This is a genomic window from Pseudomonas sp. FP453 (assembly GCF_030687495.1).
Classification (GTDB): Bacteria; Pseudomonadota; Gammaproteobacteria; order Pseudomonadales; family Pseudomonadaceae; genus Aquipseudomonas.
This window is the reverse complement of the sequence record NZ_CP117435.1, coordinates 1,205,942-1,263,612: the sequence shown is the minus strand read 5'-3', so window position 1 is coordinate 1,263,612 and position 57,671 is coordinate 1,205,942. Positions and strand designations below refer to the sequence as shown.

At 63.1% G+C, this 57,671-nt stretch carries 41 protein-coding genes and 3 pseudogenes (2 of these 44 running past the window's edge); 12 read left to right on the top strand and 32 right to left on the bottom strand.

Going from position 1 to position 57,671, the window contains the following annotated elements:
* Positions 1-729: the end of a transglycosylase domain-containing protein gene (locus PSH87_RS05645; protein WP_305432847.1), read on the top strand. 2,355 nt of this gene lie to the left of the window's left edge; only the last 729 of its 3,084 coding nucleotides appear in the window; its start codon lies beyond the left edge, outside the window; the stop codon is at positions 727-729.
* Here the strand turns inward: PSH87_RS05645 and PSH87_RS05640 are convergent.
* Positions 709-5,262, bottom strand: coding sequence for a hypothetical protein (locus tag PSH87_RS05640; RefSeq protein ID WP_305432846.1), 4,554 nt, complete (start codon positions 5,260-5,262; stop codon positions 709-711). The genes PSH87_RS05645 and PSH87_RS05640 overlap by 21 nt on opposite strands.
* A gap of 173 nt (positions 5,263-5,435) precedes the next feature.
* On the opposite strand from PSH87_RS05640, the gene PSH87_RS05635 reads away from it, so the two are divergent.
* Positions 5,436-10,280, top strand: a complete 4,845-nt coding sequence (locus PSH87_RS05635) for a dermonecrotic toxin domain-containing protein (protein ID WP_305432845.1) — start codon at positions 5,436-5,438, stop codon at positions 10,278-10,280.
* Between the two features lie 5 nt (positions 10,281-10,285).
* Here PSH87_RS05635 and PSH87_RS28770 read toward each other — a convergent pair whose 3' ends face one another.
* From PSH87_RS28770 to PSH87_RS05605, 6 genes and pseudogenes are all read right to left on the bottom strand, one after another.
* Positions 10,286-10,798 (bottom strand): hypothetical protein, encoded by a 513-nt coding sequence (locus PSH87_RS28770; protein ID WP_370695293.1) that lies wholly within the window; start codon positions 10,796-10,798, stop codon positions 10,286-10,288.
* Positions 10,799-11,529: 731 nt separating this feature from the next.
* Positions 11,530-12,012 (bottom strand): CS1 type fimbrial major subunit, encoded by a 483-nt coding sequence (locus tag PSH87_RS05625; RefSeq protein ID WP_305432843.1) that lies wholly within the window; start codon positions 12,010-12,012, stop codon positions 11,530-11,532.
* 4 nt (positions 12,013-12,016) lie between these two features.
* Positions 12,017-12,757 carry a molecular chaperone gene (locus PSH87_RS05620; protein WP_305432842.1) on the bottom strand — a complete coding sequence of 247 codons (741 nt, stop codon included), beginning with the start codon at positions 12,755-12,757 and terminating at the stop codon, positions 12,017-12,019.
* Positions 12,758-12,783: 26 nt separating this feature from the next.
* On the bottom strand, positions 12,784-13,821 hold the full coding sequence (locus PSH87_RS05615; RefSeq protein WP_305432841.1) for a hypothetical protein: 1,038 nt from the start codon (positions 13,819-13,821) through the stop codon (positions 12,784-12,786).
* Between the two features lie 214 nt (positions 13,822-14,035).
* Positions 14,036-16,549 (bottom strand): annotated as a pseudogene (locus tag PSH87_RS05610) (CS1-pili formation C-terminal domain-containing protein).
* Between the two features lie 125 nt (positions 16,550-16,674).
* Positions 16,675-17,175, bottom strand: coding sequence for a CS1 type fimbrial major subunit (locus PSH87_RS05605; RefSeq protein WP_017738483.1), 501 nt, complete (start codon positions 17,173-17,175; stop codon positions 16,675-16,677).
* Between the two features lie 461 nt (positions 17,176-17,636).
* Between PSH87_RS05605 and PSH87_RS05600 the strand changes: the two genes are divergently transcribed.
* Together PSH87_RS05600 and PSH87_RS05595 are read left to right on the top strand one after the other, a co-directional pair.
* A complete protein-coding gene (locus PSH87_RS05600) occupies positions 17,637-18,158 on the top strand; it encodes a PadR family transcriptional regulator (protein WP_257781149.1) in 522 nt (173 codons plus the stop codon).
* A complete protein-coding gene (locus PSH87_RS05595; RefSeq protein ID WP_305432840.1) occupies positions 18,155-18,922 on the top strand; it encodes a siderophore-interacting protein in 768 nt (255 codons plus the stop codon). The genes PSH87_RS05600 and PSH87_RS05595 overlap by 4 nt, the downstream gene beginning before the upstream one ends.
* Before the next feature lie 125 nt (positions 18,923-19,047).
* Here PSH87_RS05595 and PSH87_RS05590 read toward each other — a convergent pair whose 3' ends face one another.
* The gene (locus PSH87_RS05590; RefSeq protein WP_305432839.1) at positions 19,048-19,674 is read right to left on the bottom strand and encodes a Pr6Pr family membrane protein; all 627 of its coding nucleotides are present in this window, start codon (positions 19,672-19,674) and stop codon (positions 19,048-19,050) included.
* Between the two features lie 4 nt (positions 19,675-19,678).
* Positions 19,679-19,912, bottom strand: a complete 234-nt coding sequence (locus PSH87_RS05585) for a VF530 family DNA-binding protein (protein WP_017738479.1) — start codon at positions 19,910-19,912, stop codon at positions 19,679-19,681.
* 151 nt (positions 19,913-20,063) lie between these two features.
* Between PSH87_RS05585 and PSH87_RS05580 the strand changes: the two genes are divergently transcribed.
* Both PSH87_RS05580 and PSH87_RS05575 read left to right on the top strand, forming a co-directional pair.
* Positions 20,064-22,082, top strand: a complete 2,019-nt coding sequence (locus PSH87_RS05580; RefSeq protein ID WP_305432838.1) for a TonB-dependent receptor — start codon at positions 20,064-20,066, stop codon at positions 22,080-22,082.
* A 489-nt stretch (positions 22,083-22,571) separates the two neighbouring features.
* On the top strand, positions 22,572-24,983 hold the full coding sequence (locus tag PSH87_RS05575) for a glucose/quinate/shikimate family membrane-bound PQQ-dependent dehydrogenase (protein ID WP_305432837.1): 2,412 nt from the start codon (positions 22,572-22,574) through the stop codon (positions 24,981-24,983).
* Between the two features lie 126 nt (positions 24,984-25,109).
* Here the strand turns inward: PSH87_RS05575 and PSH87_RS05570 are convergent, their stop codons facing one another.
* The 13 genes and pseudogenes from PSH87_RS05570 to PSH87_RS05510 form a co-directional block, all read right to left on the bottom strand.
* The gene (locus tag PSH87_RS05570) at positions 25,110-25,529 is read right to left on the bottom strand and encodes a group 1 truncated hemoglobin (protein WP_017738476.1); all 420 of its coding nucleotides are present in this window, start codon (positions 25,527-25,529) and stop codon (positions 25,110-25,112) included.
* Positions 25,529-26,386 (bottom strand): DUF3034 family protein, encoded by an 858-nt coding sequence (locus tag PSH87_RS05565; RefSeq protein ID WP_305432836.1) that lies wholly within the window; start codon positions 26,384-26,386, stop codon positions 25,529-25,531. Before PSH87_RS05565 ends, PSH87_RS05570 begins: the two co-directional genes overlap by 1 nt.
* Positions 26,387-26,397: 11 nt before the next feature.
* Positions 26,398-28,746 (bottom strand): bifunctional diguanylate cyclase/phosphodiesterase, encoded by a 2,349-nt coding sequence (locus tag PSH87_RS05560; protein ID WP_305432835.1) that lies wholly within the window; start codon positions 28,744-28,746, stop codon positions 26,398-26,400.
* Positions 28,730-29,413 carry a methylamine utilization protein gene (locus PSH87_RS05555; protein ID WP_305432834.1) on the bottom strand — a complete coding sequence of 228 codons (684 nt, stop codon included), beginning with the start codon at positions 29,411-29,413 and terminating at the stop codon, positions 28,730-28,732. Before PSH87_RS05555 ends, PSH87_RS05560 begins: the two co-directional genes overlap by 17 nt.
* Positions 29,414-29,635: 222 nt before the next feature.
* Positions 29,636-31,973 (bottom strand): annotated as a pseudogene (locus PSH87_RS05550) (putative bifunctional diguanylate cyclase/phosphodiesterase).
* A gap of 744 nt (positions 31,974-32,717) precedes the next feature.
* Positions 32,718-33,893, bottom strand: coding sequence for a PotD/PotF family extracellular solute-binding protein (locus PSH87_RS05545; RefSeq protein ID WP_305432833.1), 1,176 nt, complete (start codon positions 33,891-33,893; stop codon positions 32,718-32,720).
* On the bottom strand, positions 33,890-34,864 hold the full coding sequence (locus PSH87_RS05540) for a GTP-binding protein (protein ID WP_305432832.1): 975 nt from the start codon (positions 34,862-34,864) through the stop codon (positions 33,890-33,892). The genes PSH87_RS05545 and PSH87_RS05540 overlap by 4 nt, the downstream gene beginning before the upstream one ends.
* Positions 34,861-35,160, bottom strand: coding sequence for a hypothetical protein (locus tag PSH87_RS05535; RefSeq protein WP_305432831.1), 300 nt, complete (start codon positions 35,158-35,160; stop codon positions 34,861-34,863). Before PSH87_RS05535 ends, PSH87_RS05540 begins: the two co-directional genes overlap by 4 nt.
* Before the next feature lie 13 nt (positions 35,161-35,173).
* Positions 35,174-35,923 (bottom strand): SDR family NAD(P)-dependent oxidoreductase, encoded by a 750-nt coding sequence (locus tag PSH87_RS05530; RefSeq protein WP_305432830.1) that lies wholly within the window; start codon positions 35,921-35,923, stop codon positions 35,174-35,176.
* 143 nt (positions 35,924-36,066) lie between these two features.
* Positions 36,067-36,828: an SDR family NAD(P)-dependent oxidoreductase gene (locus PSH87_RS05525; protein ID WP_305432829.1), complete on the bottom strand. Its 762-nt coding sequence runs from the start codon at positions 36,826-36,828 to the stop codon at positions 36,067-36,069.
* Positions 36,829-36,838: 10 nt separating this feature from the next.
* Positions 36,839-38,179: an MFS transporter gene (locus tag PSH87_RS05520; protein WP_017735346.1), complete on the bottom strand. Its 1,341-nt coding sequence runs from the start codon at positions 38,177-38,179 to the stop codon at positions 36,839-36,841.
* Between the two features lie 37 nt (positions 38,180-38,216).
* A complete protein-coding gene (locus PSH87_RS05515) occupies positions 38,217-39,095 on the bottom strand; it encodes a polysaccharide deacetylase (protein WP_003234086.1) in 879 nt (292 codons plus the stop codon).
* Between the two features lie 11 nt (positions 39,096-39,106).
* Complete coding sequence (locus tag PSH87_RS05510; protein WP_305432828.1) at positions 39,107-40,429, bottom strand: amidase; 1,323 nt, start codon at positions 40,427-40,429, stop codon at positions 39,107-39,109.
* Between the two features lie 337 nt (positions 40,430-40,766).
* Between PSH87_RS05510 and PSH87_RS05505 the strand changes: the two genes are divergently transcribed.
* The 6 genes from PSH87_RS05505 (at position 40,767) to cmoB (ending at position 47,377) form a co-directional block, all read left to right on the top strand.
* Positions 40,767-41,756, top strand: a complete 990-nt coding sequence (locus tag PSH87_RS05505) for a GntR family transcriptional regulator (protein WP_017735344.1) — start codon at positions 40,767-40,769, stop codon at positions 41,754-41,756.
* A 218-nt stretch (positions 41,757-41,974) separates the two neighbouring features.
* The gene (gene lon, locus PSH87_RS05500) at positions 41,975-44,395 is read left to right on the top strand and encodes an endopeptidase La (RefSeq protein WP_017735973.1); all 2,421 of its coding nucleotides are present in this window, start codon (positions 41,975-41,977) and stop codon (positions 44,393-44,395) included.
* Between the two features lie 200 nt (positions 44,396-44,595).
* Positions 44,596-44,985, top strand: a complete 390-nt coding sequence (locus PSH87_RS05495) for a protease inhibitor I42 family protein (protein ID WP_017735972.1) — start codon at positions 44,596-44,598, stop codon at positions 44,983-44,985.
* Position 44,986: 1 nt separating this feature from the next.
* Entirely contained in the window at positions 44,987-45,643 is a 657-nt protein-coding gene (locus PSH87_RS05490) for a lysoplasmalogenase (RefSeq protein ID WP_305432827.1), read from the top strand.
* Position 45,644: 1 nt separating this feature from the next.
* Entirely contained in the window at positions 45,645-46,424 is a 780-nt protein-coding gene (gene cmoA / locus PSH87_RS05485; protein ID WP_177325326.1) for a carboxy-S-adenosyl-L-methionine synthase CmoA, read from the top strand.
* Entirely contained in the window at positions 46,421-47,377 is a 957-nt protein-coding gene (cmoB, locus tag PSH87_RS05480; RefSeq protein WP_305432826.1) for a tRNA 5-methoxyuridine(34)/uridine 5-oxyacetic acid(34) synthase CmoB, read from the top strand. The genes cmoA and cmoB overlap by 4 nt, the downstream gene beginning before the upstream one ends.
* Before the next feature lie 134 nt (positions 47,378-47,511).
* Here the strand turns inward: cmoB and tadA are convergent, their stop codons facing one another.
* The 10 genes and pseudogenes from tadA to lptF form a co-directional block, all read right to left on the bottom strand.
* On the bottom strand, positions 47,512-48,012 hold the full coding sequence (tadA, locus tag PSH87_RS05475; protein WP_017734277.1) for a tRNA adenosine(34) deaminase TadA: 501 nt from the start codon (positions 48,010-48,012) through the stop codon (positions 47,512-47,514).
* Positions 48,012-49,390 (bottom strand): annotated as a pseudogene (locus PSH87_RS05470) (multicopper oxidase family protein). Before PSH87_RS05470 ends, tadA begins: the two are co-directional and overlap by 1 nt.
* A 250-nt stretch (positions 49,391-49,640) precedes the next feature.
* Positions 49,641-50,384 carry a pyridoxine 5'-phosphate synthase gene (gene pdxJ, locus PSH87_RS05465; protein WP_017734279.1) on the bottom strand — a complete coding sequence of 248 codons (744 nt, stop codon included), beginning with the start codon at positions 50,382-50,384 and terminating at the stop codon, positions 49,641-49,643.
* Between the two features lie 51 nt (positions 50,385-50,435).
* On the bottom strand, positions 50,436-51,125 hold the full coding sequence (gene recO, locus PSH87_RS05460) for a DNA repair protein RecO (protein ID WP_305432825.1): 690 nt from the start codon (positions 51,123-51,125) through the stop codon (positions 50,436-50,438).
* 192 nt (positions 51,126-51,317) lie between these two features.
* Complete coding sequence (gene era / locus PSH87_RS05455) at positions 51,318-52,220, bottom strand: GTPase Era (RefSeq protein ID WP_017734281.1); 903 nt, start codon at positions 52,218-52,220, stop codon at positions 51,318-51,320.
* Positions 52,213-52,902 carry a ribonuclease III gene (gene rnc / locus PSH87_RS05450; RefSeq protein ID WP_026136456.1) on the bottom strand — a complete coding sequence of 230 codons (690 nt, stop codon included), beginning with the start codon at positions 52,900-52,902 and terminating at the stop codon, positions 52,213-52,215. Before rnc ends, era begins: the two co-directional genes overlap by 8 nt.
* 148 nt (positions 52,903-53,050) lie before the next feature.
* Positions 53,051-53,902 carry a signal peptidase I gene (lepB, locus tag PSH87_RS05445; RefSeq protein ID WP_017734283.1) on the bottom strand — a complete coding sequence of 284 codons (852 nt, stop codon included), beginning with the start codon at positions 53,900-53,902 and terminating at the stop codon, positions 53,051-53,053.
* 5 nt (positions 53,903-53,907) lie between these two features.
* A complete protein-coding gene (lepA, locus tag PSH87_RS05440; RefSeq protein WP_003210439.1) occupies positions 53,908-55,707 on the bottom strand; it encodes a translation elongation factor 4 in 1,800 nt (599 codons plus the stop codon).
* Between the two features lie 151 nt (positions 55,708-55,858).
* Positions 55,859-56,938 carry an LPS export ABC transporter permease LptG gene (gene lptG, locus PSH87_RS05435; protein WP_305432824.1) on the bottom strand — a complete coding sequence of 360 codons (1,080 nt, stop codon included), beginning with the start codon at positions 56,936-56,938 and terminating at the stop codon, positions 55,859-55,861.
* Positions 56,931-57,671: the 3' portion of an LPS export ABC transporter permease LptF gene (gene lptF / locus PSH87_RS05430; RefSeq protein ID WP_017734285.1), read on the bottom strand. The gene runs 378 nt beyond the window's last position; 741 of the gene's 1,119 nt are visible here — the last part of the coding sequence; its start codon lies beyond the right edge, outside the window; its stop codon occupies positions 56,931-56,933. The genes lptG and lptF overlap by 8 nt, the downstream gene beginning before the upstream one ends.

Here is a 57,671-nt window from a genome sequence, read left to right as displayed (position 1 = left end):
GAGGTGTATAGCTGGCTGTTCAAGAGCCGCCATCAGAGCGCCCGCGACAGCCGCATCCGCACCATGCTGGAGATCGAAGCGTTCCTGGATATTCATCAGCGCTGGCAGGCCGTGGGGTACCCCTTCGATCACCTGGTGCCGTCCCTGGCCACCGCGATTGGCAGCTCCGGCGACCGGCCGGCCGCCTTGGCCGAGTTGATGGGGATCATCCTCAACGATGGCGTGCGCGGCAAAGTGCTGCGTATCGACAGCTTGCACTTTGCCGCCGACACGCCCTATGACACCCGCATGGTCAATGACCCGGCCCCCGGCAAGCGCGTGCTGCCGATAGAAGTCGCCCAGGCCTTGCGCGGCGCGCTGTCCCAAGTGGTGGACGCCGGCACGGCCAAACGCGTGGCCGGCAGTTTCAAACTGGCCGACGGCACGCCGCTGGCCATGGGCGGCAAGACCGGCACCGGCGATAACCGTATCGAGGCGATCGGCGCGGGTGGGCGAGTAATCAGTTCCAAATCGCTGAACCGCACCGCGACCTTTGTGTTCTATCTGGGCGAGCAGCACTTCGGCACACTCACCGCCTACGTGCCGGGGCGCACGGCGCAGCAGTTCACCTTTACCTCGGCGTTGCCCGTGCAGGTGCTCAAGGGCATGGCGCCGATTTTGTTGCCGTACCTGCAACCGGGCAGCCATACCCTGTGTGCGCCACTGGCTTCAATCGACACTGAAAAATAGCCTGCGTGCCAGCTGCAATTGGATCTCTGCACGGTGCACCTGCAGGGTCGGCACCCGCCCACTCTGACCGCTGCGCATGCGGGAAAACGCCTGGGCTTCGACCTGGGCCTGGGCCTGGCGGCCCATGCGCGCCTGCTCGACGGTCTTGAGGTGAGCAGCGGAGAAGTGGTCATCGAGGTCAGCTTTCTTTTTATAGTGGAAATGGGCAAACGCGAGGGTCTCGCCCGTGCGCGCATTGTTGACCGCGTACTCCTGCAAGTATTCCGGGGGCGGCCCTTTAAGCGGGGAACGCGGGCCACGGCGGACAATCATGACTTCATGGTGTTGGTCGAGGAACGCCACTTCGTCTTGAGTCAGCGGCTGGTTTTTTTTCGCGAGGGTTGCGCGGATTCGCGCAGTTAACCCGGCCTCCTTCAACCGCACCACGGCCGCCCGCAATCGGGTTTCGAGACTGCGCGCCTTGGCCTGTTGCAACGCCGCCAAGCGGGCATGTTCCAGGCTGCGCAATTTCTTCTGGATCGCGTCCGCCACCCACAAGCGCCGCTGCGCCTGGGCCTCCAGCAAGTGTTGCAGGGAAGCCGGATCTTGAGCCCGCGAAGTCGTTGCCTCGACCTTGGTGATATCGCCTTCAACGTCCTGCAACAAGGTCTCGGCGCGTTTCAACAAACTCCCCAACTCGGGGTCGGAACGCCGGGTGGAGGTGGCGGGTTGTTGCTCCCATACGCCGTCGTCCGCCTCGGTGAAGGTACCGATCACACTTCCGCTCGCGTCGGTCAATTGCGCCGTGTGGCTGCCGGCGGCGTCGGTACCGACCACCACCAGGTCGCGGTTGCGCGTACGGATGATTTTCTTGCGGCGGGCGACCGCAACGGTGGGCGTCGGCTGCGTGGGCACGTCGGGTGATAGGGGCTCCAGCAGCGCGCTCAGATCGCGTTCCACCTGTTCGCGCAGGGTGGTGAGCAACGCTTGCAGCTTGCCCAGGGACTCGGCGTCGAACCGCTCCGGCTCGGTCGCGCGCCAGAGGTTGATGCGGTCGTCGGTCTGCGCCAACACGTGGTCTATGCTGTCGAGCAATTCGATCTGCTCGGCATCGCTGGCTTGCAGTTGGGGCAATTCGGCCAGGGAGCGTGTCGCCCAGCGGGCGCGTTCGAAGGTGTGCTTGAGGCTGTCCAGCAACTCGGGCTCATACACCGAGCCGGGCACATCGATGGCCAATCCGGCCAGGGTGCCCAATTGCAGGGACTGCAGATCAAGGATCGAGGGACGCGCCGGGATTGTCTCCGCGGCCAGGTCGGCCTTGCGCCGTCCGAACCTGGGGACTTGCCGCAGTTCATCAAAGCAGCGTTCCTCCACGATGCGCCAGTGAATCACGCTTTCGTAACTGGCCGTCAGCTCGCGCATGCCCCGGTTCAGTTCGGCGTAGGCCTCCTCGCCACGACTCAGCAAGGGCAACAGCCGGGTGCTGGCTTGCTGCACCCGGACGCGCAATTGGCCATCCAATATTTGCAGGGTGAGCAGCGTCGAATACAGCAGCTCGCTCAGTTCTTGCTCATAGCGCGGCCGCGGTGCCAGCTCGCGCAAGCGCCGCAACAATTGCACCTCGTTGCGCACATGCTCGATCTTGCTTTCCAGCGCCGTGCAGTAGCTGGCCAGGACACGTGTGCGTTGCGCATCATCAATCGTTTGCGCAGGTTGCTCGGCGAGGTGCCGGGCGATTTCCATGGCTCGCTGGGCGCGCCCGCTCGCGGTGATGGCTTGGCGGTACTGCGCCTCCAGCACCTGGGGGTCGGCCGGCGCTTGCGCGGCGCCATCGGCCCCGCCGCTGAGGCGCAATTGCAGATCCACCTCCCACACCCCCGGGGCGACGGCTTTGAGCCAGGGGCCAAGGCGATTGCCGTCGGCGCTGGTCACCCGCACCCGCCCGCCTTCAACCCGCACACGGTATTGATGCCCACGCACCAGCGCATCCCATTGCGTCGGGGTCTTTTGTGCGTCACGCAGCAAGCCTTGCCACGGCCCGCTTTTTTCCGCGCCGGGCAGCGTTTTTGGCCAGGGTTCGGCAAAGGTCTTGACGCTCATCGCCTGCAGCCGCGCCAGCAACGCCGGGGTCAGCGCATTACGCGCATTGGCCCAGCTGGCGGGCGCCGTGAAACCGACAGGAGGCAGCCTGAGCACCGGCGCAACGGGGGCGGTGTCCGCCTCGGCCAAGGGCGCAAAGACCGGGTGTTCAAGGGCCACATGCCGACGCACATCATGGGGCGCGGCCTGGTGCGCGAGCACCACCATCAGGTTGGCCAGCATGTCCATCAATGCGATGTTGCGGGCCTGCAGGTCAGTGCTTTGCAGCGCGGCGATATCCTGCTCGGCAGTGTCCAGCAACTGCACCAGCCAGCCCACCAGCATCAATGGCCCGGACAGCAACGGTTGCAGGGTGCCAAACACCAACCAGCCGATCTGTTTGAGGCTGGCCCAGCGTTGCTCGGCGTTGGACACCGATTGCCGGTCCGCCAGCGTCACCAGCGCCTCGGCCATGGCGCTGAACAATTGGTGCGCCGGGTCGAGGCTAGAGACGGTCTTGCTCAACTGCGCAGGCGCGGGTTTCTGGTACGTGGTGAACTCGTCCCCCGGCAGAAAATGCCGCACATGGGGCTCGTGAAAACCATTGTTGGCGTACACCGCCTGGCGCCGCGCGTCGATCCAGGTCAATACGCTGTCCTGCAGCGCGCCGGGTTGCTTGATCGCATCAAACAACCCGGTCAATGAGGTGAACGCCTGTAACGACGGCTCGTACAGCGGGCGATAGAGCACGTGGCAACCATCCTCGCCCTCCTGCGGGCCGATGACGAACATATTGGCCACCCGGTCTGCGGTGGCGGTCGCCGTCGCCTTGAGCGCCAACGGCCACAACGCCATCGCCCGGCCATCGACCTTACGCTCCGTGGCGCTGGCGCGCAGGGCCGCCCGCAGCCGACGAAAACCCTCACGGGTCATGCCATGCTCGCCCTTGATCTGCCACTCCAGCGCCTGCATCGGCAATTGAATGCGCAATTGCTGGCTGAAACGCCGACAACGGCGAGTGGCGTCCGCGCGATCATCGATCAGGTGTTTTTTCAGCATCGCCGGGTAGGCCTGGCCGACATCCGCCGCGCTCACGCAGGCCTTGAGCAGCGCATACGTCAGCCAGGCCGGGGCCGTGGCGCCCTTGAGACGAATCGACTTGGCGGTGTAGCCATGACCGGCGAGGTTTTCCAGGGCCAGGTCGGTCAGGCTGAGGGTCTGCGTGTGCACTTCACCGGCGATGAAGCCGCCGGGCACCGGCACTGCGGCGGCGATCACCCGGTCGAAGGTCAACTCGATATCGGCAGGATGAAGGTTCGCCGCGCGGGGCTCTTTGCCCAGGCAGGTGGTCAGGCGCCCGTCGGCATAGCTGCGCAAGGTGGGGATGCCGTCCAGAAAGTGCTGGTAGCCGTGCTGCTGGCGGTCCAGCACCAGGGCCTGGAGCAACTGCGCGTAGTCGATGCACGCGTCACTGTCGGCATGGGCCAGCCAGGGCGGCAGGTGGTCACGCAGGTATTGCTGGCGGGCGCTGAGGTTGGGTTCGAACCAACGGCGGCTGTCGGTGATGATCGCCAGCAGCTGCTGATAGTCCTCGAGGCTGCGCGGCACCCTGAGATCGAGGCTGGCGATTTCCTGCAACTGGCGCTGCAAATAACTGGCGGCCAAGGCATCGAAGGGATCGCCCTGGGCATCCAGCGCGAACCATTCGCCGGTCAAGGGCGCCAGCAACGGGCTGGCATGGGCCGGCAACAACGCTTGGACTGCGCCGAGGTCGTCCAGCACCTGCACGCCACTGGCCGCACTGAACAGCACCACGCCCGGGCCGGACGGTTGGCTGAACAGCAGCAACGGCAACATCTGCGTAGCGGCGCCGGTGCGCACATGCACCGTCTGCACCCGCAGTGCCGGCCCGTGGGCGCTCCACAGACGATTGGGGCGGCGTGGGTAAAACAGCGACTTGGGGAGCACCACGGCAAACTGTTGCGCGTTCATGCCGGGTGGCCGGGGGGTGTCGTAAAGCAGTTCCAGCAGTTCATCGGACAGGTAGCCCCAGCGCGTCATGTTCACCGGCAGCGCTTCACGCCACCAGGCTTGCAGACGCCGCGCGTACAACCCCAGCAGCTCGCTGCCGCAGCGGTTGATGAGCACCTCCACCTGCGCCAGGCTGAGGTTGCTCGGCACATAGACCTCGCGCACCCGTGTTGCCGCCCGATGATACTGCTCCACCAGCAAGGTCGGCCGCCCGGCGGCGAGGCGTTCCAGAACCCACGCGGTGACCGAACGGAAAGGCCCGCTCGGCCCGGCAATTTCAAGATGCCCGGCGTTGTACTTGCCTTCGGCGAAATGCACATCCAGGTACGCCTGGGCGCTGTCAGCAGCCACCGTGGCAAGGGAGGGCGGGTCAGCAAACACGCTGCGAATTTCGTCAATATGGCCTTGGCGCAAGGAAATCGGGCGGGTGTCAGTGGCGGTCATCAACACAATTCTCGGTGAAGTTCAAAGGCCCACCCTAGCGTGCGGCCGCCCCTGCCCCGCACTAGACAAATACCCCGCAGGCCGACGCCCGCCATGCCGTAACTATCTAACCCCTGGCACTCGTCCCGCCCTCCTAGGCTGTCGGCCTTGTCTACGACTCAAGGTCCATCACCATGCCTGCCACACCGGATAAAGGCCCGCATTACGCACTCATCAAGAACAGCCTGCCCGACTGGCTGCACGCCAGCGCCTGGCACCGAACACAAGCGCTGGGCCGGGCATCCCTGGAGCGGTTGCCCGAACTGATCCATGCGCCTGCCGCCCTGCACGCCCCGCTCAAGGCCGCCAATGCCCAGGCCTGGGCCAGGCAAAACAGCGTCGATCAACGCTTGAAAGACCTGCAGGATGTGTACACCTTCGCCGAGCCCTTGCTGGTTGCTGCACTGCAACGCCAGTACGGGCTGACCCTGGACGTGCGCGCCACCCATGTGTTTCTGGTCAGCCGCCGCGGCACCATTCTCCAGGGCAGCACCAGCCGCACCGTGTCGCTGCTCGACGCGGCCCTGCAAAACTTTGCCAGCAACGAACGCTTCACCGACAGTTCGCGCTACGTCAGACAGCCAGACGCCCGCGGTCAGTTCAACATCGAAACGCACCACACACGCATGAGCATCGAGCAATTCGTCGATCTTTGTCGCGAGCTGGACCTCGGCGCCCAATACGCCAAACACCTGCAAACACACCTGCAACCGGCACTGGAGGCCGACAGGAACAGCCTGCAAGCCCAAGTGATCGCCAGCCAGCAAGCCGCCCTGAACGCGGCCGCGCACCTGGCCCGACTGCGCGGCGAGATCGACCCCGCGACCTTTCACCTGCTGCAACGCGCCGTGAAGGGCGAGCGCGGGGTGATGCAGTTTTATCGATTGCGCCTGATGGACACCCTGCTCACCGGCGTGCTGTTGATTGCCAACGACCTCGACCTGGCGCGGGATGTCGCGCCCGTGGTGGCGTACATCCCCCATGATCCCCACGGCGCGATCCAGGCCTACCCCAGCACCCTGGCCTTTCGCGAGGCGTTGGCGAAAAAACTGCAAGACCCGGCCTACCGCCAGTTCTTCAGCCAATTTATCGACCGGCAACAGCAGCGCGCATTCATCCATGGCCTGCAACAACGGGCGCCCTACAGCGCCAGCCGCATCGACGGCGAACTGTGGCCACAGCTGTACCAGGCCGCACTGAACAAGATCCTCAACGATGGCCGCGAGCAGGCGGTGTCCACCGCACAGGCCGACCGCCGCGCGCGCTGGGCCTGGTGGGACACGTTCAGCCACATCCTGGAGAGTGCGTTGAATGTGGTGCTGTTGGTCGCGACCCCTTTCGTGCCCCTGCTGGGCGAGGCGATGCTGGCCTACACCGCCTATCAGCTGCTGGACGAGGTGGTGGAAGGCGTCGTCGACCTGGCCCGGGGCCAGGCGCTGGAAGCCGCCCGGCATCTGGTGGGGGTGCTCACGGACGTGGTGCAACTGGCGACCTTCAGTGTCGGCGGCAAGCTGCTGGAGTCGGCCTTCGTCAACCAGCTCAAGGCTGTCGAGGTCAAAGGCAAGTCGCGGCTGTGGAACCCGGACCCGACGCCCTATCGGCAATCGCTGCCACTGCCGGCTGAGTCGACACCCGATGAACTGGGCGTGCATACCCATGCCGGGCAGCGCATTCTGCCGGTGGACGGCGCGCACTACGTACTCAGCCCCAATGGCGCCAGCGGTGACTATCGCATCCAGCACGCCAGCCGCCCCGACGCCTATGCGCCGCCGATCCGGCGCAACCCCGGCCCACGCGCCTGGAGCGATACCCGACGCCTGCGTGAACTGGGGCCGTTCAACCCGGCGCAACAGCAACAGATCCTCGCCACCAGCGGCCTCGACCACGACACACTGCGCGCCGTACAAACCGACAACCTGGTGGCACCGCTGTTGGACGATACCGTCAAGCGCGTGCGCCTGAACCAGCAGGCCGCCGAGATCCCCGAACAACTGCGCACGCGCAAGCCGGTGGACCAGGACACCTACTGGAGCCCCTACATCGCCCGCGAACTGCCGGGTTGGCCGCAGGATCGGGCAATCCTGGTGTATGAAAACGCCGACCTGAGCGGCGACCACCTGCGCTTCGGCGAAGCCGACGCCACGCTGACCCTGAGCATCAGCCGCGACGACTTGAACCTGGGCAAGTTGCCCGAACGCCTGGTGGACAACCTCGACAGTACCGAACTCACCACCCTGCTGGGCACGCTGCCCGAAGGCCGCACGCAACAGATAGATGCCCTGCGCAACCGCCTGGCCGACCACCTCGCCCAGCGCCAGGGCTCCTTGTTCGCCTACCTCTACCGCCACAGCGAAGACCTTGTCAGCGAACGCGGCCTGCAGGTGCGCGAAGCATGCCCCGGGCTGCCGAAAAGCCTGGTGGAGCACGTCCTCAGCCAGGCCTGGCCGGAAGAACTGAACCGGTTGGACACCCACAAGCAACTGCCCTTGCGCCTGAAGAACCTTGCCCGCGAATGGCAGTTGCAGGCCAAGGCTGCCCACGCCTACCAAGGCTTCTACGACCCGCAACTGTTGGGACCGGACACCGAGCAGATGCTCCTCGACACCCTGCGCGTCTACAGCGACAGCCTCGAAGACTGCCGCATCGAAATCCGCCAGCACACCGCGATTGCCAAACTGCGCGCCAGTGCCGGGCCGCACAACGCCCGCGCCAAAAGGCTGCTGCTCAAGAACGACGGTCACTATGAAATCCATGACAACGGCCAGGCGCGGGAGCAGCCCGCCACCGACCTGTTCAACGCCGTGCTCGCCGCCCTGCCCCCGGCCAAACGCCAAGCCCTGGGCTACGCGCCAGGTGACGGTGCAGCGTTCAAGCGTTGGGTGATGGACACGCTGCGCGCGCCCGCAGAACGCCGCCGCGTGCTGGCCGACCCGGTGCTCGGCGAAACGCCCGCCAAAGACACCCTGGCCCTCGTCCAAAAACCCATGCACCGCGCGGCGTCCTGGTTTTGCGACCTGTTCCCCAACCCGCTGGAACGTCGGGTCAAGGCGCTGTACCCCTACGCCGATCCAGGCGTCATCGACACCTACCTGCAAACCCTCGACGACCCGCTGCAGTTGCAGCGCTTCGCAGCGCGCGAAGTGGAAAAGGACCGGCTGCAAGAGGATCTGCTGGAATGGGTCAACGCCGCGCCGGACGACGAGCCCATCACGCTCAGCCAGCAACGCCTGACCCTGGCCAGGGGCATGTTGCGTGCCTGGGAGGCCAACATCGAAACCACCGTGCAGACGTTTTCCATACGCGGTGTGCAACTGCCGGGAGAGCTGGGCAACCTGCCGTTGCATGCCAACTTCGATCATCTGCTGCACCTGGAATTGGCCGCTAACCAACTGCTCGACAGCGACATGGCAATCCTCGACCACTTCCCCCGCCTGATAAGCCTCAGCCTGCGTGGCAATCAACTGACGCGGCTGCCACCAGCCGTGGGGCGCATGACCTCGCTGACACAGCTGAGCTTTATGGATGAACGGGTCCAGTGGGACACGGCCGACCTCGCCCAGCTCGGCGAACTGACCCAGCTACAGCGCTTGAACCTCAGCGACAACCGCCAGTTGACCCGTGCCCCGAACCTTGGCGACATGGCGCAGCTGCAAGCCGTGTCACTGAACAACACCGCCATCGAAGACTGGCCCGACGGGCTGTTCGAACAGCCGAGACCCTCGGGGTTTGAACTGGACCTGCAAAACACCGCGATCAACAACGTGCCGCAGTTTTTGCCCTGGACGCCTGAAGCCGAAGTGGTGGCCTGGGCACGCCTGGATCGCAATCGCTTGACCGCCGACGGCGAGCAGCGCCTGGTCAGTTACCGCCTGGCCGCTGGCCTTGACCCCTATCGCACCTACCCCCCCAAGGGTGACAGCACGTACTGGGTAGAAAAGGCGCTGCCACAGCACCAGCCAGGGCTGAAAAGCCTATGGCAGGACCTTGAGCAGGAACACGGCTCCCAGGGATTCTTCGAGGTCATCAAGAGCCTGGAGTTTGCCGATATATTCGAGACCCTGGCCAATGGCGCGCGACACGAATCCGGCCGCGCGCAAATGACCGACAAGGTCTGGCGCATGCTGCGCGCCATGCACGACGACCACACACTGCGTTCGCGCTTGTTCCTCATGGCCAGCCACCCGGTGAACTGCGCCGACGCCGGCGCACAGGTGTTCAACAGCATGGGCGTCCAGGTGCGGCTGGCGGAAATCCACCGCCTGCCGAACCCCGCCTTGCGCGAACGCGAACTGGCTGAACTGGCCAGGGGCAAGTCCCGGCTGGACCGGCTCAACCGGTTCATCCAGGCCGACATTGCCCAGCGCATCAAACCCCGCGCCGAGGGTGGCCAAGGCTTGCGCTACAGCAGTGAATTGGTTGACGGCGTACCGGGCACGGTGGACGAGGTGGAGGTCTACCTGGCCTACCAGACCGCGTTGCAGGAGCGCCTGAAACTACCGTGGATATCGCCGCACATGAGCTACCGCAGGTCGGCCGATGTGAGCCCGAAACAGTTGCAGAACGCCTTCGACAATGTGCAGGTTCCAGAGGCTGGCGACGGGCTGGTGAAGGCCATGCTCGAGCAACCCTTCTGGGACCAGTACCTTCGCGAAACCTATGCCCCAACGTTCCAGGCCAGCCTCGACCATGGCAATGCCTTGCTCGACCCGCTCGACGACCTGTTGTTCGCCCAGAACCAGTGGGCCAACGCCTCCGCCACGGAACGGCAGGCCCAAACACCGCGTTTACTGGCCCTGGCCGACGCCCTCAACGTGCCCCACGCCGAGGTGCTGAGCGGGCAGCCGATGAGCACCGCGACCTATGAGCGCATCCTCGCCGCCGGCTTTACCGCCGACCTGCCCAGCCAGACCGACCTGGCCCGCCGCCTGACCCGCGAGGCGTTGCAGCGACTGGAGGCCCATGAGGCGGGAAACGCCTAACGGCCCTACACCTCCGAGTCCCAGACTACGGTGACGGTGCCGCTATAAGTGCTGCCCGCCTGTTCAAGCATCTGCGCCACGCCGTCGGCCTTCACTTCAAAGTGCAAGGTCGAGGGCTTGCGGTCGATGTAGCGCGACGGTTCGAACAGCTCGGTGCCGCTGCCATCCAGGCGCAAGGGCAGGCGATTGACCGCACGCCCGCCGGCGTCGGTGAGGCCGGGGGGCAGCGACACCGCGACCTCCAGCGGCACCTGATGGCCAGCCGCGTTGCGCAGGCTACAGGTGTTGCCCATGGGCTCGGGGCATTCGAGGGTCATCTTGAAGGCCGAACTGGTCCACAGGTTGACGGTCTGGTCGCGGAACAACCGGCTGGGTTTACGCCCGTTGTGCAGCCAGGCCTGCCAGCCGCCTTGGGGTTCCAGCAGGATACGGTTGCCACCGGGGGGCACCTCGACGTTGAGGTGGTGGTCCACATCGAGCGTGAAGTTAAAGGTCAGCACGTTGTCGTTGGGGACCATTACGTCGCCAAAATCCAGGTCACCACCTGATCCCACAGAGTAAGTAATAGTGCCGGTGTAAAGACCCGAGGCCATGTTCAACGGGTTTGGCGTCCGTATGGCATAGGCATATTCAGTGAGGCTGTACCACATGGAGGTTATTTGTGTTGTCGGCACTCGGTTACAAACCCCGGGACCCTCCGGAACAATCCAAAAAAACAGCGCCCAGGTGACCGCAGTCGCTGCGTAACCGGTGCTGCGGCAGGGCGCAGGAGCGTTGCGCCAAAATTCACGCCAAGTGCCGGACCCTACCGGTCGATCCCAAACAGAACTTGCCGGACGCAAATCCCAGCGGTGACCGATACCCGCCATCCTGAACTGGACAGTTGCTGTTCTGCCTGTATCCCTGTGTGTTACCTGAACATCTCGCCATTCGGAAGGCACCCTCCACATTGCCCCTTGGCGCGGGTCACTGTGATCGGCATTGATCGGCCCACGGGACATCGCAGTGAGGTCGTTGGTGCGAATCGAGAAAATACCCAGTGCCTGACAAACACTGGGGATATGCCAAGGACAGACACCAGACTGCGGCGTAGTGTTGACGAACTCATTGCTGCTCGGGTTGCTCGGGTTGGGTCGGAACTCAGCAGTCACTTCCTGTACGAGCGCCTTGGCTTTTCCCATACACACTAGCAACCCAAGCATCACAACCCAGCGCCGTCTCAAAATACTCACCATACCCTCTCCAATCCTCAGGGCGCAATCGCATCAAACACCATATGCACCGTGCCGTAATAATTGCCCGGCCGATAATCGTCCACCGGCTTGATCGCGGCGATTTCCAGGCCCACGCGCTTGCCGGGGCGGGCGTCGGCGCTGGCGACGACTTCGCTTTGTGTGAGACTCAGTTCGACGCTGTTGAAGGTCACGCGCAGGTCAACCCGGTCGGTGCCGTTGGACAGGTACGCTTCCTGGTCCAGGCGGGCACCGATGGCGCCACCGATGTTTTTCACGTCGAACGGCGCACGCAAGGTGGCCAGTTGCGAACTCACCGGGTTGAAGGCCAGGCGCTGTTCGCGTTGCACCAGTTGCGGGTCCACCGGCAGCACGTAGAAGTCGGCCGTGGGGATCGTCACGTAGACCTCGAAGGTCTCGCGCTCGACGGCGGCCTCGACGCGGGAAACCGATAGCCCCAGGACAATGACCAGCACAATCAGGGCGGCTACTTTGTACATGGGCTCACCCCTTGACCGCGATGGGGCGGCTCTTGTCGCCTTCGATCAGGCTGAAGCGGTATTCGCGGCCAGCCTCCTTGTCGAAGCCGTAGCTGCTCCCGGCACGGATGTGATGGCGCAGGGTCGGCCGACATTCCTGGGGGGCGGCGGCGGCACAGTCCTTGAACTCGTCCACCACCACCACGCTGTTGCCGTTGTTGCGCAGGGTGTAGCGCTGGCCGCTGTCCAGGAGCGCGGTGTCGAAACGGGTGTTTTTGGGGCGGACGAAAAACACCGTGCCGTACCCGGCGAGCACGCGCACGCCGGCGGCGAGGCTGGCCTTGTAGTCGGCGCGCTCTTCGTCCGTTACGGCAAAGTCATCCTCGGCCTGGGGCACTACCGGCACGAAGCGCACGCGGAAGTAACGCTCCTTGTCGCGGTCACCCATGAACAGCAAGCGCGTGCCCTGGGTGCCGTTGGCCGGCACGATCAAGCGCGCCGGGCTGGCCATCAGGCCGTCGCGGGCGGTGGCGCCGGCCTGGTCCTTGAGGGGCACTTCGCGGTAAGTACCGTCGGCGTCGTAGATCATTTCGAGGATGTTGACCTTGACGAAGGCCGTCGACGTGCCGCCGTTGAACACCCGTTTCATGTAGGTACTTTTATCGCCGCTGAGGTAGTCGTACACCACCCCCACATTGATCTGCGGGCCGGCCAGGGCACCGAGGGAAACCAGCCACAGACTGCACAGCATCAACACATGTTTCATTGACTCAACCTCACTAAAAAAGCGTTTTAGACTTCCGAATCCCAGACCACCGTGGCAGTGCCCGAGTAGGTGCTGCCGGGCTGTTCGAGCATCTGCGCGACGCCGTCGGCCTTGATCTCGAAATGCAAGGTGGAGGGCTTGCGGTCGATATACCGCGACGGTTGGAACAGTTCGCTGCCACTGCCATCCAGGGTCAACGGCAGGCGGTCGACCGGGCGCCCGGCGACGTCGGTCAGGCCCGGAGGCAGGGTCACGGCAATGTCCAGCGGCACCTGATGCCCGGCCGCGTTGCGCACGCTGCACGTATTGCCCATCGGCTCGGGGCATTCGAGGGTCATCTTGAAAGCGGTGCTGGTCCACAGATTGATGGTCTGGTCGCGGAACAGCCGGCTCGGCTTGCGCCCGTTTTGCAGCCAGGCTTGCCAGCCGCCCTGGGGTTCGAGTTGGATGCGATTGCCGCCGGGGGGGACTTCGACTTTGAGGATGTGATCCACCTCCAGCACAAAATCCAGGCTTGCAATGCTCTCGTGTGGGAGGACACTGTCACCGAAGTCGAAGTCCATTCCTGGGCCGACGGAATACACTTGGCTGCCGCGATAGGTGCCGGCCGGCATGGCCAACGGATTCGGCGTGCGCAGTTCGTAGCCGAAAAAAATATAGCGGTAGTCGAACCGGTTCAGGTCAAACCGCGCTTGAGTGGCGCAGGCGCCAGCATTTTCAGGCACCAGCCAGAACCATATGACGTAGTAGCTGTTGCCATTGAGTCCACCACTCGGCATGCAAGGTGGCGGCGCGCCGCTCCAACGGCCATAGCTCCACAACGTTCGGTAGTCTCCGCCACCCGTAATGGCCACCACGTCGCCATAATGGTCAGCGCGCCCGCCTATTCCGGAAATTCGAACCTCCAACTGCGCGCTGTCACCACGGTCATTGGTGACCGTAACGTTGCGCCATTCCGACGGCACTTTGAGATATGCACCCTGGCGCGGGTCGGGATGATTGGCGGCTATCGGCCCACCGGTGGTATGGGGAACGGAGCCCAATGGCAAAGTCAGACTGAACAAACCTCGAGGTTCACAGAAATAGCCGAAATGGTCACAGTATCCGGAACTCGGGGTGACATTTTTAAAGCGATTGACCAGCGGATTAGAAGGGTCCGGGCGGAACTCAGCACGGATTTCGGCATTCCCCGCATACACCGGCGATACCACGAGCAGCAAAACCATGCTGATTACAAACCGAGAGAACGTATTCACAATTTGGCTCCGAAACATGTCATTAACCCGCCGCGCGATTGGCGTAAGTGACATCCGCCAAGGTGTCCGGCGTACAGCGCAAATCGCCGATCATCAACACATCGCTCTCCCGCCGCGCCGCCGTGGGGTCCAAGCGGAACTGACACAACAACTGGTTGGCAAACCGCACCTCCAGGGTCGGCGCGCCGGCGGTCATCTCCATGGAGAAGAACCCGTCAACCTCACTCACCGCACGGCTGGCGTGGTTGATCACGTGGTGCCCGCGCAGGGGCTGGCCTTTTTCATCCACCAGGCGGCCAAGCACAGTGACGGTTTTCATTACGCTGACCTTGCGGTATTCCACACCGCCCTTGTTCAGGTGGTAGTTGCTGCGTGCCGGCTGGATAGTGGCGGCGGGTGGGTAATTGCCATCGAAGTCGAACGCCAGGGTGCTGCTCTTGTACGCGGTGATCGGTACAAAATTGCGCCCCGGCCGCAGGCGCGCACTGCCGCCGGAGAGGTCGTCGGCGCGCAGGGTGATGTCGTCGAGGTCGGTTTCCACGTCCACGATCATCCCTGCGCCGCCGCCCTGGGGCTGGCTGCTGAGCACCATCCGGCTGCCGCCCACCGCCACGGTGCTGGCCAGATTGAGGCCGCCGCTCAAATTGTTGTTGAACGAGGAACGCTGCACGTAGGTGTCGCCGTAGAGCAGCTCGTTCTGGAAGCTGGCACGCCCCGATAACCCGACGCCGTAGGTGTCGGCAGTCGCAGTGCCGGAAACGCTTTGCAGCAGGTGGTCCTGGAAGCTTTTCTGGTAGGTCAGCGAACCGTTGTTGTCACGGCTGCCGTCCCGGGCGGTGCGCGTGCCGAGGCTGGCCGACCATTGTTCCCCCGGCGCCCCCAGCGCCACGCTGACGCTGAGGTCGATGCCACGGTTGCGTTGATCGCCGGTGCTGGCAGTGGCCGGGCGGTCGAACACCGACAGGCGCCAGTTGGCATCGCTGCCCAGGAAGGTGCCGCGCTGGGTCCAGCCCACATCCAGGCCCAGCCCTTCCAGGTTGCCTTGACTGTAGGAAAGCCGCGAGTTAATCGAGCTTTTATTGCTCACGCGATGGTTGAGGGACAGCGATGTGTTGCTGGTCTGGCCGACAAACACGTTGCGCTGGCGCAGCCGCGTGCCGTCCGGCAGCAGCTCGTAGGTGCGGGTGGTGTCCAGCCAACTGCGGTTGTGGCTGAACACCACGCTGCCCACGCCGTAGCTGTAAAGGGTTTGCAGGTCCATGCCGGTGCCGTGGTCCTGGGTCTGGTAGACGTTGGCATACAGGCTGAGGCTGTTGCCCAGGGTCCAGTCGATGGACGTGCCGTACTGCATTTTTTCGCGCACTTTACGCGCGGACAGGCCGAGGATCGCCCGTGGGTGCAGCAGGTAGTTGAGGCCCGCCCCGTAGGTGATGAAGCCCGTGGGCTGTTCATCCCAGTTGCTCAATAGCCTGGATTCGCGCCCGACAAAGGTGTTGTAGCGCCAGCGCTCGTCGGCGTTGCGCCAGTTGTTGGGTTTGTAGATCAGCTCCTGGGTGGTCGAGGTGGTCAGGCCGTCTTCGATCAGGCGCACCTCCACTTCGTAGATACCGCCTGGCAAGGGCCGCGTATCCAGGGTTTGCAGGCCGGCGGCGACGGGCTGGGTGTTGATCAGCAGGCCATTGCGGTAGATCTCCACGGAGGCCTGACGGCCGGCCGTGACGTACACCGGGTACACGCTGGGCTTGGGGTTGTTGATCAACAGGCTGTCGGAGCTGCCGTACATCAGGCCGACCGCTGTGTCCGGGTTGGCGCCGAAGGAGCGGATCTGCCGGGTCAAGCCATTGGACCCGGGGGTGAAATACCCCAGGCGCAAAAAGTCGCCCTCCAGCTCGCGCTGGGTATATAGCTCATGCATGGCGTGGTAGAGGGTGGTGTCGGTGCCGCCCAGGCGCGACAGCTGCAGGTTCATCGCCTGGGTCCAGTTGCCAATGCTGGAACTGGCCTCCAGGCCGAAGCGCCCGCCTAACTCTTCGTCCTCGCCACCGGTAATGTTCAGTTGGTTATTGACGATCAGACCGAGGCTGCCGGTGTTCGGCTGATCGTAGTATTGCTTGAGTTGGGCCATGCGCTCGACGTTTTCCGTGAGGATGGAAACCAGCGAATTTTCCAGGCTGTAGTGCACGGCCAACAGTTGTGACGGGCAACTTTGTTGGCATCCGCCCAAGGCCATGCCTTGTTGCAGAAGTTGTTCCCAATTGGCGCGGGTCGTTGCGGAAACAGGGCTATCACCCGTGTCGGTAAACTCCAGCAGGGTAATACGGTCGTCGCGCCCCAATATAATCATGGCTTCGCCGAGAAACTGTTGATCCAGCTCTAAGCGAACCGCCAGGGGCACATCGAAAAAGTGTTATTCGAAATCTTCAGGCAGTCCTTGGGACTGTGACAGCAAGTTGCCCGGCGTGGTGCCGGGCGCGGCCCAGGCACTGGCGCACAGCAACAGTGCAAGTGCGCCCGCAATTGGCGTTCTCGAAAACATGGACGCAATACTCATTCGGTACGGACAGTCGAGACTGTTTAAACCAGGCCGGCTTTCGGGGAGGAAGAGACCGGCCTGTCTTTTCAACCGCCTGCGCTCGGGCGAGCGCAGGGTCTACCCATGGCTTACGGTGCCGGGGTGCGGGGTACCGCGTCGAAGATCACGGTGTAGCTGGAGGTGTACAGACCGTTCTGGGTGTCGGCCGGACGCGCGGCGGTCACCACCAGGTCAGCCTGGGTGCCAGGGGTGGATTGTGGGTCATCCACCACTTCCTGCGGGGTGGCGGTCAGGACGACGCCGTTGAACATGTTGGTCAGCGCGATGCTGTCCGAACCGTTGTACAGCGCAGCGGCGGTCGGGCCACCTTCGATGTAGGCATGCACCGAGCCGTCGGTGTTTTTCACGTCGAAAGTGGCTCGCAGGTTGCTCAGCTCACCGCTGACCGGGTTGTAGTTCATGACTTCCGCTTTACCGAACTCCGGGTCGCGCGGTTGGGCATGGAACTGCTTGGTCGGGATGGTGGCCGAGATGTTGATGGACGAGCGTGCGTCATCGGCAGCCATCGCCATCGGAGAACTGAGGGCGATTGCAACAAACGGTGCCGCTGCGGCAAGTTTCTTGAACATGGTGAATACCTGTCATCTAAATAAGAATTTTGGAAAGTGAATTTCCAACTTATTGCATTGCACGGCAGCTGCCTGTGCAACGCAGGACAAGTATCAAGTTGACTTCCGAGAAAGTAAGCCGTCCGTTTCGTTTAACCCCGTAGCTCTGTTACACCTCGATACACCGGAAAAATATAGCACTTTGCCAAAACTTTAAATGCATCCGTAAGACGCAGACTACGCGAGCTTTAATGAGAATGGTTTAACCAAGAAACTATACGTAAGACGAGGATTACAGCAACTAAAAAACAACAACATATACAACGTATTAGAACTTACAGCACAACTTGAGTAGTTGCTCTAGTCAATCGACGAATGGCGCGTCCAAGCCCTGCGCAGGGGCGACCGTTTGTCGGGCGCTCTTGCACCGGCCTTAAGATATATCTTACGTTATATCTAGACACACACAGAGGCTCCCACCCATGCGAGACCATCCTCACCAGCGCGACGGCTTTGACCCGCGCGCAGGCCGCGGTCGCGGCCCCCGGGTATTTGCACCCGGCGACCTGAAACTGCTGCTGCCGGCGCTGATCGCCGAGCAGCCGTGCCACGGCTACGACCTGATCCGCCGTATCGAAAGCCTGTTTGACGGCGCCTACAGCCCCAGCCCCGGCGTGATCTACCCAACCCTGACGTTCCTGGAAGAGAGCGACCTGATCGTCAGCGATCCAGACGGCGGAAAAAAACGCTACACAATCACCGACGCCGGTCGTCTCTTCTTAAGCGAGCAACAGGTGGCGTTGGACGGTGTGCGCATGCGCATCGACGTGAGCAAGCGCTCACTGCGCGGCCATGACCGCCCGCCCGAGATCCACGAGGCGGTGCACAACCTGCGCCACGCCTTGCACTCGCACCACGGGCGCTGGAGCCCGGAAGAAATCGTTCGTGTCGCGGCGCTGCTCAATCGCACCGCTCAAGCCATTGCCGACGGGAAAGACCAATGAATACGCAAGCTATCCATCGCGTTACCCACGAAATCAAACGCCGCCGCCTGCAAGTGTTGCGGGTGGTCGATATCACCCCACGCATGCGCCGCATTACGTTGGGCGGGCCTGAACTGGCCGGGTTTGTCAGCCTGGGCAGTGACGATCACATCAAGCTGCTGTTCCCGCAGAACGCCGCCGAACAGGCTGCGCTGGAAAGCCCGACGTTCAGCATCAAGGGCGATGGCCCGCAACCGGCGATGCGCGACTACACGCCACGCCGCTTCGACCTGAGCATTGGCGAGCTGGACATCGACTTCGTGCTGCACGGCGATGGCCCTGCGTCCACCTGGGCCGATCAGGCACAAGTCGGCCAGCACCTGTATATCGGCGGGCCACGGGGTTCGATGATCGTGCCGGATATCTTCGACAGCTACCTGCTGATCGGCGACGAAACCGCCCTGCCCGCCATTGCGCGGCGCCTGGAGGAATTGCCGGCGGGGCGCACGGTGCTGGCGGTGATCGAGATCGCCGATGCGGCAGAAAAGCAGGCGCTGAAGAGTGCCGCCGATGTTGAGGTGATCTGGGTGATTCGTGGTCAGGATGACCTGCTGGAGACCGTACAGAAACTGACGCTGCCGGGTGGTTCGCTGTACAGCTTTGTGGCGATGGAAACCAAGGTGTCGCGCCAGGTGCGGCGCGTGCTGCTGGATACGCACAAGGTCAACGAGGAATTCCTCAAGGCCGTGGGTTACTGGCGTGCCGAAGGCAGCGAAGAAGAATAAGCCTGGCTCGGTCAAAAATGTGGGAGCGGGCTTGCCCGCGATAGCGGTGTATCAGCAACAGAGGTATTGACTGACCCACCGCAATCGCGGGCAAGCCCGCTCCCATATCTGAACCTTTTTTCACCTCAGGTCTGGGGTGATTTCAAGAGCTTATCCAGACCCACCACCGCTAAAGCAATCGCCACAAACCCCACCAGAATCCCCCCGGCATTCACAAACACGTGTGGATAACCCAGCGTGTCCACATCAATGAACGGGTACTGATACTGCCCCAGCAAATGCCCACGCAGCAGCACATAGGCGAAGTACACCAGCGGGTAAATCACCCAGGCGCCGATATGCTTGAGCTGCAACGTGCCCTTGGGCACGCACCGCCACCAGTAGATCAAGAACAGCACCGGCATCACGTCGTGCAGCAATTCGTCGGCGATGAATTGAAAGCCTTCGGGCTGCCACAAATGCCGCAGCAACAGGCTGTACGCCAGGCCCACCACGGCGATGCTCACGGCAATGCCACTGCTGACCTTGGGCGCGAGGAAAAACCGCTTTGCCGCCGAGTCGCGCTTGACCAGCGCATAACTCAACACCACCACGGCCAGCGTGTTGGTCAGCACCGTGAAGAAACTGAAGAAGTTGACCAGCCCGCCCAACAGGCTGGCGCCGGACGTCCAGCGCGAATAGAAAATCAGGTACTGCTGGATCGCCAGCCCCACCCAACCCGCCAGCGCCGCTGCCGCGACAAAGCGCTTCACCGGCTCAATCCAACGGACGTTTGGTGCGCATCAGCTTGACGTACAACCCTTCGACTTTCTCTCGCGCCCACGGGGTTTTACGCAGGAAAGTCAGGCTCGACTTGATGCTCGGGTCGCTCTTGAAGCAGCGGATATCAATGCGCTCGGCCAGGCCGTCCCATTCGTAGTGTTCCACCAGGGTGGTGAGGACGTGTTGCAGGGTCACGCCGTGGAGTGGGTCGTTGCTTGTCGCGGTCATGCCGGGCCTATGAAAAAAAGGGTCACGAAGGCGCACACCTTATCACCCCGCCCGCCCAGTGCTAAAAAGTTCCCGTTCCCAGGCGAAAAAGAGATGTTATATTGTAACCATCCATATCAAATCTTTTCGCCGTTTTGCCAAGGAATGTCCGATGTCCCTCTCTTCTCTGTGGCGCTTGTCCCCGCTTGCCGCCGCCCTGCTGATCAGCTCCCACGCCCAGGCCCTTGAGCTGCAACCCCAAGTCATCACCGGCAACCCGCTGGGCAGCGAACAACTCGCTTCGCCCACCACCGTGCTGGAAGGTGATGACCTGACCCTGCAACAAAAAGGCAGCCTTGGCGAAACCCTGAACAAGCAGCCCGGCGTGTCGTCGTCGTACTTTGGCCCGGGCGCCAGCCGGCCGATCATCCGTGGCCAGGACGGCGACCGCATTCGCATCCTGCGCAACGGCGTCGGCGCACTGGATGCGTCGTCGCTGTCCTACGACCACGCGGTACCGCTGGACCCGGTCAACGTCGACCGCATCGAAATCGTCCGTGGCCCGGCGGCGTTGTTGTACGGCGGCAGCGCCATCGGCGGCGTGGTCAACACCTTCGACAACCGCATCCCCACCGAAGCCATCGAAGGCATCCACGGTGCCGGTGAATTGCGCTACGGCGGCGCCGACACCACCCGCAGCAGCGCGGGCCGCCTGGAAGCCGGCAACGGCACGTTCGCCCTGCACCTTGACGCCAACGCGCGGGAATTCAACGACCTGAAAATCCCAGGCCAGGCCCGCAGCCGCCACGCCCCCGAGACCGAAGATGCACCCGGCAAAAACGGCCGCCTGGGCAACAGCGACGGACGCCAGGACGGCGGCGCCGTGGGCGGTTCCTACACCTGGGATGACGGTTATGCCGGCCTGTCCTACAGCAGCTATGACGCGAACTACGGCTCCCCCGCCGAACAGGACGTGCGCATCCGCATGAAGCAGGATCACTACGCGTTCGCCTCGGAAATCCGCAACCTGCAAGGGCCGTTTACCTCGGTCAAAGTCGACGCCGGCTACACCGATTACGAACACCGCGAAATCGAAGGCGGCGAAACCGGCACGGTCTTCAAGAACAAGGGTTATGAAGCCCGCGTAGAAGCCCGTCACCAGCCCATCGGCCCGTTCAACGGCGTGGTCGGCGCGCAAGTGACCCGCAACGAATTCTCCGCCCTGGGCGAAGAAGCCTTCGTGCCGCAGACCGACACCAACGCCGGCGCGCTGTTTATCCTCGAAGAAATGCAGGCCACCGAGCGCCTCAAACTCAGCCTCGGCGGGCGCCTGGAACACACCAGCGTCGATCCGGATGCCAAGGGCAACGAGCGCTTTGCCGGCGCCGACAAATCCAATGACTTCACCGCTGGCAGCCTGTCGTCGGGCGCGGTGTACACCCTCACGCCGATCTGGTCCGTCGCCGCGACCCTCGGCTACACCGAGCGCGCACCGACCTTCTACGAGCTGTACGCCAACGGCGCCCACGTGGCCACCGGCACCTACGAGTTGGGCGACGCCAACCTGAAGAAAGAAAAAGCCGTGTCCAGCGACCTGGCCCTGCGCTTTGACAACGGCACCCACAAGGGCAGCTTCGGCGTGTTCTACAGCCACTTCTCCAACTACATCGGCCTGCTGGGCAGTGGTCGTACGTTGAACGACGAAGGGGAAGAAGACGCGGATGGCATCCCTGAGTACAAATACTCCGGCGTACGCGCGCGTTTCGCCGGTTTTGAAGCCCAGGATCACTGGAAACTCGGCGAAAGCGCCTACGGCAAGTTCGCCCTGGAACTGTCGGGCGACTACACCCGCGCCACCAACCTCGACACCGGCGAAGCCTTGCCACGTATTGCGCCGCTACGTTTGAACAGCGGTTTGCTGTGGGAACTGGACCGCTGGCAGGCGCGGATCGACGTGGAACATGCGGCGGGCCAAGGCCGTGTGCCGGACAACGAAAGCGGCACCGACGGCTACACCACCCTGGGCGCCAGCGCGGGTTATCGCTTCAATGTCGGTGGCAGCCAGTGGCTGGCGTTTGTGAACGGTGAAAACCTGACCAACCAGACCGTGCGTTATGCCAGCTCGATCCTGCGCGACATCGCGCCGGCGCCGGGCAGAAGTGTGCAGGTCGGCATCCGCACCACGTTCTAACCCACACCGAAATCCCCCCTGTGGAAACTGGGCTTTTCTGTGGGAGCTGGCTTGCCTGCGATAGCATCACCTCGGTATCACTGATACACCGAGGTGCCTGCATCGCAGGCAAGCCAGCTCCCACACAAGCCAGCTCCCACAAAAGCCCACCCACACCCGCCTTTTTGCAGCGACGTTCTGTCACTGTTACCAATTCAGAAATGATGCATATCGCGATTCGCCCTTTCTCTCCAACACAACTCCCTTTATCCTTCCCGGCAACAACCTGAAACGTTTCACGCTCCCGGTCGATCCCATCTTGCCGAATATCCCCCTTCGCAAAGACAGCGCTGTCTTACACCCCGCCGCGCCTGGGAATAAATCGCCCGCCTGTGGATAACCGCCTTTATCCACAGAAAAACCGAATATCGCTGAACCAAGCCTGTGCTGAATCGTCATCTACAGTGAAGCACGGGGTTACATAATTCCAACGTAACGGAGAAACACACTATGAGCACTGATGGTGCTTCAAGTCCAAGCCGCTTGCTGCCCAAGCTGCTAGGCGTCTTGCTGCTGATCATGGGCCTGGCCTTGCTGGCCGGCGGCGTCAAGCTGAGCATGCTCGGCGGGTCGTTGTACTACCTGCTGGCCGGTATCGGCGTCGGCCTGACCGGCATTCTGCTGCTGGCCAACCGCCGCGCCGCGCTGGGCCTGTACGCACTGGTGTTGTTCGCCAGCACCGTGTGGGCACTGTGGGAAGTCGGCCTGGACTGGTGGCAGCTGGTGCCGCGCCTGGCCCTGCTGTTTGCCTTGGGCATCGTCATGTTGCTGCCGTGGGTCCGTCGCCCGCTGCTGCGCGGCCAACCGGCGCCACTGGGCACCGGCGCGCTGAGCGTAGCCGTGGTGCTGGCTGGCGCCGCTGCGGTTGCCAGCCAATTCACCAACCCGGGTGAGATCAAAGGCCAACTGGACCGCGACGCCGTCCCTGGCATGGCCAGCGCTGCGCCGGCCCAGCCTGATGGCGACTGGAATTCCTACGGCCGTTCGGCGTTCGGCGACCGTTACTCGCCCCTGGCCCAGATCACCCCGCAAAACGTGAGCAAGCTGGTGCCGGCATGGACCTACCGCACCGGCGACCTGCCTGGCCCGAACGATCCAGGCGAGACCACCGCGGAAAACACCCCGCTGAAAGTCAACGGCATGCTCTACGTGTGCACCCCGCACAGCCAAGTGATTGCCCTGGACCCGGACACCGGCAAGGAAATCTGGCGCTTCGATCCGAAGATCAGCAGCATGGGCGCCGAGAACTTCAAAGGCTGGGCCCACATGACCTGCCGTGGCGTGTCGTATCACGATGACGCCGTCTACGCTTCCGAGCAGAGCCCCACCGGCAGCGCCAGCCCGGCGGCTGCACCGAATGCCTGCCCGAAACGCATTTTCGTACCGACTGCCGACACCCGTCTGATCGCCCTGAACGCCGACACCGGCAAGATGTGCGAAGACTTCGGTGACAAAGGCCAGGTCGACCTGCGCGCCAACATCGGCGGCTTCGCCCCGGGCGGTTACTACTCCACCTCGCCACCGGCCGTGACCAAGAACCTGGTCGTGATCGGCGGCCACGTTACCGACAACGTTTCCACCGACGAGCCGAGCGGCGTGATCCGCGCGTTCGACGTGCACACCGGCAAGCTGGTGTGGAACTGGGACAGCGGCAACCCGGACGACACCACCCCGTTGGCCGAAGGCAAGACCTACACCCGCAACTCGCCGAACATGTGGTCCATGTTCTCGGTGGATGAAAAACTCGGCATGCTCTACCTGCCGATGGGCAACCAGATGCCCGACCAATACGGCGGCGACCGTACCGAAGATTCGGAAAAATTCAGCGCCGGCCTGACCGCCCTGGACATCGACAGCGGCCACGTGAAATGGACCTTCCAGTTCACTCACCATGACCTGTGGGACATGGACGTCGGCGGCCAGCCGTCGCTGATCGACATCAAGACCGAAGCCGGCGTGAAGCAGGCGGTCATGGCGTCGACCAAGCAAGGCAGCATCTACGTGCTCGACCGTGCCACTGGCCAGCCCGTGGTGCCGATCCACGAAATCGCCGTACCGCAAGGCGCAGTCGCTGGCGACCGCACCTCGCCGACCCAGCCCAAGTCCGACCTGAACTTCATGCCGCCGCCGTTGAAAGAACGCGACATGTGGGGCGTGACCCCGTTCGACCAACTGCTGTGCCGGATTGATTTCAAATCCATGCGCTACGACGGCCCGTTCACCCCGCCATCGCTGCAAGGTTCGATCGTGTACCCAGGCAACTTCGGCGTGTTCGACTGGGGCGGCATCTCCGTCGACCCGGTACGTCAACTGGCCTTCGTCAACCCAAGCTACATGGCGTTCAAGTCCAAGCTGATCCCGGCTGCCGACATTGCCAAGCAAGGCCCACGCGTCAGCGAAACCGAAGGCGTGCAGCCGAACAAAGGCGCGCCATACGGCGTGATCCTCGAAGCGCTGCTGTCGCCACTGGGCCTGCCGTGCCAGGCACCGGCCTGGGGTTATGTGGCCGCGGTCGACCTGACCACCCACAAAACCATCTGGATGCACAAGAACGGCACCGTGCGCGACAGCTCGCCGGTTCCAATCCCGCTGAGCATGGGCGTGCCTAGCCTGGGCGGCACATTCACCACCGCCGGTGGCGTGGCGTTCCTCAGCGGCACCCTGGACCAGTACCTGCGTGCCTATGACGTGAAAAACGGCAAGCAACTGTGGGAAGGCCGCCTGCCAGCAGGCGCGCAAACCACACCGATGACCTACACCGGCAAGGACGGCAAGCAATACGTGCTGGTCGTGGCGGGCGGTCATGGTTCCCTGGGCACCAAGCAGGGTGACTATGTGATGGCGTTTAAACTGCCGGATTAAGCTTCACCAGCAGCCATAAAAAGGCGGCGACCTGTTGAGGGTCGCCGCCTTTTTCATGTCCGGTGCCATTCAAAATGTGGGAGCTGGCTTGCCTGCTCCCACATTTGGACATCATTGTCTGGGGGGTCAGTGTTCGATCACTTCTGCGCGCATCACCGCCAACCGGGCGATCAGGCGATTCTGTACCGGCACCGAAATCCCCTCTTGGTCCATCGCCTTGATCAAGTCTTCCACCAACGCATTAAAGTCACTGCGGCTCACATTCTGCCCCTTGTGACTCTCCGCCATGCTGTCCCCGGTATAGGTGCACGGCCCGCCCGCCTCCACGCAGAACTGTTCGATCAGCTTGTTGCGCAGCCGCTGGATATCAATCCGCCGAAACCGCTCGACGATGCGTTCATCGCGGGCGATGTTCAGCAACAGGCCTTCGACAATCCGCGTGATGCCGGGCATGGCGCCCAGCTCGCGGTACAGGCTGTCATCCTTTGGCGGTTGTTGCGCGCAGGCACTGAGGCACACGACGAGAACCAGCGGTAACCAGCGCATCAGAAACTCCCCTGCACGGACAGATAAGTGCCGTTCTGCTTGTCCAGCGTGGCGATTTCACCAAGGCGCGCGTAGGCCAATACAAACGACACATGCTTGTTCGGGAAGTAGCCGACAAACACATCGGCCCAATCGCTCTCACCGGCAAACGACAGGTTGTCGGGCTTTTCACGGTATTCCACGCCCAGCGCCCAGCGCGGGTTGAACAGCAGCGCCACCGAGCCTTCCTTGAGCAGGCTGCGGCTGTCACGGCGGTCGCCGCCAAAGCCGAGCAGGCCGGTTTCGTTGGCGCGGCTGTAGCGCAGGCTGCCGTTGACCAGCACGTTGTAGCCAAAGGCCGCGCCCATGAACAGGCGGCTAGCGGCGAGGTAGCCTTCGACGTCGCTGTTGCGCTTGGCGCCCACCTGCTTGGGGATGTCGAAATTGGTCTGGTGCTTGTATTCCAGGCCCAGCGAAACTTGGGGCAAATCGTCGTAGATCACATCGCCAAACAACCGCACCTTGAGGCCCAGCACGTCCTGGCCGAGGTTGTCTTCGGGCAGGTTGAGCTTGTGCACCAAGGTGCCGAGATCGAAACGCTGGCGGGCGAAAGACACTTCGACGCGGTTGTCATAGGCCAGCGCCAACCCGGCCACGTCCAGCCGATAGTCCGGCAGGTTGACCGTGGTGGCGAAGGCCGTGGCGCCCCATTCGTGTTTTTCGCCGTAGCCGGCCAGCACCGCCCACGGCGTGATCCCGCCGCCCGCCGTGCCTTCGATGCTGCTGGCGCCACCGGTGGCGATCAGGCGGCCGCTGTCGGCCAGCGCCGTTTGCAGGGTCAGGGCGCCAAGGCAACCGATCAGAAAAGAACAACGCACGCGTAAGCCACTCAATGAACCAGGGAAGTTTGCGCACTGAGGGGCAAGGCCACCCAGGCTTCGAAAGCGTCGGCGCTCAACGGCCGACTGATCAGGTAGCCCTGGGCCGTGTCGCACTGCCAGCGTTCCAGCAGGCGCAGGCTGTGGGCGTATTCGACGCCCTCGGCAACCACCTTGAGGCCCAGGTTGTGGCTCATCTCGATGGTGGAGCGCACGATCACGGCGTCTTCACTGGTTTCATCAAGGTTGCGCACAAAGGATTGGTCGATCTTCAGCTCTTGCACCGGCAGGCGCTTGAGGTGCGCCAGCGACGAGTAGCCGGTGCCGAAGTCATCCACCGACAGGCTGATGCCGCAATCGCGCAGCAGGTGCAGGACTTTCAGGGCTTTTTCCGGCTCGCGCATCACCGCGCTTTCGGTGATTTCGAACAGCAGTTGTTCGGCCGGCAAACCATAACGACGCAATAGCGCCGAGACCCGATGGGCCAGTTCGTCACCGAGCAAATCATCCGCCGAGATGTTCAACGACAGTTGCAGGCACAGGCCACGCCGGTTCCATTCGCACAGTTGGCGAATGCCCTCCTCGATCACCCAGTGGGTCAACAACTGAATGCTGCCCGAGCGTTCGGCCAAGGGGATGAATTCTGCCGGCGAGACCATGCCGAACAGCGGGTGCTGCCAGCGCAACAAGGCTTCGGCCTGGCGTACGTGGCCCTGGCGGATGTCGAGTTTCGGTTGGTAATGCAGCAGCAACTGGCCTTGGTTGGGCGCGTGGCGCAGGTCGCGGATCAGGGTGATCTGGCGACGGTGCGCGAGGTCGCGGCCGTGCTCGTAGATCTGCAAGCGGCCGGGTATTTGTGCGGCGTCTTTCATCGCAATCGCCGCCCGCTCCAACAAGGTGTGCGCGCTTTCGCCGTCGGCTGGATAAGCGGCAATGCCGAGTCGGCAATCCAGCGCCAGGTCGTGGCCGTTGATGCGGCGCGGGCGCAGCAGCGCCTGTTGCAACTGGTCGGCCAGGCCCACCGCTTCGTCGCAGCCGGCGCCTTCGAGCAGCAGCAAAAATTCGTCGGCGATCAAATGCGCCAGGGTATCGCCGGGGCGCAGCGCGGCTTGCAGGCTGCGGCTGACTTCCAGCAACAGCTGGTCCACCGCATCCGGCCCGGCGGTTTCGCTGGCGGCGCGCAGGTTGTCGATGCCCAGGTAAATCAGCGCCATTGGCCGGTGCGTGGCGATGGCACTGCCCAGGCGTTCCATGGCCAGCGCGCGGTTGGGCAAGCCGGTGAGGCGATCATGCAAGGCGTTGTGCGCCAGTTGCTGTTCACGTTCGGCGATGCCGCTTTGCATCGAGTTGACCGCGTTGGCCAGGCGCCCCAGTTCGTCGCTGCGCGGCAACACCACGGGCGTCTGGTAGTCGCCCTGGCCGATGCGCTCGGCCGCGAGGGCCAGGGCCTGCACCGGGCGCGACACGCCACGGGCCAGCAGCAAGGCACCGATCAGCGAGGCAATCAACGCGATCAAGGCAATGCCGAGGATCTTTTCATCCAACGGCGCAAAGGCCTGCATCGCCGCGTCCAACGGGCTCTGCAACAAGGCCAGGACCTGGCCGTCGGCATCGCTGGCCAACACCAGCGACTGGCTAAGAAAACTGTGTTCCAGGTGCTCGGTGGTGGCCACGCCGTGTTGGCGGCCCTGCTCCAGCATCAGGTTGGTGAGGCTGTCGCGCAGCACCTGGGGTTGGGTGCTGACCAACTCCCCCGGTTGCTGGCGGTCGATGGTCAGGAACGACACTTCCAGGTTGCTCAGCGAACGCAGCTCTTCGGCGAACGCGCTGTCCATGCGCAAGCCCATCACCACCCGCGCAATCGGCAGCGGCGCCAGCACCGGCGCTTCTACCAACAGGTGCGGCATGCCTTGCAGCGGCACCATCAACATGGTCTGGCGATTGCGCCGTGCGTCACGCAGGGCCTGGTCGTAACGAAAAATCGAACCCTCGGGGACATCATCGAGGGTACTGGCGAGGACAGTGCCATCCATGCCCAGCAGGATCATGTCGCTGGCATTGATGCGCTTGCCGTGGTTGAACAGCACCGAGCGCATGGTCGCCGAATCGCCGCTGGCCACTGCATCGCGAAAACCGAAGTCTGCCGCCAGCAGTTGCACACCATCGGCCAGGCGCCGGCCGCGCACGTCGAGCAAGCGTTCGAACACCCGCGCGCCGACGTCCAGTTGCGCCTTGGCCTGGCTGCGCACGGCGTCGCCCGTCGCCGCTTTCACGCTGAAGTACAGCGCGCCGATCACCACCAGCAACAGCAGGATCAGCACACTGGCGACACGCGCCTGGAAACTACTGCGCAGTTTCACGGGCGGCTCGGTTGAAGGCATCGCCAAACGCGGTTGGCGTGGGTGTGGGCGGCAGGTCGGCGGACGGTGGTTCCAGGCTCAGTTGCACGGCGTGGCTCAGGCCGGCTGCCGGAATGTTCAGCGTGCCGCCGTCCAGCGGTTGCATGTCGGCCAATTGCGGGTGCCACAGGGTGACGTGGTAGGCGCCGGCCGGCAGGTTGTCCAGGCGCACGTGGCCCTGGGCATCGCTGACGCCGAAGCGTGGGTCGTCGGTGACGTAGATGTAGCCGAGCATCCAGTCGTGAATATTGCAGCCGAGCACCACCACGCCGGGCTTGTCGAACAGCAACGGGTCGGTGGGCGTGCCTTCGTACAGGCGCAGTTCGAAGCGCTTGGCTGGCGAAAACGAATAGACCTGGTGACGGATGTTGTCGCTGTTGGGGAAACGCACCTGGGTGCCGGTGTGCACCGCCAGCACATGGGGCGCGAACTTCTGGCCGCGTTGGTCCATGTCGGCCTTGAGCGCACCGACCGGCGCGCCGACCGGGCCTTGCAGGGTGACCACGGCGTCGCTGACCGGTGTCTGGTCGGCCTGGCGCAGCATCACGTCAAGGGTCGCCGCGCGCGCCAGGTCATGGGCCGAGAGCAGCAAGGCGGCGAAGGAAAATTGCAGGAAAATCCGATTCATCAAGGGTCCGCGCGGCAATAGAAAAATAGGCGGCCTGCCTTGGCACTGAAACTGGGGCAATACGTGTCACACCGCAGATGATGCCGCAAACAAGGCAAATTGCCATCATTGATTTTAGCGCAAAGCCTGACCGTTGGTCGGCAAAAACCTATGCAACCGGTCAAGGTATGTAGAGCTTATCGGCGCGACCCACAGAATCTGTAGGCGCGGCAAAGGCCTTTTCTAGAGCGGCACCCGCTCGCGGCGCATCCACATCTCGAACGCCATGGCGTTCAACGGCCGGCTGATCAGGTAACCCTGGGCGGTGTCGCACTTCCACTGCTTGAGCAGCTTCAGGCTCGGCGCGAACTCCACGCCTTCGGCCACCACCTTGAGCCCCAGGTTGTGGCTCATCTCGATGGTGGAGCGCACGATCACCCCGTCGCCGCTGGTGCTGTCGAGGTTGCGCACGAATGATTGGTCGATCTTCAACTCCTGCACCGGCAGGCGCTGCAATTGGGCGAGGGACGAATAACCGGTGCCGTAGTCGTCCACCGACAGGCTGATGCCGCAGCCGCGCAGTTGCTCCAGCACGTTCAGCGCCTGTTGCGGGTTGTGCATGATCGCGCTTTCGGTGATCTCGAAAATCAGTTGCTCGGCCGCCACTGCGTATTGCATCAACAACGCGGTGACGCGAATCGCCAGGTCATCATCGGCCAGGTCGTCCACGGAAATATTCACCGACAGCTGGATATGCAACCCCCGCTGCCCCCACTCGCCGATCTGGCGGATCGCTTCTTCGATCACCCACAGGGTCAGGCTGCCCATGCTGCCGGTGCGTTCGGCCAGGGGAATGAATTCGGCGGGCGAGACCTGGCCCAGGGTCGGATGCTGCCAGCGCAGCAAGGCTTCGGCCTGGCGCACATGCCCGTGGTTGAGGTCGAGCTTGGGTTGGTAGCACAGGAACAATTCGCCCTCGACCACGGCGCGGCGCAGGTCGCGGATCAAGGTGATCTGGCGTTGGTGGGCCAGTTCGCGGTGCTGTTGGTAGATCTGCAAATGCCCCGGCAGGCTCGCCGCATCGTGCCGGGCAATCGCGGCGCGGCTTATCAACTCTTCCACCTGCTGGCCATCGGCGGGGTACGCGGCGATGCCGATGCTGACTTCATGGCGCACTTCGTCATGGCCGATGCGCTGGGTTTCGGTGAGCAGCGCGTAGAGGCGGTCGGCGCGTGCGACGGCGCGGTCGATCTCGGTGTTTTCCAGCAGCACCAGGAACTCACTGCCGGTGATGCGGGCGGCGGTGTCGCTGGCCAGCAGGCTCAATGGACAAGCAGCGGCTGGCTTCGCGCAGCATTTCTTCCACGCCTTGCGGGCCGAAGCCTTCGTTAATCACCCGGTAGTTTTCGATGCCCACGTACAGCAACACCACGGGCCGGCGCGCACTGATCGCACTGCCCAGGCGCTCCATGGCCAGCGCGCGGTTGGGCAGGCCGGTGAGCGGGTCATGCAAGGCGTTGTGCGCCAGTTGCCGCTCGCGCACGGCGATGCCGCTTTGCATGGCATTGAAGGCGCGGGCCAGCAGGCCGAATTCATCGTGGCTGCGCACCCGCACCGGCGTGCGGTAGTCGCCGGCACCAATACGCTCGGCCGCTTCCACCAGCGCATTCAACGGGCTCGACACGCGCCGTGCCAGCAACAGCGCACCGGCCAGCGACACCACCAAGACGGCCAGGGCAATCCCGAGGAACTGCCGGTCCAGCGGCGCAAAGGATTCCAACACATGATCCAGCGGGCTTTGCAGCAGCACCCGCACCTCATCCCCTTCGCCGGTGTTGGCCAGCGACAGTACCTGGTTGAGCATGCGCTGGCCGTGGAAACCTTCGATGTAGGCCTCGCTGCTGACCTGCGCCTGGCGCAGCGTAGCGACGATATCGAGCTGCACTGCATCGGGCTGCGTGGTGAACAACGGCCCGGGGCGGCCGTCCTGCACGGCGAGGAACGACACTTCCAGGTTGCTCATGGAACGCAGTTCGTTGGCAAACTGCGCGTCCATCGGAAAGCCCATGACAACGCGCGCCACGGGCTGCGGATTGAAGACGTCCTTTTGCACCAGCAGGTACGGTCGCCCATCCATGGCCACGATGAGCATTTGCAGGCCACTGCGGCGCGCATGGCGCAAGGCGTTGCCCTGGGGGAACGGCGTGCCGCGGGAGAACAGTGGCAGGGTGCTGACCATCACGTTGCCGTCGAGGCCCAACACAAACACTTCGCTGGAACCGATACCGGTGCCGTGGCGGTCCAGCGCCGCCAGGATCGGCGCAGGCTTGCCTTCGGTCACCGCTTGCTTGAAGGGCTCGTCCGCCGTCAGCCAGTCCAGCCCGTATTGCAGGCGGCGGCCGCGCAGGTCGAGCAGGCGCTCGAACACCTGGCTGCCGGTCTCCAGCTGGACCTCGGCCTGGTTCTCCACGGCACGGGTGGTGGCGGTCTTGACGGCGAAGTAGGTGGCCGCGACCACCACCAACAGCAACAGCGCGAGCACCCCGGCGATACGGGTCTGGAACGTATGGCGCCACCTCATCGCTGTGCCCTCTGGCAGGGTGCGTCTGTTTCTGCCACTACGTCCCTGTGTCATAGGCTTCCCTGGCAACTGCTGACTCGGCGTCAAAAAAACATCCATTTGCATTGGACATTCGATTTAAGCAGATTAGCTGGGAGCTGGGATAAGTACACCCAATAAAACAAGGAATATTTCTGTCAAGTTATTGGCGGCACGCGCTTGACTTTGGGCTTTGCCGGGGCGCGGAGCGCCCGTGGAGGCGTTCCCACGCGGAGCGTGGGAACGATCAATCCAGCAGAACGATGAAGATCCAATGTGGGAGCGGGCTTGCCCGCGATTGCGGTGGGTCAGCCAACACAACTACTAGACCTGACAAAACCCGAAGCTCTGGCTCTGGCTTTTGATTTGGCTTTTGATCTTGGGCGCCCCGTTAACCACGCTGGCCGAACGCAGGCTTGAATTCGTGGGTAACCCGGCAGGACGCCGGGTTAGCCGTCCTGGGCCAAGGATGGCCCATGACGGCGGCCCACGGATTCAAGCCTGCGTTCGGGCACACCGAGCCTAGGCGAGGTGCCGAGTGGTGGGGCGAGGACCTTTTGCTTACTTTTGGGTCCTTCCAAAAGTGAGCCGCTGTAAGAGCGGAACCCTAAGCAGCCGTTACCTAAATAACGGATATGTACTCCGATCAAAAAGCCTCAGCGCCTAACACATCGCTATCGCAGGCAAGCCAGCTCCCACATAAGCCAAGCTCACTCCTCTATTGAGTCAGGCGCCCCGTGCACGCATGAAGTCGCCCCAACGCCGCACCAAATAGTTGTGCTCATCCATCACCGAGTTCCACACCGCGATGTGCCCCATGCGCTGTTCATAAGACCCGCCATCACGCACTTCGCCGATATCGATCAACGGCAGGCCGTCACTGCCGAGCAGCTCTTCCCGCGCAGGCTGGCCGGCGTACCAGTAATCCCACTCGGCGCTGCTCAGGTGGTCGCGGCTGCGCGCCGGGTTGCCGATGTAGTAACCCTGGCGCGCCATCACCGCGCCGGGCCAGCCGGACAGCCACCAGTTGAGGTAGGCGTAGGCCGCATCCAGCACCGGCCCCTGGGCATGGCGCGACAGGGACAAGCCGCCGAACCAGGCGCGGTAGCCTTCACGCGGCACCGCCAGGCGGTATTTCACCCCGGCGCGGTGCAGGCGCATCAGGGTCGGCGACCACAGGCTCTGGATGTCGATGCTCGGGCTGAGCATCAATTGCGCGGCCTCTTCGTCATCCGACCAGAAGGCGGCGAAGTGGCCTTCCTTTTGTTTGCGCACGAGGATGTCGGCGAGCACGTCGATCTCTTCGATGCTCATGTTGCCGATGTCCTTGAACTGCGCGAGCCCCGCGCCCTGCACCGCCAGCGCGGCATCCAGGGCGCCGATGGCGGCGTCGCTTTGCAGCGCGGTGCGTGCGCTCCAGGCCGGGTCGAGCAGCCAGCCCCAGCTTTCATTGCCGTGGCAAAAGCCGTCGGGCAGGCGCTCGGGGCGGTAGGCAAAGCTGTCGGCGTTGTGGGTCAGGGGCAGCATGCTGATGCGTTCGGTGACGGTGCTGCCGAGGCTGCCGTCGTGCTGCACGAAGAGGCGCTCGCTGGGCACGCTGCCGCTGCCGAGGCGGTCATCCGGCGACAGGCGGCCGCGCTTGGGCAGGTCGTTGATCTCGTGCCACAGCGCAATGCGCCGCGTGTCGATGGGCTGGATCGCCCGCGCCGGCCAGACGAAATCGACGTTGTGGAACCACTGGTCATACAGGTCGTAGCTGTCGGGCTGCATCACCGCGATGCGCTGGGCCTGTTCGACATCGTGCACCTGATACACCAGGCGAATGCCCAGCTCCTGCTCGGCGCGTACGCGCAGGCATTCCAGCAAGGTCACCGACGTGCCAAGGACACGCAGGGTAATCATGGCGCGAACCGTCGCGAGAACACGTCGAACGAGCGGCGCAGCTGCGCCGGGTCGAGGCCACGCAGGATAAAGACCAGGCGCGATTGGCGATCGTTGCCCGGCCATGCAGGCAAGTGCACCGGGGCATGCAGGCAGTGCTGCACGCCATGAATGACGATGGGGGCGTTGCTGGCGTTCACGTTGAGCAGTCCTTTGACCCGGAGGATTCGTTCGCCGTGGCATCTTAACAGCATCGACAGCCACACCCCGAAGCCGACCCAATCCAGCGGCTGGTCGAAGGTCAGACAGCACACTTGCGCGGCGCCGTGGGTGGCGGTGATGGGTTGATGCAGCTGCCAGCGGCTGACTTCGACAGCGGGTTCGGCGCTGCGCAGGCCTTCGCCGAGCAGCAGTTGCTCGCCGCTGTGGATGTCCTGGGTATCGAGGATCGGCGTGCCGGCGTTGAGCGCCTGCAAGTGCGCGCGCAGCGCGGTGCTGTCGCCGGCCAGGTCGGTCTTGCTCAACAGCAGGCGATCCGCCGCCGCGACCTGGGCCAGCCATTCCGGGTGCAAACGTTCTTGCAGCGTGGCGTGGCTGGCGTCCACCAGGGTGATGACCAGGCCGATATGAAAGCGCCCGCGCAACTGCACGTCGTTGTTCAGGGTGGCGAGGATCGGCGCCGGGTCGGCCAGGCCAGTGGTTTCCAGGATCACCCGTTTGAAGGCCGGGATTTCCCCGCGCTCGCGGCGTTGCAACAGGCCGAGCAGCGCGTCCTTCAACTCGCCGCGAATCGAGCAGCACACGCAGCCGCTGGGCAGCAGCACGGTGTCCGGCGCGACCTCTTCCACCAGCAGATGGTCGATGCCGACGTCGCCGAATTCATTGATCAGCAATGCCGTGTCGCCGAGGCTTTCGCCTTGCAGCAGGCGCTTGAGCAAGGTGGTTTTGCCGCTGCCGAGGAAGCCGGTGATTACATTCAGGGCGATGCTCATGGGGCTGACTCCAAGTGATCCAGCAGGGTTGGATCGAGCGGGTCCAGCGGGCGGCCGAGCATGGTTTCGGCGGCCTGCCACAGTTGATCCAGGCCGCTGGCCAATTCCTGCTTGCCGGTGGCGCCGAGCAACAGGTACGAGGCACCCTGGAAGTCTTCGACCTTGAGTCGGAACACCGCCAGTACCTGGTTGATCGCCGCGATCCGGCGCAGGCGTTCTCGGCGCCGGGGCACTTCATCGCCCAGGGGGTCGCTCCAGTGCAGGTCTTCGCCGAGCAGCCCGCAGAGTCCGCACATGGCTACACCCCGCTCATGGCATGACGTCGCCGGAGTTCGGGCCGAGGGTCTGGCCGACGAACAGATTGCCACCCGGTTCGCTGGCCAGCAGCACGGCGGTGGGCGCCACTTCATCGGCCAGGCCGAAGCGGCCCAGGGGCAATTCCTTGGCCTTGGCGCGTTTCCAGTCATCACTGATGCCGCCCACCAACGGCGTTTCAATCGGGCCGGGGGCGATGGCGTTGACCAGCACATTGTCCTTGGCCACTTCCAGCGCGAGGGACTTGGTAAAGCCGATCACCCCGGCTTTGGCGGCGGCGTAGTGAGTCAGCTCGGCGCCGCCCTTGATCCCCAGTTGCGAGGCGACGTTGATGATGCGGCCCCAGCGCTGCGCCAGCATGTGCGGCAAGGCGCGCTGGCTGGCGACGAACACGCTGGTGAGGTCGACGCGCAGCATGTCGTTCCACATCTCGATGGACAGGTCGACACACCGCGCCTGGGTGAGCATGCCGGCGTTGTTGACCAGGATATCGATGCCGCCGAACTGCTCGACGCAGGTATCCACACTGGCCTGGGCGCCTTCGACGGTGCCGACGTCGGCCAGGCATTCGACGACTTCGGCACCGAGGTTGCGGCAGGTGATCGCGGTGTCGGCGAGGCTCGCGGCGTTGCGGTCGGCCAGTACCAGGCGTGCGCCTTCGGCGGCGTAGGCGCGGGCGATGGCAGCGCCGATGCCGCTGCCGGCGCCGGTGATGACGGCGCGGCGATGAGTGAGTTCAGGCATATACAAATCTCCTCAGACAAACACCGGTTCCCTGTGGGAGCTGGCTTGCCTGCGATGGCGGTGGTTCAGTAAATACATGTGCTGCTGACCCACCGCTATCGCAGGCAAGCCAGCTCCCACATTTGGACCGAGTACATTCGTTATTAATCAGGCCAGCGCACGGTCAAGCCGCCGTCGATGATGATGCTTTGGCCGGTGAGGTAACTCGACGCATCACTGGTCAAGAACTGCACCAACGACGCCACTTCATCCGCCCGGCCTACCCGCCCCAGCGGAATCGCCCGCGCGGCTTTCGCCAGGCCTTCCGGCCCCAGCGAGTTCTTCGCATCCAGCGACTGCGGCGTCTCGATCAACCCCGGGATCACCGCATTGCAACGAATGCCCTGGGCCGCCAATTCCACCGCCAGCGAGCGGCACAACCCCGGCACGCCGGCCTTGGCCGCTGCGTAATGGCTGTGTTCCTGCCAGCCATACACGCCACCGGCAATCGATGAAATCGCCACCAGCGCGCCGCCTTCGTTCATGTGCCGGGCGGCCGCACGGAAGGTGCGCATCACCCCCGTCAGGTCGACATTGAGCATCTCGTCCCACAGCGCGTCGGTCATTTCCAGCAGCGGCGCACGACGCAGCAAACCGGCGTTGGCCACGGCGTAGTCGAGGCGGCCGAAGTGCTGCACGGCTTGCTCGGCCAAGGCGTCCACCGAGGCCGTGCTGCCGACGTCCAGCGGCAGCATCAGGCATTCGCCGCCGGCTTCTTCCACCAACGCGACGGTGGTTTGAGGGTCATGGGGATCGGCCGGGTAATACCCGCCGACCACCGCCACACCGACTCGCGCATAGGCCACGGCGAGGGCTTGGCCGATGCCGCTGGCGGCGCCGGTAATCAAGGCAACTTTACGGCTCATCACACACTCCTTACTGAACGGTTTCCGGGCGCACATGGCGCGCGGCGAACATCAACATGCCGGACAGGAAGCACGGCACCGCACCGAACCACAGCGCGGCGGTCTGCCAGTCGCTGCCGGCGGACAACACCTGGGTCGCGCCAAACCCTGCGACCACCGCACCAATCGGGCCCATGGCGTGGATGATCGCGCCGCCGGTGGCACGGATGCTGGTGGGGAAGCTTTCGCTGATAAAGAACAGCGCCGCCGAGTACGGCCCGATCAGGAAGAACAGGCCCAGGCTGTACAGCCCGACCACCATCGCCATGTTGCTCGGGCCGAACAACATGCCGGCGAACGCCAGGCCGCCGAGCATCCAGCCCAGGCCGATAACGTTGCGACGGCCGATCTTGTCGCCCATCCAGCCGTGGCTGAGGTAGCCGCAGTAACCCACCAGGTTCGACAGCACGAGGATGATCAGCGAGTTCTCGAACGAAATGTGGTGCACGCTGACGATCACCGAGGTACCGAGCACGCTGAACACCTGGATCGCCGCCCAGTTGAGCAACAGCGCGGCGCCGATCACCAGGGTGGCGCGGCGGGCCGGGCCACGGAACGCGGCCTTGAGACCGGCCTTGCTGTGTTCGTCGTAGTCCACGCCGTAGGTCACGGCGACGTTCTGTGCTTCCGTCACCGCGCCACTTTTGCGCAGTTGGCTGATGCGTTCGTGGATCTGGAACTGCGGGCTTTCCTTGAGCTTGCGCGCCATGATCGCAATCACGATCGCCGGGATCGCGGCGAAGATGAAGCAGCCCTGCCAGCCGATGATCGGCAGCAGCAACGCGGTCAAACCGGCAGCGATCAACGCCCCGACCGGCCAGCCGCCCTGCACCAGGCTGTAGATAAAACCACGGCGCTTGGTCAGGCGCGGGTCTTCCGACGCGCCGTACAGCTCGGTCAAATAGGTGGCGTTGACGGTTTCCTCGGCATAGCCCAGGCCGCCCAGCGAACGGATCAGGATCAGCGGCGACTTGCCCCACGCGCCGCCGATTGCAGTCAGCGCCGAGCACAGTGCAGAACCTGCCACGGTAAAAATGATGCCCTTGCGGCGCCCCAATTTATCGACGATAGGGCCGATGGCCAGGGCGACTACGGCGGTACCCACCGCCACCCATGTCGCGATCTCGGCTTGCTCCACTTCACCCCAGCCAAAGTGCCGGCCGATTTCCGGCAGCAAGGTGCCGAAGAGGATGAAGTCGTACACCGCAAACACCCAGGCGAAAAACGCGATCCAGGTGGCGAAGCGCACTTCCTTGGAGGTCAGTTGCCGGGGTTTCCAGCCGGTCAGGTCAAGCTTGTTGTAGATGGACATGGGTCGCGCCTCAGGGATGGGGGCTGTTTTTTAAGGGTCAGGTACGCGGTTGACGGCGGATAAAGTCATCGGCGATTTCGTCGAAGGTGACGAAGCGCACGCCGGCATGGCTCTGGATGTGTTCGATCAGGCGCTCCAGCATCAGCAGCACTTGCGGGCGGCCGGAAACGTCGGGGTGAATGGTCATGGTGAACACCGCGTGTTCGTGTTCGCGGTAGACCCAGTCGAACTGGTCGCGCCACATTTCTTCGAGGTGACGCGGGTTGACGAAGCCGTGGCTGTTGGGGGCTTTCTTGATAAACATCATCGGCGGCAGGTCGTCGAGGTACCAGTTGGCCGGGATCTCCACCAGGTCGGTTTCTTCGCCGCGCACCAGGGGTTTCATCCAGGTATCGGGGTGCTGGCTGTAGTCGATCTTGGTCCAGCTGTCGCCCTTGCGTACATAGTAGGGGTGGAAGTCGTTGTGCATCAGGCTGTGGTCGTACTTGATACCTTTTTTCAACAGCAGCTCGTTGGTGACCTTGCTGAATTCCCACCACGGCGCGACGTAGCCGGTCGGGCGTTTGCCGGTGACCTGGGTGATCAGTTCGATGGATTTATCGAGGACGATTTCCTCTTGCTCGGCGGTCATGGCGATGGGGTTTTCGTGGCTGTAGCCGTGCACGCCGATTTCGTGGCCGGCGTCGGCCACGGCCTTCATCTGCTCGGGGAAGGTTTCCATCGAGTGGCCGGGGATAAACCAGGTGGTGCGCAGGCCGTAGCGTTCGAACAATTTGAGCAGGCGTGGCGCGCCGATTTCACCGGCGAACAGGCCGCGGGAGATGTCGTCGGGCGAGTCTTCGCCGCCGTAGGAACCGAGCCAGCCGGCGACCGCGTCAACGTCGACGCCAAATGCACAGAGGATGTCTTTAGCCATGGTGTGTCTCCTTAAATAGTCATTGCGGATTCGACGGACAACGCGGCGCGCAACAGGCGAGCGTCTTCCCCCGTCGGGGCGCTGAGCAGCAGCCCGGTGGGCAGGCCCAGGGCATCGCGGCCGCTGGGCAGGTTCACGCCGGGCATGTCCAGGAAACTGCCGGGCATGGTCAGGCGCAGGGTGGCGAGGTTGGTGTGGATGAACAGGTCATCGTCGGCTTCCAGCGGCGCCAGGGGCGGCGCGACATGGGCGACGGTGGGGGTGATCAAGAGGGCGCCGTCGAGGTCGTCGAGCAGTTGCTGTTGCAGGCGGCGGCGGGCTTCGATCAGGTACAGCAATTGGCTGGCGGGCAGCGCGCGCGCGGCCTCGAGGCGGCGGCGCACGCGGGGGTCGAGGTGCTCGGCGTCGGGGCTGTCGAGCAGCGCTTCGTGCAGGGCGAAGGCTTCGAAGGAGCCGAGCCAGCCGTGGTCGCGGATCAACGCCAGGGTGGCCTGGAACGTCGGGCATTCACGTTCTTCGATGATTGCGCCGGCGCCTTGCAGTTGCTCGACGGCGCGCAGCAGGTTGTCGCGCACGGCCGGTTCGACGTCTTGCTGCGCCAGCACAAAACGCTGGCCCTTGAGGCTGCGGGGCGTGTGGACCTGGCGGCGGCCATGGAGCAAATCGTCGATGGCCAACGCGTCGCGCACGCTGCGGGTCAGCGGGCCGAGGCTGTCGAGGGTGCGCGACAACGGGAACACCGCGTCGCGGCTGTAGCGCCGACTGCTGCTGCGGTAACCCACCAGGCCATTCAGCGCGGCGGGGATGCGGATCGAACCGGCGGTGTCGGTGCCCATGGCAATCGGTACGATCCCGGCGGCCACGGCGACCGCCGAACCCGATGACGAACCGCCGGGAATCCGCGCTTGATCGCTGCTGTGGGGGTTGAACGGCGTGCCGAAATGCGGGTTCAGGCCCAGGCCGGAATAGGCCAGCTCGCTGAGGTTGGTCTTGCCCACGCTGACCATCCCCGCGCGGCACAACAGGCCGACGCTGGGCGCATCGAGAGAGGCTGCCGGCGCGTTGCGGCGGTAAGCGGCGCCCGCCGTGGTGATGCTGCCGGCCACGTCGAACAGGTCTTTCCAGACCAGCGGCACGCCATCGAACACGCTCAACGGCTGGCCGGCCCGCCAGCGCGCGGCCGAGGCTTCGGCCTCGCGGCGGGCACGCTCGGCGGTCAGGGAGATAAATACGCTGGGGGCCATGCTCGCGTGGACAAGTGCCTGCTCAAGCACCTGCACCGGGTCGCTGCGACCGCTGGCGAAATCCTCGGCCATGGAAGTGGCGTCTGACATCAAGATGACCCTCACAAAACGTACTTATTAATAAAATGTACATTTTATAAAGGCAGCTTTCGTGCCAGTCTCTGCGGCAAGGGTTTTGCCAAACCCGGGTTTTTCGCCCAGAGCTACGGGATAGATAGCGTGGATAGCGGGAAAAATAGTTTGACTGGAGCCGGCGCCAGGCCTTGAATGAAATAATGTATCTTTTATGAATAAGTACATTTTGGTGCAGAAAAGTAACATTCCTACATTCCCAGCCCCAAAAAAGTGCCACCGACGTGGCGCAGGGTGACAGGCACAACTTATGAGAGAATCCCCGGCCACCGTCCTACAAGCCCCTGAGAAAGCAATGAAAGCAGTGTCTGCCTCGGCCTCGCGCTACGCGATGATTCACCAGGTATTGCGTGACGCGATCGTCAACGGCACGGCCCGCCATGGCCTGGTGTTGCTGGAAGCGCCGCTGGCCGAATTGTTCGGCACCAGCCGCGTGCCGGTGCGCAAGGCCCTGGACCTGCTGCACGACGAAGGCTTGATCTGCCGCTTCAACGGCCGGGGTTACCTGATCAACCCCGAGGGCCTGGCGCTGGAGCCGCTGCGCCTGCCCTTGAGCCATGCGCACCTGGGGCTCAATGGCGAAGCCGAGCTGGTGGACACGCGGCCATTGGGCGAGCGCATCGTCGAGGAAATCGGCGCGGCGCTGTCCACCTGCATTGCCTTCGGCCATTACCGCCTGGACGAGCAAGCCGCCGCCGACCACTACGGCGTCAGCCGCGCCGTGGTGCGTGAGGCGCTGATGCGCCTGCGCGACCGTGGCCTGGTGGAAAAGGAGCCCTACTCCCAATGGCTCGCCGGGCCGTTGACTGCGCGGGAAGTCACCGAAGACTACGAACTGCGCGCCTGCCTGGAACCCGAAGCCCTGCGCCTGAGCGCACCGGGCCTGGACCGCGAGGAGCTGGAAGCGATGTTGCAACGGGTGCTGGACGCGCAGGCCAGCCCGCAGTGCAGCCTGGAAGCCATCGAGCAGATCGAAGAGGATTTGCACCAGCGTTGCCTGGCCGGGTTGCAGAACCGCAAGATCGCCGCGTTGATCCGCCAGGGGCAGAGCCCGATGATTATCAGCCGGATTTTTTACCGGTTGCTGGGGATCGGCGCGGATCCTGCCATGTTGGCCGAGCATCGCTTGATTCTGGAGTTGTTGTTGCATGGGGCGGTGGATGCGGCGGCGCTTAACCTGCGCGAGCATTTGCAGCGGGCCAGGCAGCGGATGTTGCAGCGCCTGAAGGTGTTATCGGTGCTACCGGAGCAACCCCTGCCCTCCTACCTCCACAAAATCAGCTGACTGCACTCAATTCCAAATGTGGGAGCTGGCTTGCCTGCGATAGCGGTGGATCAGCCAATACATCTATTGACTGACACACCGCTATCGCAGGCAAGCCAGCTCCCACAGGGTTCGTGCTGAGGCAAATACTATGCAATATGTTGCTAACTTCACCTGACCATTGAAACCACCGCTACCCCGCCCCATCTAACCTGCATACTTCCTGATGCAGGTGCCCCATGAGCGACCAGCAAGAATTCCCCGAATACGACCTCAACGACTACGCCGACCCCGAAAACGCTGAATCCCCTTCGTCCAACACTGGCCTGGCGCTGCCTGGGCAAAACCTGCCGGACAAGGTCTATATCATCCCGATCCACAATCGGCCGTTCTTCCCCGCGCAAGTGCTGCCGGTGATCGTCAACGAAGAGCCGTGGGCCGAGACCCTGGAGCTGGTGAGCAAATCCGATCACCACAACCTCGCCCTGTTCTTCATGGACACGCCGCCCGAAGACCCACGCCATTTCGACACCTCCAGCCTGCCGCTGTACGGCACGCTGGTGAAGGTGCATCACGCCAGCCGCGAGAACGGCAAGCTGCAATTTGTCGCCCAGGGCCTGACCCGCGTGCGCATCAAGACCTGGCTCAAGCACCACCGCCCGCCGTACCTGGTGGAGGTCGAATACCCGCACCAGCCGTCCGAGCCGACCGATGAGGTGAAGGCCTACGGCATGGCGCTGATCAATGCGATCAAGGAACTGCTGCCGCTCAACCCGCTGTACAGCGAAGAGTTGAAGAACTACCTCAACCGCTTCAGCCCCAACGACCCGTCGCCCCTCACCGACTTCGCCGCCGCGCTGACCTCGGCCACCGGTAACGAGTTGCAGGAAGTGCTGGACTGCGTGCCCATGCTCAAGCGCATGGAAAAAGTCTTGCCGATGCTGCGCAAAGAAGTGGAAGTCGCGCGCCTGCAAAAGGAAATCTCCGCCGAGGTGAACCGCAAGATCGGCGAGCACCAGCGCGAGTTTTTCCTCAAGGAACAGCTCAAGGTCATCCAGCAGGAACTGGGGCTGACCAAGGACGACCGCAGCGCCGACGTCGAGCAGTTCGAACAACGCCTGCAAGGCAAGGTGCTGCCGGCCCAGGCGCAGAAGCGCATCGATGAAGAACTGAACAAACTGTCGATCCTCGAAACCGGCTCGCCGGAATACGCGGTCACACGCAATTACCTCGACTGGGCGACGGCGGTGCCGTGGGGCGTGTATGGCGAAGACAAACTCGACCTGAAACACGCGCGCAAGGTGTTGGATAAACACCATGCGGGCCTGGATGACATCAAGAGCCGCATCCTCGAATTCCTCGCGGTGGGCGCCTATAAAGGTGAAGTCGCCGGTTCCATCGTGCTGCTGGTGGGCCCGCCGGGCGTGGGCAAGACCAGCGTCGGTAAATCCATCGCCGAGTCCCTGGGGCGGCCGTTCTATCGCTTCAGCGTCGGCGGCATGCGCGACGAGGCCGAGATCAAGGGCCACCGCCGCACCTACATCGGCGCCTTGCCCGGCAAGCTGGTGCAAGCGCTGAAAGATGTGGAGGTGATGAACCCGGTGATCATGCTCGACGAGATCGACAAGATGGGCCAGAGCTTCCAGGGCGACCCGGCGTCGGCGCTGCTGGAAACCCTCGACCCGGAGCAGAACGTCGAATTCCTCGACCACTACCTGGACCTGCGCCTGGACCTGTCCAAAGTGCTGTTCGTGTGCACCGCCAACACCCTCGATTCGATCCCCGGCCCGTTGCTGGACCGCATGGAAGTGATTCGCCTGTCGGGCTATATCACCGAAGAAAAAGTCGCCATCGCCAAGCGCCACCTGTGGCCAAAACAGTTGGAAAAAGCCGGCGTGGCCAAAACCAGCCTGACCATCAGCGACGGCGCCCTGCGTGCGTTGATCGACGGTTATGCCCGCGAAGCCGGAGTGCGCCAACTGGAGAAACAGCTGGGCAAACTGGTGCGCAAGGCGGTGGTCAAGTTGCTGGATGAGCCGGACTCGGTAATCAAGATCGGCAACAAGGACCTGGAAAGCTCCCTGGGCATGCCGGTGTTCCGCAACGAACAGGTGTTGTCCGGCACCGGCGTGATAACCGGCCTGGCCTGGACCAGCATGGGCGGCGCGACCTTGCCGATCGAGGCGACGCGCATTCATACGCTCAATCGCGGCTTCAAGCTCACCGGGCAGTTGGGTGAAGTGATGAAGGAGTCCGCCGAAATCGCCTACAGCTACATCAGCTCGAACCTGAAGTCGTTTGGCGGTGACCCGAAGTTCTTCGACGAAGCCTTCGTGCATTTGCACGTGCCGGAAGGCGCCACGCCAAAAGACGGCCCGAGCGCCGGCGTGACCATGGCCAGTGCGTTGCTGTCGCTGGCCCGTAACCAGCCGCCGAAAAAAGGCGTGGCCATGACCGGCGAGCTGACGTTGACCGGGCATGTGCTGCCGATTGGCGGCGTACGTGAAAAGGTGATTGCGGCGCGGCGCCAGAAGATTCACGAACTGATCTTGCCGGAGCCGAACCGTGGCAGCTTCGAGGAGTTGCCGGAGTACCTCAAGGAAGGCATGACCGTGCACTTTGCCAAGCGGTTTGCGGATGTGGCCAAGGTGCTCTTCTGATGGTGATGTAGTGCCTGGACTGGCCTCATCGCGGGCAAGCCCGGCTCCCACATTAATCGGTGTTGTTGATGACAGATCGGTCAAATGTGGGAGCGGGCTTGCCCGCGATGGCGTCAGCCGCCATAACCCACCCCCCTCTTGTCACACCTTGTCTCATCTTCGGTTATGCTCGCCCTTCGTCGTGAATCAACGGAGCCTCCATGACCGCTGCCCGCCTGCTTATCCCCCTAAGCCTTGCCCTGCTGGCCGGGTGCGCCAGTGCCCCCAAGCAAAACATCAGCGTAGACGCGCAAAGCGCCTGCCCGCTGCAGCTCAAAACCGGGCAGAACCTGATCCTCACCCTGCCCAGCAACCCCACCACCGGCTACCGCTGGGCCATCCAGGATTCCGCCGGCGGCGTGCTCCGCGCGCTGAGCCCCGAGGTCTACAGCAGCCGTGAATCCGGCGTGATCGGCGGCGGCGGGCAATCCACCTGGCGCTTCCAGGCCTTCGCCGCAGGCCAGGGCCGTTTGCGCCTGACCTCCCAGCAACCCTGGGAACCCGAAGCCGAACCTGCCGACACTTTCGACTGCGCCATTACGGTGAACTGATATGCCATGGATGATTCTTGCGTTGATGGGCGCCGGCACCTTTATCTACGGCCTGGCCACCCACGCCACCTTATTATGCCTGCTGGTCAAACCGCTGCCGGTGCTGGCGCTGCTGGGCTGGCTGCATGATGCACCGCCCACCGACTATCGACGCTGGATCAGCCTGGGGCTGATTTTTTCCCTGGTGGGCGACGTGCTGCTCGCCTGGCCGGGGGACCTGTTTATCTTTGGCCTCGGCGCGTTTCTGTTGGCGCACCTGGCGTACCTCAAGGCCTATTTCAGTGACTGCCGGCGCTTGGCGCTGCTGCCATTGCTCTTGGCGCTGGGCGTCGGCGCAGTGCTGCTGAGCATCCTGATTTCCCACGGCCTTGGCGACTTGCTGATCCCGGTGGTGGTTTACGCGCTGGTCATCAGCGCCATGCTCTGGCGTGCGCTGGCGCGGTTGGGCAGCGATGTACCGAAACGTTCGGCGCTGCTGGCGGCGGCGGGTGCGGCGTCGTTTGTGTTTTCCGACACGCTGATCGGTATCAACCGCTTTGTGCTGGCGTTCGATGCGGCGCCGTATTTGTTGATCGCCACTTACTGGCTGGGGCAGTGGGGCATCACCGCGTCGGCTTTCCATCAGACAACCCGCGCACACGAGGGCCAACTTGGCTAAAATGCCGGCCTTTCCCCTTTTCGTCGCCGGAACAACCGTGAGCAAAGAACCCGATCGCCTATTCGCCCAGCCCCTGTCCCAGGTGCCGGACTTCGCCTTTAACGAGGACGTGGTGCGGGTGTTCCCGGACATGATCAAGCGCTCGGTGCCCGGTTACCCGACCATTGTCGAAAACCTCGGTGTGCTCGCGGCGCAGTTTGCCCAGCCCAACAGCGTGCTCTACGACCTGGGTTCATCCCTGGGCGCCGTGACCCAGGCCCTGCGTCGCCATGTGCGCACCGATGGCTGCCGGGTGATCGCGGTGGATAACTCGGCGGCGATGGTCGAGCGCTGCCGCGAATACCTCAATGGCCAGGACTCGATGTTCCAGGAGTTGCTGCCGGTGGAGGTGATCGAGGGCGATATCCTCGCGTTGCAATTCCAACCGGCCTCGGTGGTGGCGCTGAACTTCACCCTGCAATTTATCGCTCCTGATGAGCGCCTGGCCTTGCTCACGCGCATCCGCCAGGCGCTGTTGCCGGGGGGCGCGCTGATCCTTTCGGAAAAGCTGCGCTTCAATGATCCCGAAGAACACGCGTTGCTCACCGATTTGCACGTCGCGTTCAAACGCGCCAACGGCTACAGCGAACTGGAAATCGCCCAGAAGCGCAGCGCCATCGAAAACGTCATGAAGCCCGACAGCCTCGAAGAACACCGCGAACGCCTGCTGGCGGCCGGGTTCTCGACAGTCGTGCCGTGGTTCCAGTGTCTTAACTTTGCCTCGTTGATTGCCTTGCCATGATTGATCTGTCTCCCCTCGCCCGCCATCTGGTCGGCACTCCCTTGGCCGTGTGGGCCCAAGGCCTGCAAGCGCAACTCGATAGCAAGATGGAAAAAGGCCATGGCGACCTGGAGCGCTGGCAGAGCGCGCTGGATGCGCTGCCGAAGATCCAGCCCAGCGACGTGGATTTGCTCAACGGCCTGACCCTCGACACCGATTGCGACGACGAAACACGCGAACAGATGCACACCGCCCTGATGGGCCTGAGCCCGTGGCGCAAAGGCCCGTTCCACCTGTTCGGCGTGCATGTGGACACCGAATGGCGCTCGGACTGGAAGTGGTCACGGGTGGCACCGCATTTGAACCTGAAGGGCAAACGCATCCTCGATGTGGGCTGCGGCAACGGCTACTACATGTGGCGCATGCTCGGCGCCGGCGCCGACAGCGTGATTGGCGTCGACCCGAACTGGCTGTTTTTCTGCCAGTTCCAGGCGGTGCAGCGTTACTTGTCAGAACCCAAGGCGTGGCACCTGCCGTTCCCGTTCGAAGACCTGCCGGCGAATCTGGAAGGCTTTGATACGGTGTTTTCCATGGGCGTGTTCTATCACCGGCGTTCGCCCATCGAGCATTTGCTCGCGCTGAAAGACACCCTGGTCAAGGGTGGTGAACTGGTCTTGGAAACCCTGGTGGTGGAAGGCGATCAGCAACAAGTGCTGGTGCCGGAAGACCGTTACGCGCAGATGCGCAACGTGTGGTTCCTGCCGTCGGTGCCGGCGTTGATGCTGTGGCTGCGCCGCGCCGGGTTCAGTGATGTGCGCTGTGTGGATGTGAGCGTGACGACCGTCGAGGAACAGCGTGGAACGGAGTGGATGAAGTATCAGTCGTTGAGTGATTTCCTTGATCCTGAAGATCACAGCAAGACGATTGAAGGGCTGCCGGCGCCGATGCGGGCCGTCATCATCGCCAGGAAATAACTCCAATCTCCCTGAAAACATGGAGATCAAAATGTGGGAGCTGGCTTGCCTGCGATAGCGGTGGTTCAGTCACTGATGAGTTGACTGACAGATAGCTATCGCAGGCAAGCCAGCTCCCACATTGGTTTGCGGTGTTAGTTGGATTGCGGCTTCGCGCGGCGGGCCTTGAAGAATTCACTGAGTACGGTGCCGCACTCTTCGGCCAACACCCCACCTTCAAACAGCACCTTGTGATTGAGAAATCCCTGGGTAAAAAACTGCCCCTGGCTCTGCACAATCCCCGCCTTCGGCTCCAGCGCGCCGTACACCACCCGCGCCACCCGCGAGTGCACGATCAGACCGGCGCACATGCTGCACGGCTCCAGCGTCACATACAGCGTGCTGCCCACCAGCCGGTAGTTGCTGATCGCCTGCGCGGCATCACGAATGGCGACCATCTCGGCATGGGCGCTGGGGTCGTTGCCGCTGATGGGGCAGTTGAAGCCGCGGCCGATGATTTCACCGTCCTGCACCAGCACTGCGCCCACCGGCACTTCACCCAATGCAGCGCCTTGGGCGGCAAGGGCCAGGGCTTCGCGCATGAAGTCCTGGTCGCGGCTGCGGTCGATGATCGCCACGGGACGAAACTGGCGCATCACGCCACCTCGATGGCGGCCATCAGGCCGGTTTCCATATGGTCGATCACATGGCAGTGGAACATCCACACCCCCGGGTTATCCGCCACCAACGCCACGCGGGCGCGTTCGTTCTTGCCCAGCAGGTAGGTGTCGGTGAAGTACGGGATCACCTTGTGGCGGGTTCGAGGCGATCACCTTGAAGCTCATGCCGTGCAGGTGGATCGGGTGTTGGTACTGGGTCATGTTCTTCAATTCGAAAATGTAGCTCTTGCCCTTCTCCAGCTTGGCAATCGGGCGGTCGGCGCAGGTCTTGTCGGTGATGTCCCAGGCCTGGCCGTTGATCTGCCACAGGCTGGGCGGCCGACCGTCGTCGACTGAAACGGTACCGACCCACTCGAAATTGAAGTTGAGTTTCTCGGCGTTGGCCAGGTCCGGCTCGGCAATCGGGTTGGCCGGCAATGCGGGTGGCCACTCGGTGGGCGCGTCGCTGTTGGCTACGGAGCGGAACGTGCCCAGGCGAACCGGACCGTTGCGGATCGACAGCTCTTCGCCGGCCGGCGGTGCCTTGATCGCCAGGCAGATGCGCATGCCCGGGCCCAGCCAGTATTCCTTGCCCAATGGGCGCGGCTCGATGGGGTTACCGTCCAGCGCGTAGATCTGCGCTTCGAACGTCGGGGATGTTGATGCGATAGGTCAGGGTGTTGTCGAGGTTGAGCAGGCGCACGCGGGTGATCTGCCCGGCCGGCAAGTCGATCACCGCCTGGGACACGCCATTGATCGTCGACAAGCGCCCGGCCGTACCGCCACGCGCTGCTTCACGGGGCACGCTGAACGCGACGAAAGCGCCCTCTTCGTCCACATGCCAGCTCTTCAGGCTGAGGGTGCGTTCGTGTTTGAAACCAGTGGGTTCGCGCTCTTCGATGATCAGCGGGCCGACCAGGCCACGGCCGAGTTCTTCGCTGCTGTTGACGTGGGGGTGATACCAGTAGCTGCCGGCGTCAGGTACGCGGAACTTGTAGTCGAAATACTCGCCGGGCAGCACCGGCAATTGGGACACGTAGGGCACGCCGTCCATCTCCAGCGGAAGGCGGATGCCATGCCAGTGGATGGTGGTAGCGACCGGCAGGTGGTTGATAAACCGTACCCGCAGCCATTCGCCCTGGCGCACCCGCAACTCGGTGCCCGGCGCCGACGGGCCGAACGCCCAGGCTTCGGTCTTGTGGCCCGGCACCAGTTCCACGTCCAGCGGTGCGGCGATCAGTTCGTAATCGTGGCCCGCTTCGGCCTCGGCGACTTTCCCCAGCCAGTAGCGATAGGCGCCACCGGCACCGACGCCCACTACGGCCAGGCCGGCAAGGCCACCCAGGATTTGTCGACGGGAAAAGGATCGGGACACAACAACCTCACGTATCGGCCGCAAGCCCAGGGCCTGCAAAGGGCAGATACGATACACCTGCATGGCCTAAACAGTAAGGCTTCGCATTGCCGCATGCCCGAATTCTGGACACACCAAAGATCAACTGTGGGAACGGGCTTGCCCGCGATTGCGGTGGGTCAGCCAATGCAGCGTTGACGGGTGTACCGCAATCGCGGGCAAGCCCGCTCCCACATTTTTTGATCTTCAGTGGTTTTTGGATTGTGTTGGGTCAGGCCTTGGCGGCAGCCAGGATCAGGGCCTTCATCTCGGCGACGGCGCCTTTGAAACCGACGAACAGCGCATGCGCCACCAGCGCATGGCCAATGTTCAGCTCATTGATGCCCTTGATCGCCGCCACGGCTTCAACGTTGTGGTAATGCAGGCCGTGACCGGCATTGACGATCAGCCCTTCGCGCAGGCCAACCGCGACACCGTCGATGATGCGCTGCAGCTCATCGGCCACTTCAGTCGGGGTGGTGGCATCGGCATAACGCCCGGTGTGCAACTCGATGGCGGGTGCGCCGACACGGCGCGAGGCTTCGATCTGGCGCGCGTCGGCGTCGATGAACAGCGAGACTTCGCTGCCGATCTGCGACAGGCGGTCCACCGCAGCCTTGATCCGCGCTTCCTGGCCGGCCACGTCAAGGCCGCCTTCGGTGGTGAGTTCCTGGCGGGTTTCCGGGACCAGGCAGATATGCGCCGGGCGGATGCGCTCGGCGAACGCCATCATTTCTTCGGTGACGCCCATTTCGAAGTTCATGCGGGTTTGCAGCACGTCCTTGAGCAGCAGAACATCGCGCTCCTGGATGTGGCGGCGGTCTTCGCGCAGGTGCACGGTGATGCCGTCGGCGCCTGCTTCTTCGGCGTCCAGCGCGGCCTTGACCGGATCAGGGTAACGGGTGCCCCGGGCCTGGCGCAGGGTAGCGACGTGGTCGATATTGACGCCGAGAAGAATGCGATTGCTGCTGGTCACGGAAGCGCTCCTGAATAGGGAAAGAAACGCTGCACAGCATACACGGGGTTGTCAGGGCTTTCGAAACAACTCGCGACTGACCAGCGGCCGTCCGCCCAAGTGCACGGCCAGCGCTTGGCGCATCAGGCGCTTGGCGGCGGATAAAGCACCGGGTGCGCTCCAGTCGGCTTCGCTCATGGCCAGCAGCTCGGTGCCTTGGAACAGGCCCGGTTGCAGCAGGTAGACGCGCTCCAGGCCGGCGTCCACTTGCAGGCGGTACATGCCGTCGGCGGCGATGGGGTCGCCGTGCAGGTCGTTGGCCAGTTCGAAGCCGTAACCCAGGTCGTCGAGCAGGCGCCATTCGAAGGCGCGCAGCAACGGTTCCAGGGGACGGCCTTCGGCGAGGGCGAGCAAGGTGGCGGCGTAGTGATCAAAGACGGCCGGGTGGGGGTCTTCGGCGGGGAGCAGGCGAATCAGCAATTCGTTGAGATAGAGGCCGCTGAACAGCGCTTCGCCATTGAGCCAGGCGGAGGTGCCGACGCTTTCCAGGCGGCCGACGTTTTTCAGCTCGCCCTTGCCGCGGAATTCCACGTCCAACGCCACGAACGGCCTTGCCTGTGTGCCCGCCTTGCCCCGCGCGCTGCGCAAGACGGCGCGCAGGCGGCCTTGGGGCGTGAGGAAATCCACCAGGGCGCTGGTCTCGCGGTAGGCGCGGCTGTGCAGGACGTAGGCGGGTTGGCTGAGGGGTTGGGATTGGGACATGGAAGTCTCTTCGCAGAACTTAAGAACAGCGACAAACCAATGTGGGAGCGGGCTTGTGTGGGAGCCGGGCTTGCCCGCGATGCAGGCACCTCGGTCCTTAAGTCTTTCCGAGGTGATGCTATCGCAGGCAAGCCAGCTCCCACACAAGCCAGCTCCCACAAAAGCCCGCTCACACAGAGGTTCCGCTGTATGTCAGAGGTCGCCGTAGCCCAGGGAACGCAGTGCACGCTCGTCATCGGACCAACCACCCTTAACCTTCACCCACAGGTTGAGCATGATCTTGGAATCAAACAGCAACTCCATGTCCTTGCGCGCTTCGGTGCCGATGCGCTTGATGCGCTCGCCCTTGTCGCCAATGATGATTTTCTTCTGGCCGTCACGTTCGACGAGGATCAGCGCATGAATATGCAGGGTCTTGCCCTGCTGCTTGAACTCTTCGATTTCGACGGTGATCTGGTACGGCAGCTCGGCGCCCATCTGGCGCATGATTTTCTCGCGCACCAGTTCGGCGGCCAGGAAGCGGCTGCTGCGGTCGGTGATCTGGTCTTCCGGGAAGAAGTGCTCGTTCTCCGGCAGGTGGCCGGCGATCACGCGCTCCAGGGCTTCCAGGTTGTGGCCGTGCTGGGCGGAGATCGGGATGATCTGCGCGTTCGGCAGTTGTTCCTGCAGCCAGCTCAGGTGCGGCATCAGCTCGGCTTTGTCTTCGATGCGGTCGGTCTTGTTCAACGCGACGATCAACGGGCCGGTGACATACTGCACACGCTCAAGGACCATCTGGTCTTCGTCGGTCCACTTGGTGCGGTCGACCACGAAGATCACCACGTCGACGTCTTTCAACGCCGCCGAAGCGGTCTTGTTCATGTAGCGGTTGAGGGCTTTCTCGCCACCTTTGTGCATGCCCGGGGTATCGACGTAGACCGCTTGCACGTTGCCTTCGGTCTTGATGCCCAGCATGTTGTGGCGGGTGGTCTGCGGCTTGCGCGAGGTGATCGCGAGCTTCTGGCCGAGGATGTGGTTCAGCAGCGTGGACTTGCCCACGTTCGGGCGGCCGACGATGGCAACATAGCCACAGCGTGTTGCGGTTGAATCAGTCATGGCCATTCTCCACGCCCAGGGCAATCAGTGCTGCAGCGGCCGCTACCTGTTCGGCAATACGACGGCTCACACCCTGACCTCGGCTTTTTTCGTTCAGTAAGGTGATTTCACATTCCACGAAGAACACGCGGCAATGGGGCTCACCCTGGATATCCACCACTTCGTAGCGTGGCAGTTCGCAACCACGGGACTGCAGGAATTCCTGCAGGCGGGTCTTGGGATCTTTGTTGGTATCGACCAGCGTGAGGCTTTCGATCTCGGAGGTCAGCCACGCGGTGACGCGTTCCTTGGCCGCTTCCATGCCTGCATCGAGGTAGATCGCACCGATCAGCGCTTCAAGGGCGTCGGCGAGGATCGACTCGCGGCGGAAACCGCCACTTTTCAGCTCGCCAGAGCCCAGGCGCAGGTACTCGCCCAGGCCGAAACCACGGGCCAGCACGGCCAGGGTCTCGCCCTTCACCAAGCGTGCGCGCAGGCGCGACAGCTGGCCTTCACGGGCTTGCGGGAAGCGCTCGAACAGCGCCTCACCGGCGACGAAATTGAGGATGGCATCACCGAGGAATTCCAGGCGTTCGTTGTTACGCCCTGCAAAGCTGCGGTGTGTGAGGGCAAGGACCATCAATTCCTGGTCCTTGAAGGTGTAGCCGAGCAGACGCTCGAGACGTGCTAGAGAAACGGTCACGGTTTACCCATATCTGTGTGGTGGCACCGGCGGCCATCGACGATTGACGCAGTGTTCAAATTCAAATCCTGGTTGGTGCTGCATGGCGCCGGACATTTGTCCAAGCCCCAGAAAAGCATTCGGCGCTGTGTTCACAGCGCCGCCTGTATTACTTGATCAGCCCGACTCGCGAGAAGTTCGGCAAGTGGCTGAGCTTGGACTCCGGCCAACTCATCCAGACCGCGAAGGCCTTGCCGACGATGTTCTCGTCGGGAACCATGCCCAGCATGTCCTTGGGAATGTTGGGATCGTTCCAATAGCGGCTGTCATTGGAGTTGTCACGGTTGTCGCCCATCATGAAGTAGTGCCCGGCAGGCACCTTCCACTCACCATCAGGCTGGCGGTAGCGCGACATTTCCTTGCGGATCTCGTGCTCCACCGCGCCGAGTTTCTCCTGGTACAGCTCGGCGCTGCCCAGGGAATTCGGCTCGGAACCGATCAGCTTCTCAGCCACCGATTCACCGTTGATGAACAGGCGCTTGTCGCCGGTGTAGCGGATCACGTCGCCCGGCAGGCCGATCACACGCTTGATGTAGTTGACGTTCGGGTCGCTCGGGAAGCGGAACACCATCACATCGCCGCGTTGCGGGTCGCCGACTTCAATGACCTTCTTGTCGATCACCGGCAGGCGAATGCCGTAGGCAAACTTGTTCACCAGGATGAAGTCGCCCACGTCCAGGGTAGGTTTCATCGACCCCGAAGGGATCTGAAACGGCTCCACCAGGAACGAGCGCAACACCAGCACGATGAACAGCACCGGGAAGAACGACTTGCCGTATTCAACCAGCAAAGGCTCTTTGTTCAGCTTCTCGACCACCACGGCATCGGGCTGGCTGACGCTGCCCTGATAGGACGCGATAGCCGCCCGCCGACGCGGGGCGAAGAACACCAGATCGAGCAACGCCAGGAGACCACAGACGGCAACGGCGATGACCAGCAACAGCGGGAAATTTAGCGACATAGGACCTAACTATCCAACCTGAGCACCGCAAGGAAGGCTTCTTGTGGAATTTCCACGTTGCCCACTTGCTTCATGCGTTTTTTACCGGCCTTTTGCTTCTCAAGCAGCTTGCGCTTACGGCTTACGTCACCGCCGTAGCATTTGGCCAGTACGTTCTTTCTGAGAGCCTTGACGGAGGTCCGCGCAATGATCTGCCCGCCAATGGCGGCCTGGATCGCGACGTCGAACATCTGGCGCGGAATCAGTTCTTTCATCTTCTCGGTCAACTGGCGACCTTTGTAGTGCGCGTTGTCCTTGTGCACGATGAGTGCCAGGGCATCGACCTTGTCGCCGTTGATCAGCACATCCAGTTTCACCAGATTAGCCGATTGGTAACGGTCGAAGTGGTAATCCAGCGAAGCATAGCCGCGACTGGTGGATTTGAGACGGTCGAAGAAGTCCAGGACCACTTCGTTCATCGGCAGATCGTAGGTCACTTGCACCTGGGTACCGAGGAACAGCATGTCGTGCTGCACGCCACGCTTCTCGATGCACAGGGTGATCACGTTGCCCAGGTGCTCTTGTGGCACGAGGATGTTGGCCCGCACGATCGGCTCGCGCATGTCTTCGATGGAAGACAGGTCTGGCAGCTTGGACGGGTTGTCGACGTAAATCGTTTCACCGGTTTTCAACGCCAGCTCAAAAATAACCGTTGGCGCGGTGGTGATCAGGTCCAGGTCGTATTCGCGCTCCAGGCGCTCCTGGATGATCTCCATGTGCAGCATGCCGAGGAAGCCGCAGCGGAAGCCGAAGCCCAGGGCGTCGGAGCTTTCCGGGGTGTACTGCAACGACGAGTCGTTGAGGGTCAGCTTTTGCAGGGCTTCGCGGAAATCTTCGAAGTCGTCGGAGCTGACCGGGAACAGGCCGGCGTAGACCTGCGGCTGGATGCGCTTGAAGCCTGGCAGCACGTCGACGTCGGGGGTGGAGCTCAAGGTCAGGGTGTCACCGACCGGTGCACCGTGGATGTCCTTGATACCGGCAATGATGAAGCCCACTTCGCCGGCTTTCAGATCGGTGGTGGCGGTGTGTTTCGGGTTGAATACACCGACGCTGTCCACCAGGTGGATCTTGCCGGTGGATTTGACCAGGATCTTGTCGCCCTTCTTCACGCGGCCGTGGCGCACGCGGACCAGGGACACAACGCCCAGGTAGTTGTCGAACCAGGAGTCGATGATCAACGCTTGCAGCGGATCTTCGTAGTTGCCGGTCGGCGCGGGAATGGTCTTGACCAGGCGCTCGAGCACTTCGTCGACACCCAGGCCGGTCTTGGCGCTGCACTCGACGGCGTCGGTGGCGTCAATGCCGATGATTTTTTCGATTTCTTCTTTGACGCGGTCTGGATCGGCCTGTGGCAGGTCGATCTTGTTCAGCACCGGCATCACTTCCAGGCCTTGCTCGATCGCGGTGTAGCAGTTGGCGACGGACTGGGCTTCAACGCCCTGGCCGGCGTCCACCACCAGCAAGGCGCCTTCGCAGGCGGCCAGCGAGCGGCTGACTTCGTAGGTGAAGTCAACGTGGCCGGGGGTGTCAATGAAGTTCAGCTGGTACTTGATACCGTCTTTTGCGGTGTAGTACAGGGTAACGCTGTGGGCCTTGATGGTGATGCCGCGCTCACGCTCGAGGTCCATGGAGTCCAGGACCTGGGCTTCCATTTCACGCTCGGCAAGGCCACCGCACATTTGAATGAACCGGTCGGCCAGCGTCGACTTGCCATGGTCAATGTGGGCGATGATGGAGAAATTGCGGATATGACTCAAATCACTCACGGATCAACACTCAAAAAGGCTGCAGGCAGATTGCCCGCTGAAAAATAGCCGGGAATTGTACCTGATGCTCTGCCCGGGCGTCATCTTTGCTGACCAGAACAAAAATGCCCCGATCTCTCGACCGGGGCATTTTTTGCTCATAAGCGCGCTATCAACCGGCCCGGCGCAATAGCCAGAAGCCGGCCACGGCGCAGATCGCGGTCGGCACCAGCACCGCAAACAGCGGCGAGAAGCCGAACACCAGGCTCGACGGGCCGAGCAGGTCCTGGGCGATGCGGAAGGTGAAGCCCACCAATACACCGGTAAACACGCGCTGGCCAAGGGTCACGGAGCGCAGCGGGCCGAAGATGAACGAAATCGCCATCAGCACCAAGGCGGCGGTCACCACCGGCTGCAACACCTTGACCCAAAACGCCAGCCAGTAACGACCGTTGTTCAGGCCCTGCTCCTTCAAGTAGTGGATATAGCTCCACAGGCCGGAGATCGGCAGGCTTTCGGGGATCATCACCACGGTATTGAGCAGTTCCGGCTTGAGGGCGATGTCCCACGCCTCAGTCGGTGCGTTGATCACTTCGGTGCTGGACTTGGTGCCCTGGCCCGCGTTGCGGAAATAAGTCGTGGTGATGTCGGTCAGTTGCCACTTCTCGGCGCTGTACTGCGCACGTTTGGCGAAACTGGACGACAGCAGGTGGCGCTCCTTGTCGAACGTGTAGCGCGTCACACCAATCAACAGGCCACCGGGTTGCACGGCGTTGATGTGGATGAACTCGTCACCCTGGCGATGCCACAGGCCATGCTTGGAGCTTTGTGCATCCCCCGAACCCTGGGCCAGGGCGCGGTTGGCCTGGGCGGTGGTTTCGGCCGGTGGCGCGACGTACTCGCCGATCAGCACGCTGCACAGCATCAGCAGCAGCATCGGCTTCATCACGGCCCAGACGATGCGGCCGATGGACACCCCGGCGGCCCGCATGATGGTCAGTTCGCTGTTGCTGGCCAGGCTGCCCAGGCCGATCAGGCAACCGATCAGCGCGGCCATCGGCATCATGTCGTAGAGGCGGCGCGGCGCGGTGAGCGCCACGTAGCTCAGCACGTCCCACACGGTGTAGGTGTCGGTGACGTTGCCGACTTCATCGATGAAGGCGAACAGCGAGGCCAGGCCCAGGATGATGCCCAATACCGCCAGGATGGCGATCAGTACGCTGCTACCAATGTAGCGATCGAGCTTAGCCACGAGCCAACTCCTTCTGGCCACGACGGCTCAACATTTTCAGACGGATAGGTTCCCAGTAGAGCAGCCCGAGGCCGATCACCAGGAAGATCCCGTGAACCCACCACAGGCCCAGGGTCGGCGACAGCTTGCCCTTCTCCAGGGAGCCACGGGCGGAAATCAGGATGGTCAGGTACGCCATGTACAGCAGGATCGCCGGCAACAGCTTGAGGAAACGGCCCTGGCGCGGGTTGACGCGCGACAGCGGCACGGCCATCAGGGTCACGATAAACACCAGCAGCGGCAGGGAAATCCGCCATTGCAGCTCGGCGATGGAGCGCAGTTCCTTGCTGCCCAGCAGCTCGGTGGTCGGGATGGCATCGCGGTCGGTGACTTCGTCGCTGACGTCCGGGCGCGCCAGCAGCACGCCGTAGGTGTCGTACTTGATCGCACGGTAATCGGCCATGCCGGGGCTGCCGTCATAGCGGTAGCCGTTTTCCAGGATCAGGTAGCGGCTGCCGTCGGGGCGTATTTCCTGGCGGCCGGAATCAGCCACCAGCACGGAGATGCCCCGGTCTTTCTTGTCCTGGCCCAGGCGCTTCTCGGAGATGAACACCCCGCCAAGGTTGGCGCGGTCTTCGGTCATGGTTTCGGTGTAGGTGACCCGCGTGCCGTCATTGAGCGCCTGGAAGCGGCCCGGTTCGAGGGTGTCGAACTCGGTCATGGCGTCCTGCTTGTTCAGCACCAGCTGGAACTG

Bases quoted from the DNA above. Each gene is read 5' to 3' on its own strand.
- PSH87_RS05490 (WP_305432827.1), top strand. From the start codon at position 44,987: ATGCCATGGATGATTCTTGCGTTGATGGGCGCCGGCACCTTTATCTAC.
- PSH87_RS05505 (WP_017735344.1), top strand. From the start codon at position 40,767: ATGAAAGCAGTGTCTGCCTCGGCCTCGCGCTACGCGATGATTCACCAG.
- lepB (WP_017734283.1), bottom strand. From the start codon at position 53,902: ATGTCGCTAAATTTCCCGCTGTTGCTGGTCATCGCCGTTGCCGTCTGT.
- PSH87_RS05495 (WP_017735972.1), top strand. From the start codon at position 44,596: ATGACCGCTGCCCGCCTGCTTATCCCCCTAAGCCTTGCCCTGCTGGCC.
- PSH87_RS05540 (WP_305432832.1), bottom strand. From the start codon at position 34,864: ATGAGCATCGCCCTGAATGTAATCACCGGCTTCCTCGGCAGCGGCAAA.
- PSH87_RS05530 (WP_305432830.1), bottom strand. From the start codon at position 35,923: ATGCCTGAACTCACTCATCGCCGCGCCGTCATCACCGGCGCCGGCAGC.
- PSH87_RS05520 (WP_017735346.1), bottom strand. From the start codon at position 38,179: ATGTCCATCTACAACAAGCTTGACCTGACCGGCTGGAAACCCCGGCAA.
- PSH87_RS05555 (WP_305432834.1), bottom strand. From the start codon at position 29,413: ATGAATCGGATTTTCCTGCAATTTTCCTTCGCCGCCTTGCTGCTCTCG.
- PSH87_RS05515 (WP_003234086.1), bottom strand. From the start codon at position 39,095: ATGGCTAAAGACATCCTCTGTGCATTTGGCGTCGACGTTGACGCGGTC.
- era (WP_017734281.1), bottom strand. From the start codon at position 52,220: ATGACTGATTCAACCGCAACACGCTGTGGCTATGTTGCCATCGTCGGC.
- PSH87_RS05510 (WP_305432828.1), bottom strand. From the start codon at position 40,429: ATGTCAGACGCCACTTCCATGGCCGAGGATTTCGCCAGCGGTCGCAGC.
- PSH87_RS05600 (WP_257781149.1), top strand. From the start codon at position 17,637: ATGCGAGACCATCCTCACCAGCGCGACGGCTTTGACCCGCGCGCAGGC.
- lon (WP_017735973.1), top strand. From the start codon at position 41,975: ATGAGCGACCAGCAAGAATTCCCCGAATACGACCTCAACGACTACGCC.
- PSH87_RS05570 (WP_017738476.1), bottom strand. From the start codon at position 25,529: ATGCGCTGGTTACCGCTGGTTCTCGTCGTGTGCCTCAGTGCCTGCGCG.
- cmoB (WP_305432826.1), top strand. From the start codon at position 46,421: ATGATTGATCTGTCTCCCCTCGCCCGCCATCTGGTCGGCACTCCCTTG.
- PSH87_RS05535 (WP_305432831.1), bottom strand. From the start codon at position 35,160: ATGTGCGGACTCTGCGGGCTGCTCGGCGAAGACCTGCACTGGAGCGAC.
- PSH87_RS05625 (WP_305432843.1), bottom strand. From the start codon at position 12,012: ATGTACAAAGTAGCCGCCCTGATTGTGCTGGTCATTGTCCTGGGGCTA.
- PSH87_RS05575 (WP_305432837.1), top strand. From the start codon at position 22,572: ATGAGCACTGATGGTGCTTCAAGTCCAAGCCGCTTGCTGCCCAAGCTG.
- PSH87_RS05605 (WP_017738483.1), bottom strand. From the start codon at position 17,175: ATGTTCAAGAAACTTGCCGCAGCGGCACCGTTTGTTGCAATCGCCCTC.
- PSH87_RS05525 (WP_305432829.1), bottom strand. From the start codon at position 36,828: ATGAGCCGTAAAGTTGCCTTGATTACCGGCGCCGCCAGCGGCATCGGC.
- tadA (WP_017734277.1), bottom strand. From the start codon at position 48,012: ATGCGCCAGTTTCGTCCCGTGGCGATCATCGACCGCAGCCGCGACCAG.
- PSH87_RS05580 (WP_305432838.1), top strand. From the start codon at position 20,064: ATGTCCCTCTCTTCTCTGTGGCGCTTGTCCCCGCTTGCCGCCGCCCTG.
- PSH87_RS05620 (WP_305432842.1), bottom strand. From the start codon at position 12,757: ATGAAACATGTGTTGATGCTGTGCAGTCTGTGGCTGGTTTCCCTCGGT.
- PSH87_RS05585 (WP_017738479.1), bottom strand. From the start codon at position 19,912: ATGACCGCGACAAGCAACGACCCACTCCACGGCGTGACCCTGCAACAC.
- recO (WP_305432825.1), bottom strand. From the start codon at position 51,125: ATGTCCCAATCCCAACCCCTCAGCCAACCCGCCTACGTCCTGCACAGC.
- PSH87_RS05545 (WP_305432833.1), bottom strand. From the start codon at position 33,893: ATGATTACCCTGCGTGTCCTTGGCACGTCGGTGACCTTGCTGGAATGC.
- PSH87_RS05640 (WP_305432846.1), bottom strand. From the start codon at position 5,262: ATGACCGCCACTGACACCCGCCCGATTTCCTTGCGCCAAGGCCATATT.
- PSH87_RS05595 (WP_305432840.1), top strand. From the start codon at position 18,155: ATGAATACGCAAGCTATCCATCGCGTTACCCACGAAATCAAACGCCGC.
- cmoA (WP_177325326.1), top strand. From the start codon at position 45,645: ATGCCGGCCTTTCCCCTTTTCGTCGCCGGAACAACCGTGAGCAAAGAA.
- PSH87_RS05635 (WP_305432845.1), top strand. From the start codon at position 5,436: ATGCCTGCCACACCGGATAAAGGCCCGCATTACGCACTCATCAAGAAC.
- PSH87_RS28770 (WP_370695293.1), bottom strand. From the start codon at position 10,798: ATGGTCCCCAACGACAACGTGCTGACCTTTAACTTCACGCTCGATGTG.